The sequence below is a fragment of the Streptomyces sp. NWU339 genome (assembly GCF_003143855.1).
In the GTDB taxonomy this organism is placed as follows: Bacteria; Actinomycetota; Actinomycetes; order Streptomycetales; family Streptomycetaceae; genus Streptomyces.
In genome coordinates this window covers 55,847-112,126 of the sequence record NZ_QFRK01000024.1, presented here as the reverse complement: position 1 = coordinate 112,126, position 56,280 = coordinate 55,847, and the positions used below count along the sequence as shown (strand labels likewise).

The following is a 56,280-nucleotide window of genomic DNA, read 5'->3' as shown; positions in this document are numbered from 1 at the left end:
GGCTCCCACGGCCGGAACGATCTTGCGGAAGTAGCCGAGGGACTCGGTCATGTCCCAGCCGTTGCCGAACGCCCCCTCGAAGGCGCGCACAGTGGACTGCACCACGCCCAGCGTCTCCTCGATCGAGGAGATCTTCTCCACCACACCCCGAACGTGCACCGCGGTGAAGTTCCAGGTCGGGGCGGCCGGAGTCTTCTCGTACACCGTGGGCGACACGTAGGAATGCGGGCCGGTGAACGTCAGCAGCAGGACGCTGCCCGTCTCCAGCGCCGCCCAGTGCGGATTGGCCCGGTTCATGTGCCCCAGCAGTGTGGCGCCCGGCAGCTCGCCGGACCAGTCGCCGGACGTCTCGGGGTCGAAGATGACGGGTAGATGCGTGGCGAACGGACCGTCCTCCGGGCTGCCATTGGTCACTGCGAGCGCCAATGGATTACCACGGATCAGGTCCACCATCCACGAACCGTCCGGTTCGCGGTAGAAGTCGGGAACGAACATCCGGATTCAACCTTTCCGTATTGATTCATCGCATGGCTCCGGCTCAGGGCACGACTGATCGCATTACTCCGGACACATACGGCATCGACATCGCGCCACACGGAGATTCCAAGAATCCGCGCCGACCATATCCCCGTCCCGTCGACAGGACAACGCTTTCGAATGTCGAGCGCCGCGAGGTAGGCCCTCGAACGGCCTTCAGGTCATCTTCTAGTTGCCTTTGAGATGCTCTCCGGGTAACACTGCAGAACGATCTCTCGGGCCACCGGCCGAGCTTTCCAGACGCAATCGGGAGAATTTTCTATGGGCATAACGGATAGGCGTGACCAAGAGATCTACGACGTGGTCGGCATCGGGTTCGGCCCGTCCAACCTGTCGCTCGCGATCGCCCTGGAGGAGCATGGGGCGAGCGCTCCGCAGCATCCGGTCAAGTCCCATTTCTTCGAACGGCAGCCCACGTTCGGCTGGCACCGGAACATGCTGCTGCCGTCGACGACCATGCAGATCTCGTTCCTCAAGGACCTGGCGACCTTCAGGAACCCGATGTCCCGGTTCAGCTTCATCTCTTACCTGCACTCCTCGAACCGGCTGGTGCAGTTCGTGAACAACCAGGACTTCTTCCCGACCCGACAGGAATTCCATCAGTACCTGGAGTGGGCGGCCGCCGGCTTCCGTGACCAAGTCACCTACGGTGCCGAGGTCACCTCGATCCGGCCCGGCACCGAAGCCGGGGCCCGGACGCCCGACCTCCTCGAAGTCGAGGTGCGCACCAGCGACGGCACCACCAGTGTGGTCACCGCACGCAACGTGGTCGTCTCGACGGGCCTGGTGCCGCGCCTGCCCGAAGGCGTGACGGCCGACGAACGAGTATGGCACAGCTCGGAGTTCCTGAGTAAGTTCAACGCACAGGCACCAGACGACCTCAAGAGCGTGGCGGTGGTCGGCGCCGGCCAGAGCGCGGCCGAGATCACCCAGTTCCTCTACGACTCGCTGCCGCACGCCGAGATCTGCGCGGTCATCCCGTCCTACGGCTACTCCGTCGCCGACGACACCCCCTTCGCCAACCAGGTGTTCGACCCCGCCGCGGTCGACGACTACTACTTCGGCACCGAGCAGGGACGGGACGCGTTCTGGCTCTATCACCGCAACACCAACTACTCGGTGGTCGACGCCGACGTCATCCGGGCCCTGTACCAACGTTCGTACGACGAGCAGGTGCGCGGCAGCCAGCGGCTGCACTTCCGCAACCTCACCCGGGTTGCCGAGGTCAAGCGCGTCGAGAGCGAAACGCGGGTGGTGCTGCGCTCGGGACTCGACGACCGGACGGAGGAACTGGCCGTCGACGCACTGGTGTTCGCCAGCGGCTACGACGGCCTGGACCCGGCCCACCTGCTCGGCGACTTCGACCAGCACTTCCTGCGCGACGCGGCAGGCAGGCACCGGGTGGAACGCGACTACCGCCTCGTCTCCGCGTCGGGGCTGACCTGCGGCGTCTACCTCCAGGGCGGAACCGAGCACACCCACGGCCTGTCGTCGGCCCTGCTGTCGAACATCGCGGTACGCAGCGGCGAGATCGCTGATTCGATCGTGGTGCGGCGCACCGAGCGAGAGCTGGAGCGTACCCGCCTCTTGGAGGAAGCACCCTCGGCCATGTGAGGCGCACAACACCGCGGGGTGGGGCCCCGGCGCTGCAACCACAGCACCGGGGCCCCGCCCCGCGGCAGCTCCGGGATGCGCACGGTCGCCTCACGCGGCGTCGGCGGCGACCGTGTCGGCGTCCGTCGCGTCCCACAGGCCCTGCGGCCGCAGACCGGTCCAGTGCTCCTCCACGTACGTGAGGCACTTGTCGCGGCCCTCTCGCCGAACACAGCTCCTCGTTCGCCGGAACTCAGAACCGGCCGTCGGCTTCGCCGAACGGGTTGCCGCTCATCAATCCACTCCAATTCAAGCGCGCTTCAAGCCGGCCACGATTCACTTTCGAGAGGAAAGCGAATCGTCATCCCCGACCGTGCCACCTTTCGGGAATCCCGTGGGGGCCTGCGGGGTACATTGCCCTTGATATGCCAAGTGCTTTCATACCGAACTCAAGCGCATGTCCACCGGTCATGGGGGCCGGCCCGTGCCCGGGGTCCTCGACAAAGGAGTCGTGCCCATGAGCGCCAACTGTCCGGTCGGCGGCCTCGTCGCCCGGCGTGCGAGGTTCTCATGACCGTCAGCGTGCACCCCGCCCTGGTCAGGGCCCGATCCATCGGCGACGCCCTGCCGTGGCCGGCCCGCCACCAGGGCCGGACGGTCGTCATCGAGTCGGGCGGACACGCCATGGCCGACGAACACCATTCGCACCACGTCCATCACGGGCGGCGAGGTGACGCGGAGCCCGGCCGGCCAGGTGCAGCGCGAGCGCCCGCACGCCGTGCGCGACGGCGCGGGCGCGGCCCGAGTGATCGACGGGCGGAACCTCTGCAACGGCAAAATCAGGGAAGGCGAGGGCAGTGCCCGTGACACACGAACCGGCCGTCGCGGCCGGAACGGACGGGGACGAGGCCCGCGGACTCGCCCGCCGTCTCGCCGGCTCCCTCCCGCCCGAGGTCCGGCGCGTACTGCTGAGCGCTCTGGCCGAAGCCGACGCGTTGCACGAGAGCGACCACCCCACCGGGCACGAGACCGCCCGTGCCACCGCATGCGGAACCGGCTGCGAGCCCTCCTCCGGCGCGCCCGAACTCACGCTGGTCCCGCCTTGCTCCCGCCCGGGCACCCTGCCGGCGTACCAGGAGCCCGGGCCGGGCCGACCGGCCGGCCATCCCGAGTCCGGCGACCTCGGTTCACGGTCGGCGTCCCGGAACGATCCGCCCCACGCTCTCATCCGCCTGCGGTTCGCCGATGCGATCACGCTCGAGTGTGCCGGCGCCGTCTTCGGCGCCGGAGCAGGCCCGGGCCTCGGCGACGCGTGGAGCGATCCGGAGACGCTCACGCTCCAGATCTCCGGCGACGCCGGTGTCGAAACCCTGCGGACCGTGCTCGCAGTCCTCGACTCGGCAACGATCACACCCGAGGCACTCACCGTGCACACACACGAACTCGGCGACGTTTTCGCCGCGTTCACCGGCCTGCCCTGAAAGGTCTGGGCTGCGTGGGGGGACGGCTGGAACGGAAGACGGCTTGCGCCTGTCTCGTCCCCAGGACGCCCGGTGCGGGGTGCGTGCTCTCGTCGCTCGCGGTGCGCGCCTCGGCGCACGGCCTCACCCACGGTACGTCCGGGTCATCGGCCGGACGCCGTCCGTCCCCGCGTCCGCTCGGACACCCGTGGAACTCCGCCCAAAAACGTGTCGGCGTCGCGCACGCCTCCCGCTCGTCCGGCTGGCGCTCGCTCATCTCCACGGCCCCGGCCCGCCCGGTGCCCAGCCGCGCGGTCGCCGGCAGCACCACGAGCGACTCCTGCTGCACCGTGAAGTCGAGATACGCATACGGATGCAGGGTCAGCAGTTGCCACAGCCGCTCCGGGGCCGGCGACTCGCCGAGTACTTCGTGCCCGGTCACCAGCTCCGGCGGATGGGAGAAGTCCGTCGCCTCGACCACCTCACGGACGTCGGAGCACACCTTGGCGGGGCCGATCCCGGTCGTGGCGCCACCGTCCGCTCCGGTACGCACGATCGCTCAGGCCAGGTCGTCGCGGGTCACCCGGCGGTGTGCGGTGCGCCACTCCCCGCGGGTGCGGACCAGGACGTCCTCCATGACACACACATACAGGACCTTGGAACCGCCGCCGCGCGGTGCGACGTATGCCAGAGCCGAGCAGCGGGTGCGTAACGCCCCGTCCGCCTGGGGTTGTACGTCGAGCATGCCGATCCAGTGGTTGAGGCGGCTGCCGGCCCTCCGCTGTCGTGCCGCGCCGGCGCGCACATAGCGGACGAGCCCGGTGCGGGCACGCACCGGCTCGGACGGGAAAGGCAGTTCGAGGACGGCGTCCTCGGTGAAGGTGCTCGTCCAGCGCTCGGTGTCGTGCGCGTCCAGGATCTGCATCTGGTGCGCGTAGAACTGCTGCACCTCCGCGTACAGGGCGGCGAACTTCTGGCTCTGGAGCGTGCGTTCGGCGGTGTCCACCAGCTCGACGGTCATTTCTCTCAGCCTCTGCTTCCGTCCGTTTCCTTGGGATGAGGGGACGCCGAGGGGATCCCGGGCACCCCAAGGAGTCCGAACTCGGTACGGACAGTCTTCGGGGCTCGGATCGAGCATCTTTCAAATCCTCCTCAAGCGCTCCCGCCGACGGTGGGTGTCACGGGGCCACGACAGCCCCTCGGTCCGACGCCCCGGAGGCGATCAGCGGTGAGGGGCCCTCCGTCCCCGGATCCCGAGGCGCCGCGCCGGTCCTGTCCCTCGATTCCCCGCACCGAGGAACAGGGCCGTGCCGCGGATGACCCGGTCGGCGAACCCACCGGGATGGGCCTCGGTCACGGGCTCCCGGGTGAGCGGACGTCGGGATGCGGCTCCGCAGTGGGACGAACGGGGGTTCGGGCCCCTCGTCGAAGGCGGCGCGCAGACTGTCGAGGGGTCCGTGCCAGGCCGTCGTGAGCTGCTCGACATGGTGGCCGGGGTGGATGTCGGAGTCGGCGAGGAGTTCGCGCTGGAGCGGGGGCGAGGAGGAAAACGGAGTGGCTGCGCGGCCCGCGCGCGGCGTCGGTGCGGGCGTAGACGACCTGGGCGTCGGCGCGCGCCGCGTTGATGAGGAGGTCCTTGCGGTCGTGCAGCCGGCGTCCGCCCGGCGGCGTCGGCCGGGCGGTGAACGGACACCGGAGAGTCCTCAGGCCTCCCGCGTCACCAGCTCCGCGTGCTGCCGGGCCAGGTGAAGTATCGCGGTGGAGCTGCGCCCGAGGGCCTCGCGCACATGGCGGCGGGCCCGGTCGAGGTCCGCACCGGCGCCCAGCACCTGCTCCACGGCCTCCTCGCGCAGCACGACGTTGTGCTGCGCGAGGGCGGTCACCCCGTCCTCGTCGGGGACGACGTTCCACTCCCCCGTGTGCGCTTCCATCAGAACGGGCGTCTCGGTCTGTTTGTAGACGATGCGTCCGGCGTGCGGGAAACAGATCCGGACCGACTCGGTGGTGTGCACGGCTCCGCCCGAGGTCAGCGTATCCATCGACATCAGCTGCACCCCGGGGGCGTCCTCCGTCAGGTCCAGCCGCGTCACATGCGGGATCAGCGTGGGCCAGTCCGCGACCCGATGGAGAAAGCCGTACACGGATTCGACCGACGCCTGAACGCGCACGGCGTCCTCGAAGGACAGCACGAGGTCGTCGAACCGCTTCCACCGCTCGGCGAGGGACCGCAGGCTCGCCAGCTGCGCCCTGGAGTCGGTGTCGACGACCTGCTCCACCCAGGCCGCGTCGCCCGCGCTGTCGCCGTGCACGGCGAAGTCGTGCCGCAGCGTCAGCAGGATGGGCCCGGGCGCCCGCTCCTCGACGGTCCACAGCCCGCGCATCGTCGTCACGGGCAGCTGCGGATGTGTCTGCCGGAACTCCACGCACCGCGCCCCAGGGTCCTGGGCCCGCTCCGAGATCCACGACCTGACCCGGCCGTCGGCTGTCGCCCACATCCGCAGTCGCTCGTTCGTGCCGTCGAACTCCAGCCGCTCCACGTGCACGTTCTCCGGGAAGAACAGCGGCCACTGCCGCGCGTCCGAGATCAGCCCGTAGACGACTCCGGCCGGGGCGTCCACCTCGACCGAGTGTGATGTGCGGTGCATCTGCTCAGCCGACACCTTCGGTACCTCTTCTCTTCGTGGTGATCAGTCAGTACGGGGATCAGTGGTTGCCCAGTCCGCCGCAGACATCGAGGGCCTGGGCCGGGATGGAGGCGGCGGGCGGGGAGACGGGGTGGCCGACGGGGCCCGCGCCGACGACCATCACCCGCGGTCGGACGAGGTCGTGCATCACACGCTCTCCTCGACGATCTCGTACATCCCCGGGTCGGGCGTGGCCAGCGGGTCGAGGTCCTTGACCAGTGACTGGAACTGCTCGCTGCGCACGGCCTTCCGGTGGGTGCCGGCGTCCTGCCACACGGCGAGTTCGAGGAAGACGTTGGGCGCGCCCACGTGGCGGAGGGTCAGGTGGCTGACGTATCCGGGCTGGGCGGACATGTAGGCGGTGAGCTTGCTCTTGACGGCGAGGAAGGCGTCGATGTCGCCGTGCACGGTCAGCTTGTTGACGAAGGTCACCATGGTCTGCTCCTGAGGAAGAGGGATGTCCGGGTCGGTCGGGGAGGTCAGCACGCGGCCTGCTGTCTGAGCCGCCGGTGCACCGGTCGCCGCGCCGGCTTCCCGGTGGGGGTGCGCGGCACGGCGTCGAGGGATTCGGTCAGGCAGATCCGTTCGAAGTGCGCGAGGTGCTCGTCGGCCCGGGCCGCGACCGGGTCGAGGACGTCGAGCACCTGGTGGGGGGCGCGGGGGTCGCGGTCGTCGCACAGCGCGATGCCCGCCCGGACGAGATCGCCGTGGGTCTCGTCGGGCCAGCCGGCGACCACGCGGTCGGCGACCCGCACGCCGGGACGGTCGCCGGCCTTCTGCTGCGGATACGCGGCGATCCGGTCGGCCCGGGCAGCCGGTCCGCCGAAGGGCGCGGCCTCATCCGTGGTGCGCATGGCGCTGCCGTACGCGGCAGCCCGTCCACCGGAAGGCCGGGGTACGTGAAGTCGGGCACGGCTCGTTCTCCTCCGGGGCTCGGCAGGGCCGGCGCGTGCACCGCTCTGCGGAACTCACGTTCCGTCGAAGCTCTTGAGGAATGTTCGAAGAGTGCTCGATCTGTACTGCGGAGAGCGGGGGCACACGACGGAACGAAGGCCCGGCCACATGACCACCGAAACGCTCATCCGCGCCGAACCCTCCTTCAGCAGAAAGGGGTTCGGCGAGCTTTACCAGCAGGTGCAGCAGTTCTGCACCGGTCAGGTCGCCCTGCTGGACGACCTGCGGGCGGAGGAGTTCGCCGCGACGCTCTCCACGGACGGGGCCTTCGTACCGTCGTCCCCCGCTCCCCCGCCGCGCGGCGATCGCGGCGGGGTCGCGGGCCGCCCACGAGCGGATGGCCGACGCCGAGCCGGTACGCCGGCGCCACTGGTTCAACACGCTGCGCGTGGACCCGCCCCCGACGGCACCCTGCGCACCCACTACTGCGCGCCGGTCGTGGCCACCCACCCCTGGCACGCCACACCGGCCATCGGCCCGAGCGCAATGGTCGAGGACGTCCTGGCCCACGACGACGCCACCGGCGCCCTCCTGAGCTGCGAACGCCGCGTCACACCCGATGAGCCGTGCTCGGGATCAGGCCGCGAACAGATCGTAGGTGGAGGTGGGGCGCGGCCCGCACACCACGTCCAGCGCCGGGTCGACGGTCAGCATCGCCTGATGCAGCCGCTGCAGCTGCGGCGAGGGCTCCACCCCCAGGTCCTCGATCAGCCGCTTGCGCAGCCGGCGGTAGACGTCCAGCGCGGTGGCCTGCCGACCGGAGCGGTAGAGCGCCACCATGGCCTGCGAGTGCAGACCCTCGTGCTGTGGGTGACGGGCGATCAGATCGAGCAGTTCGGCGATGAGTTCGGCATGACGGCCGAGCCGGAGGTCGGCGTCGATGCGGCGCTCGACGGTGACCAGACGGCTCTCCTCGAGCCGCATGACCTCGATCTCCAGGATCGGGCCGACCCGTACGTCGACGAGCGCGGGCCCCTGCCACATGGCCAGAGCGTTCCTGAAGAGCTCGGCCGCCCGCGCGTCGTCGCCTTCCTCGAAAGCCGTCTGACCGGCCGCCACCAGCTGCTCGTACCGGTGCACGTCGATGCTCCCGGGCGGGATCTGCAGCACATAGCCGCCGTGTCGGGTGGCCAGCACCTCCTTGGCGGCGCCGGGGGCGTCGGGCCCCATGGCGGTACCGAGGCGGCGGCGCAGCTGCAGGATGTACGTCTGCATCGTCGTCATGGCGCTCTGGGGCAGGTCCGTGCCCCAGATCTCCTCCATGAGGGTGGGCACAGGCATGACCCGGCCCGAGTAGAAGGCGAGCAGCGCGAGGAGCTGCCTCGGCTTGCCCGCGGTCGGAACGATCGAGACTCCGTTGACGTCAGCGCTCAACGGACCCAGAACCTGTATCTCCACAGTTTCCCTCCCCGTGCCGGTTGAGTGGTTGGTTCCACTCGGTGGCTCGAAACCATCGGCTGTTCAGCACGCTAGCCCCGTTCGCGTGGCACCCCCCGGTATCTCCACCCGCATTCAAGTGCTTCTCTATGCACGGCTTTCCACCTGGGCCGGCCCGCTCAAGAACGTTTGAGCGATCGCTGAAAGCGGGCTCGCGCACACGGTCGCCGCCATCGTCGGCACTTCCGCCGCGGCCGTCCGCGAGACCCACGCCGTGGTCACCGGCTTCGACGTCGCCGTCCCCAACGGGCTGAGGGTCGCGGCCTGGTGGGCGACGGTGCTGCGCGGCGAGAGCGGCATCCGTCCGCTGACCCGCTTCGGCACCTCCGGATATCCGGCCCGGCTCGCGGACGAGGTGCCCGGCTTTGTCGCCGAGGAGGCGCTGAAGGACGCCGGTGCCGACCCGGCCGAGCTGCCCGAGCACGCGGCGGGCGCGGTCACCGGGGAGTCCGCGGGCGGCTTCGAGTTCGGCCGGCGTGCACTGCGGGCCCTGTGGAGCAAGGGCAGTCGGCGCATCGGCACGTATCAGGCGTTCGCCTGATACTACGCGGTGAACGGCGGTCAGGTCTCCATCCGTCACGGGCCGCACGGTGCCGGCGGGGTGCCGGTGTCCGAGCAGGCCGGCGGCCCCGATGTCGTGGGGCAGGCCCGCCGCCGGCCGCGCAAGGGCGCCTCGCTCGTCGTCTCCGGCGCAGTCGACTCCGCGCTGTGCCCGTGGGGGTGGACCGCGCACCTGGCCGAGGACCGCATCGGCCTCGGCGACGACCCCGGCCGGGCCCACCTGCCGTTCTCGGCGGACGCCCGCGGCCACGCCCCCGGCGAGGGCGGCACGCTGCTGGTCCTGGGGTCCGCCGACGCGGCCCGTGCCCGGGACGCCCGGGTGTGCGGGACGGCCGCCGGATACGCGGCCACCGTCGGCCCGGCCCTGGAAACGGGCGGCGGCTCACGGCTGGGTACCGCCGAACCGGCCCTGGCCGACGCCGAGGACCTGACCAGGTCGACGTCGTCTTCGCCGACGGCGCCGGAGAACAAGCGGCGGACCGTGCCGAGGCGCAGGCGATCGCCGAGCTGTTCGGGGCGTACGGCGTCCCGGTGACCGGTCAGCCCGCCCCGTGCAGGGCGGTGGCCCCAGCCAGGCGGTCCTCGATCCTGCCCCACACCTCGGCGGCCCGGTCGACGAGGAAGAAGTGGCCGCCGGGCAGCACGTTCACCTCGAACGCGGACCGGGTGTGCTGGTGCCAGGCCCGCACCTGACCGACCTCGGCTTTCGGGTCGCGGTCGCCGGTGAACGCGGTGATGGGGCACTCCAGCGCCGGACCGGACCGGTAGCGGTAGTTCCGCACCGCCTGGTAGTCGGAGCGCAGGGCGGGCAGGATCAGGCGCAGCGTCCCCTCGTCATCGAGCAAAGCGTCACCGGTTCCGTCCAACGACCTCACCTCCGCGATGACTTCGGCGTCGGTGACCGGCTGTCGGTCCCCGTCGAGATCCAGCGCGGGAGCGCGGCGCCCGGAGACGAACAGTTCGACGGGGCCCCGGCCTGCGTCCTGCAGCCGGCGCGCGGTCTCGAAGCCGACGATCGACCCCATGCTGTGCCCGAACAGGGCATAGGGCCGGTCCGTCCACGGGCCGAGCGCGTCGACGATCCGCTCGGCGAGCACCTCGATGTCGCCGATGGCCGGCTCCCTCAGGCGGTCCTGGCGGCCCGGGTACTGCACGGCCAGCACCTCCACCCGCGGGGCCAGCGCCTGGGCCGCGGGGAAGAAGAAACTGGCCGATCCGCCGGCGTGCGGCAGGCAGACCAGACGTACCGGCGCGCCGGGGGCGGGGCTGAAGTTCCTGAGCCAGGGGCCGGGGGCAGGGCTTGTCGTCATGAGGGCTTCTCCTGAAGGCTGTCGGCCGGGGTGATCCGGGCGTGTGCGAGTCCGGGCCCTGGTCCGTTCGGACATCCGCCGGACTCGGCCGGGTCCCCGCAGGCGTTCAGCACCCGTGCTCCCCGCTGCGCAGCCCGAGCCGCGAAGGCACGCGGCAGGGCGCTCTCTCCGGGCGGCGTTCATGGCCGCGCCCTTGCTTCCGGAGAGTCTGCACAGGAGTACCGCAGGTTCACTGGTACCGGACTGGAGCCCCGCTCGAAGCGTCGGCCAGTGTCTCGCCGGCGGCCTGTACCTTGATCACCACCCGGTGGGTGGGCCGGCGTCCCGGCATGCGGCACACCAGGGTGGTGGCCGGCGAGCGTCGGAGGCAGCAGCGGTCCGCGCAAAGGGTGCTGACGACCGTCACCTCCCGCCGCGCCCGCAGGGCCTCCTCGTACCGGGCCGGCCGAGTCCCGCGCCGCACCGAGCCCAAGACGGCGCGGATCCGGCGTGGTGTCAGGTCGGCAAGGAGCCGGCCGGAGGGATGCGACACGACATCGAGCACGTTCGTGAAGGCGTTCGGTCGGTGATGCGGTGAGGGTCTACACCAGCACCGCCACGGGCTCGGGCAGGGTCAGCAGCCGCGGCGCAGCCCGTCCCCAGGGGAAACCGTGGTGCATCTGGAGGACGGGCGACGCCTCCGGGCCGGCCAGAACGGCGACGGCGGCCACCACGTCGGGCACCGGCTCCAGCTCCACGAAGCGCCACCACCGTTCGCGGTCGTCCTCGGGCGGCCGGAAGCCGGTCACTCCGCGGTCCTCGGCCAGCGCGAAGGAGAAGGAGTCGAAGGGCAGTCCGAGGCCCAGCCCCCGCGCCTTGGAGTACGCCTCCTTCAGCGTCCACAGCCGCAGCACCCGCCGGTCGCGGGGTCGGCCCGGTGCGGCCTCGGCCACCCAGTCGCGCTCCTCCTCGGCGAAGGTCTCCACGATGGTGTCGAGGCCCTGGTCACCGCGGTCGAGCCGCTCCACGTCCACACCGATGCGATGGCGGCGCACCACACCGAGCAGATTGTGGCCCTGGGCGTGGGACAGGTTGAAATCCAGCTCCCGCCCGCCGCGGGGCAGCCCTTCCGGCGGCTCCTGCAGAAACGGCCGCCCGCGCGAGGAGCGCCGGATCACCGCCTCGGGCTCCGGCACCCCGCTCTCGAGCGCCAGCACACGCCGTACAAGGAGGTGGGCGACGAGGTACTGGCGCCGGTCGCGTTCGAAGAGGAACCTGCTCGCGGTCTCCTGCTCGTGCTCGTCCAGCCAGTGCGCGGCCAACACGGCGGCGATGCCGGGGGCGAGCTCGTCGTTGGGACAGAACCACAGCTTCACCGCCTCGTCCGGCCCCAGGGGCCTCGTGTGCTGCGACGCTGGAGACGTACCGCTCATCCGGCCCTCCCCCTCACCGGGTCCAGCCACAACCGGGTGAGTTGTTCGAGCCGTCCGCCGCGCCACAGCGCGGCCGGACAGTCACGCGTTTCGGGAGCCTCGCCCGGTCCCGGCGGATCGGCCCCGTCGTCCCGCAGATCGGCATGGCGCAGGTCCTTGCCCCGGACCGTGGCTCGGCGAACCGCCTCGGTCCGGCGACCGGTTCAGACACATCGCCGGCCAGGAGCGCGATCCGGCACGGCATGGCAGCACGCCCGACCCGCGGATTCCGCGCCACGTGCCGGGCCGGCTCGGAAAGCGTGGGGTGGTCGAGGAGCGCACCGGGCTCGACCGCCGTGCCGTACCGGGCGTTGACGGTGGCGAGCGTTTCCACGACTTCGGTCATCAGGTCGGCGGACACCTCGCTCGGGGATGTCTCACTGTCTTGGGGCATGGTTTGGCTCCAAAGGCCAGTCCCAGCCGGCCGACAACGGAAGTATCGAAGATGTGCACGAGTCCGGACCGTCGCCGGACGGAATGAACTCCACGGCCGCGACTGGTCCGCACGAGGGGCCTGGGCGCGGCCCGTCGCACCGGCCGGGCAAGGGCTTCGCCCGCCCCTCAGACCGCCGCGACTAGCTCGGCCGTCAGCGCCGAGGCGTGCACGTCGTAACGTTCCGCATGCCCCGCCGGCACGAGAGCCGTCAGCAGCGAGTCCCACAGCGCCCCCACCCTGCGACGGAGTTCGAGGTGGGAGACACCGGTCCCGGACAGCACTTCGATCCCGCACACCGCTGCGGACAGCAGCGTCTCCGGCCCGTCCACCAAGGCGTGGTCACGCAGGTCCCCGTCCTTGCGGGCCCGGTCGATGAGCCGCAGCACCTCGGTGATCCACACCTGGTGGAAGTCGGTGACCGGCGGCTGCCGCCCGGTGCTTTCGTTGGCGACCCGGAAGCTGGCCCGGATCACCGGGTCCTCGTGGAGCGCCCAGGCCAACCAGTGCGTCATGTCGATCAGCGCCTGCACCGGTGGCACGCCGGCCGCCCGTTGCCCGGACACGAAGTCGCGCAGCACGGCGCGCCCCTGCTCCTGCACGGCGTCGGCCAGACCCTCCTTGGAGGCGAAGTGGAAGTACAGCGCCCCTTTCGTCGAACCGGCCGCCTGCGCGATCTGCCCCGGTGTCGCGCTGGCGTAGCCGTTGCGGTCGAACATCTGCGCGCCTGCCCGGACGAGCCTGCGCCGCGTCCTTTCCGACCTGGCCTGCATCGCGACCCTCCTCCTCGCGTACGGAGTATCCTCGTGGCGAACTGACGGTTGCTCAACCGACGTGACTGAGACGCTCCTTGCCTCCGGCCCAGGCAAACGACGCCGGTTCGGGCCCGGTCATCAGGATCAACCGCTGCATCCGGCGCAGTCCCGCGGAGGGCTCGAGGCCCAGTTCACGGACGAGGGCGGTGCGCAGCCTCTGGTAGACGTGGAGGGCCTCGCTGCGGCGGCCGGAGCGGTGCAACGCCAGCATGAACTGACCGTACAGGTTCTCGTGGGTGCGATAACGGCTGACCAGGACGGTGAGCTCACCCAGCAACTCGCGGTGGCGCCCGAGCCGCAGATCGGCCTCGATGCGCTGGTTGAGCGCGCACAGCCGGGTCTCCTCCAGCCTCCTGGCCTCCATCTCCAGCTGCGCACCGGCCTGTACGTCGGCGAGGGCGGAGCCGGTCCACAGTGCGAGGGCGTCCCGCAGCCGCCGGGCCGCACCCGCGAAGTCGCCGGCGTCCATGGCCCGGTATCCCGTACCGGCCAGCCGCTCGAACTCGCGGACGTCACTGGCGCCACCCGAGGTGTTGAGCAGGTAGCCACCCGGCGACGTGACGAGCACGTCCTTGGCGGTGCGCGCCGGGGCGTCCTCCGGGTCGCGTTCGATGGCCGCCGAGATGAGTTCCCGCAGCTGTAGTACATACGTCTGGAGCGTGGTGCGCGCGCTGCGTGGCGGCCGGTCGCCCCAGAGTTCCTCGATCAGCGTGGCAACCGGCACCACCTGATCGGCATGCAGGGCGAGCAACGCCAGGACCTGGCGCGGCTTCGGCGCCGTCGGGGTCACCGAGATCCCGTTCTCTCTGACATCCAATGCGCCCAGTACTGCGATGTCCATGCCGTCTCCCCTATCCGTGCATGAGTTGAGTTCGCGAGTAGCCTGGCGCCTGGTAGTGATGGAGCCGCTCCCGGCTTGCCCTCAGCTATAAACGGGCCGGACGGTTTGTCAAACATGAACCACCCGTGCTGTTTTTTTATTCTGTCCTGCTGCTCTATGACAATCGATGTCCCTTTAACTAGAACTTTTTCCAGCTCAGGTGACGATGGGTCGATCCGCCCCGCATCGGTGATCGACGACGCGACAAAACAAGACCGGATGGCCTGTTTCAGGATGCCTGCGGATCCCCCGCTCCCCGCACACGGACACCGCAGCGTGCCGCTCGGTCAGCCGGGGCAGCAGCAGATCGAGACGGCAGCATGAGCGCGGAGGAGCCGGCCCGGCTGCTGGAGACGGAGAAGGAGTGACAGCCGGAGCGTGAGATCCCGCGCCCGGCAGCGGCCCGTTCTGCCCGGGAGATGTGAAGTGAGCCCCTACCGCCGGCAGAGGCCTCCGCCCGGAGTTCTGCCCGCCCGGACCACTCAGTCCAGGTGCGTCGGGGCGAACATCCTCAGTACCGCCGGGAGGACGACCACCGAGGGGCCCGGGGTCGACAGGGCCTGGGTCAGGTCGTGCTCCAGGGTCTCGGGGGTGGTGCGCACGGCCGGGACGGCGAAGGACTCGGCGAGGGCGACGTAGTCCGGGCGGGTCAGTTCCGTGGCCGTGGGCTCGCCGAAGGTGTCGGTCATGTACTCGCGCAGGATGCCGTAGCCGCCGTCGTCGACGATCAGCCAGGTGACGTCGAGGTCGTACTGGCGGGCGGTGGCCAGTTCGGCGATGGAGTACAGGGCGCCGCCGTCCCCGGAGACCGCCAGGACCGGGCGGGTGGGGTCGGCGACCGCCGCGCCGAGGGCGGCCGGGAAGCCGTAGCCGAGGCCGCCGGCGCCCTGGGCGGAGTGCAGGCGGTTGGGGCCCTTGGCGTCGAAGGCGGACCAGGCCCAGTAGGCCAGGATCGTCATGTCCCAGAAGGAGGGCGCGGTGGGGGGAAGGGCGCGGCGGACCGCCGTCAACACCTTCTGCTCCAGGGTCAGTTCCTGAGCGGCGATGCGCTCGGCGACCTTCGACAGCAGGGTGCGGACGCGTTCCGGTGCTGTCGTGTCCTCGCGTGGCTCCACCGTCTCCAGCAGGGCCTGGAGGGCGAGGCGGGCGTCCGCGTGGATGCCGAGCGCCGGGTGGTTGGACTCCAGCTTGCCGAGGTCGGCCTCGATCTGGACGATCCGGCCGTGCGGCTTGAACGTGTGGTAGTTGGAGGAGAGTTCGCCCAGGCCGGAGCCCACCACCAGGAGGACGTCGGCGTCCTCCAGGAAGTCCGTCGTGTGGCGGTCCTCCAGCCAGGACTGGAGCGAGAGCGGGTGCGTCCAGGGGAAGGCGCCCTTGCCGCCGGGGGTCGTCACGACCGGCGCCTGGATCAGCTCGGCGAGCTGCCGCAGCTTGCCCGAGGCGTCCGCGCGGACCACTCCCCCGCCCGCGATGATCGCCGGGCGGACGGCGTTCGACAGCAAGTGGGCGGCCACCGCAGTCAGTTCGGGACGCGGGGACAGCTCGTCGGGGGTGGCGTCCATCGCCGTCACCTGCGGCAGAGCGGTCTCCGCGAGCAGGACGTCCTGCGGGATCTCGACCCACACCGGGCCGTGCGGCACCGTCAGGGCCGACTTCCAGGCCGCCGTGATCGCCGACGGGATCTGGGACGCGGTGCGCACCGTGTGGACGGACTTGACCACGCCCCGGAACGAGGCCGACTGGTCGGGGAGTTCGTGCAGGTAGCCGTGGCGTCCGCCGCCGAGCCCGGCCGTCGGGACCTGGCTGCTGATCGCCAGGACGGGGGCGGAGGCGGCGGCCGCCTCCTGGAGCGCGGGCAGGGAGGTCAGCGCGCCCGGGCCCGTCGAGAGCAGCAGGGGCGCCGCCTCGCCGGTGATCCGGCCGTACGCGTCCGCCGCGAACCCGGCGTTGTTCTCCACCCGCAGGCCGACGTACCTCAGGTCGGAGCGGCGCAGGGCGTCGAACATGCCGAGGGCGTGCTGGCCGGGCAGGCCGAAGACGGTGGTCGCGCCGAGCCCGGCCAGGGTCTCCACGACCAGGTCGCCGCCGTTGCGGCCGGGGGGAGGGTTGAGCGCGGCCTCCGTCTGGGCCGGCGTCGGGCGCAGCACCAGGTCGTGGTCGTGGGTCACTTGGCCGTGTCCTCCTTGCGCGCCTCGGCGATCTGGCGGGACATGATCGTGGTCAGCTCGTACGCCGTGTGGGAGGCGGCGATCGAGGTGATCTCCGCGTGGTCGTACGCGGGGGCCACCTCGACGAGGTCCGCCGAGACCAGGTTGCAGGAGGCCAGCCCGCGCAGGATCTCCAGGAGTTCGCGGGAGGTCAGTCCGCCGGCCTCGGGGGTGCCGGTGCCGGGGGCGTGGGCCGGGTCCAGGCAGTCGATGTCGATGGAGATGTACAGCGGGCGGTCGCCGATGCGCTGGCGCAGCTGGTCGGCGACCTCGTCGGCGCCCCGGCGGTAGACGTCCGCGGAGGTGACGATGCCGAAGCCCATCTTCTCGTCGTCGGTGAGGTCCTGCTTGCCGTAGAGCGGGCCGCGGATGCCGACGTGGGAGAGGGCGGAGGTGTCGAGGATGCCCTCCTCCACCGCCCGGCGGAACGGGGTGCCGTGGGTGTACTCGGCGCCGAAGTAGGTGTCCCAGGTGTCCAGGTGGGCGTCGAAGTGGAGCAGGGCCACGGGGCCGTGCTTCTTGGCGACCGAGCGGAGCAGCGGCAGCGCGATGGTGTGGTCGCCGCCCAGGGTCATCAGGCGGGCGCCGGTGCCGAGGAGGTCGTCGGCGGCGGCCTCGACGGTCTCCACGGCCTCGTTGATGTTGAACGGGTTGACGGCGATGTCGCCGCCGTCCGCGACCTGGGCGAGGGCGAAGGGGGAGGCGTCCTGCGCGGGGTTGTAGGGGCGCAGCAGCCGGGACGCCTCGCGGATGGCGTTGCCGCCGAAGCGGGCACCCGGCCGGTAGGAGACGCCCGAGTCGAACGGCACGCCCACCACGGCGACATCGGTGCGGCCGACCTCGTCCAGGCGGGGCAGCCGGGCGAAGGTCGCGGGGCCCGCGTACCGGGGGACGCGGGACGAGTCGACGGGTCCGCGGGGCGTCTCGTTGCTGCTCATGGGAAGCTGCCTTCTTTCCTACGTTTCGTCGCGTATGTACCTGCCTGCCCTGTGACTCTACTGGGCGACGGGGACCTCTTCGGACACGGGTTCGGGGGTGCGGCCGGCGAGGCGTTCCCGCCAGGCGGCGAGTACGGCCTCGTCGGTGGGCCTGGTCGCCAGGGAGACGACGACGTAGACCGCGAGGGACGACAACAGGCCGTAGAGGATGGGCTCGTTGGCCAGGATGCCGTAGGTCGCCATCAGGCCGACGACCGCCAGGCCGCCGACGGTGACGGCGGCGAGGGCGCCCTGCGCGGTGCCGCGCTTCCACAGCAGCCCGCCGAGGATGGGCACGAGGAGGCCGCCGACGAGCAGGTTGTACGCCACGGTGAGCGCCTCGACGACGTTGTTCAGCGCGATCGCCGTGCCGATCACGGCGAGGCCCATCAGGAGGATGAAGGCGCGGTTGCCCTTGACCTCGTCACGCTCGGCCCCCGGGCTCGTGGTGAGCCCGCGCAGCCGCGACCAGATGTCGTTGTTGGCGACGGTGGCGCAGGCGATCAGCGCGCCGGAGGAGGTCGACATCACGGCGGCGAGCGCGGCGGCCAGCACCAGTCCGCGCACCCCCATGGGCAGTTCGTCCTTGACGATGGTGGCGAAGGCGTCGTCGGCGCTGCCGAGGTCGGGGTAGAGCACCTTGGCCGCGGTGCCGATGACGGCGCCGGCGAGGGCGTAGACGAGGCAGTAGGTGCCGGCGACGGTGCCGCCCCACCGGGCGGTGCGGTCGCCGCGGGCGGTGAACACGCGCTGCCAGATGTCCTGGCCGATCAGCATGCCGAACGTGTAGATCAGCACGTAGGTGAAGATGGTCTCGCCGCCGATGCCCAGCGGGTCGAAGTACTCGGTGGGCAGCTGCGCCTTCATCTCGCTGAAGCCGCCCGCCTTGACCACCGCGATCGGCAGCAGCAGGAGCAGCACGCCGATCGTCTTGACGACGAACTGCACCATGTCGGTCAGGGTGATCGACCACATGCCGCCCAGCGTCGAGTAGGCGACCACGACGGAACCGCCGAGGATGATCGCGAGGGTGCGGTTCATGTCGAACAGGACGTCGAAGATCGTGGCGTAGGCGATGGTCGAGGTGACCGCGAGCATCAGGGTGTACGCCCACATGACGACACCGGAGATGACGCCGGCCCGGCCGCCGTAGCGCAGGTCGAGCATCTCGGAGACGGTGTAGACCTTCAGGCGGGCGATGCGGGCGGAGAAGAAGATGCTCAGGGCCAGCAGGCCGAGGCCGATGGCGAAGACCATCCAGGCGCCGGAGAGGCCGTACTTGTAGCCGAGGCCCACGCCTCCGATGGTGGAGGCGCCGCCGAGGACGATGGCGGCCATGGTGCCCGAGTACATGGCGGGGCCCAGGCGGCGGCCCGCCACCAGGAACTCGCTCTTGGACTTGGCACGGCGCATGCCCCACCAGCCCATGGCCAGCATGGCGGCCATGTAGAAGACGATGACCAGGTAGTCGACGGCCATGTCGGCCTCCTTCGCGCACTGTCGTCGGTGTGTCGTGCAGCTGGAAGTTGCCCGGTGGCTCGTCGCGTGGTGCGGCGGGGTCCGTCACAAGGACGTCCGCCCGTACCCGAGGGCTGCCGGTCGGACCCGACACTAGGTGGCTGGAAAGCGACTGCGAAGTGTACGTTTCATCCATTCCGAACGAACGGGATGGAGGAAACGTCCATCATGCCGGACCCCATGGTTCCGCCCACGCCCCCGGTGTCCCTGGACGCGCTCCTGGCACGGGAGGACCTGGGCCTGCGCCGGGTCGCTGGGCCGTCGGACCCGGGCATCGCCGTGCACTGGGTGCACACCTCGGAGATGGCGGACCCGTACCCGTATCTGCTGGGCGGGGAGCTGCTGCTGTCGGCGGGCATGCACATCCCGGACGGGGCGGGTCCGGGGTACTTCGACGCGTACGTCTCCCGGATCGTGGCGGCGGGCGGGGTGGCCCTGGGCTTCGGTCTGGCGCCGGTGCACGACACGGTGCCGGAGGACCTGGCCGCCGCCTGCGAGCTCCACGGGCTGCCGCTGCTGGAGGTGCCACCGCGGACCACGTTCTCCGGGGTGGCCCGCGCGGTGTGGCAGCTGATGGCGCAGGCCCGGCTGGCGGAGCTGCGCCGGGTGACGGAAGCCCACCAGAGCCTCGCCTCCGCCGCCGCCCGCCCGAACCCGGTACCGGCCGTGCTGCACCAGCTCTCCCGCCGGCTGGGCGGCCGGGCCGTGCTGTTCGGTCCGGAGGGCACGGAACTCGCCGCGGCGGGCCGTGACCAGGGCGCGGAGATCGGGGCGGCTCTGGCACGGCTGGCCCGGGTGGTACGGCCGACGGATGCGGGCCGACGGCCCGCCCCGGCGCCCGGCGGCGACCCCGGCCGCCCCGTGCCCGCCTCCGCCACCGACACGCTCGCCGGCGTCCGGCTGACCGCGTACGCGCTCGGTGCCGGTCACGGGTTCGTGCTCGGCGTCGCGGCCGGGCGGCCGGATTCCGGGGGCCACACCATCGCGTCCGTGGCCGCCGTCCTGCTCGCCCTGCTCACCGGTGAGCAGCAGAGCGGTACCGGCGCGGCCCGCTCCGCCGCGCTCGTACGGCTGCTGCTGGGGAGCGAGCCGGAGGACGTGGCGCCGCTGCTCGGCGGGGAGCGGTGGCGGGTCGTGCACGCGCGACCGGACGCGCAGGCCCCGGACGCCCTGGCGGCCTCCGCCCTGGGCGCCGCCCTCGGGTCGGCGCTGGTGGATCCGGCGGACGAGGTCGTGCGGGTGCTCGTCCCCGCCGGACGGGAGCCTCAGGCGCCGCCCGGCTGGACCCTGGGGGTCAGCGCCGCCGTCGGCCCGCGGGACTGGCCAGCGGCCGACACCCAGGCGGCCCGCGCCCTGGCCCGGGCCCGCGCCACCCGGGCACCGCTCGTCACGCACGGCGCCCGGCCCGCGCTGGACGACCTGGTCCCCCCGGCGGACGCGGACACCCACGCCCGCCTGCTGCTCGCCCCCCTCGAAGGCACGCCCGCCCTCGTGGACACCTTGCGCACCTGGCTCTCCCTGCACGGCAGTTGGGACCGCACCGCGGTGGCCCTGTCCGTGCACCGCAACACCGTGCGGCAGCGGATCGCACGGTGCGCGGCCCTGTTGGAGACGGACCTGGACGACCCGGACGTACGCATGGAGCTGTGGTTCGCCCTGCGCCGTACCTGAGGACCCGGCACCACCGCCCCGGACCGGGCGCCCTGAGTACCCGTACGGAGTCGTCCGAGTACGTGACGCACGTCCCAGGGGGCGATACCCCGGGGACGCCCGTAGGGCGCTGCTCCACAATGGAGGCATGCCGATATCCGGGACACCCAGCCGCGCCGAACTCCTCCTCCACCTCACCGCCACGCGCATCGCGGGCGAGGTCGCCACGCCGCGCGAGAACAACCTCTCCCACTACCGCAAGCTGGCGAACGGCGACCGCCATTTCTGGCTCGGCCTGGAACTCGGCGACCGCTGGAGCGACGAGCAGGACGTGCTCGCGGTGATGGCGGAACGGGCCGGGGTCAGCGACGACGCCGAACACCGGTACGGCCAGGACACCATCGACCCGGAGCTGACCGTGGCCGCCCTGGAGCGGATGGCGGGGCGGCTGCGCAAGGCGGCGGACGGCCGGCAGCGGGTGCTGTTCGCCACCGGCCACCCCGGCGGCCTGCTCGACGTGCACCGCGCCACGGCCGCCGCGCTGCGGGCCGCCGGCTGCGAGATCGTGGTGATCCCGGACGGGCTGGCCACGGAGGAGGGGTACGTGATGCAGTTCGCGGACGTGGCGGTGCTGGAGCACGGTGCCACGCTGTGGCACACCCACTCCGGTGAGCCGATGAAGGCCATCCTCACCGCCCTGGAGCGGGAGGGCCGCCCGCTGCCCGACCTGGTCGTCGCCGACCACGGCTGGGCGGGGTACGCGGGACAGCACGGCGTCGACTCCGTCGGCTACGCCGACTGCAACGACCCGGCGCTGTTCCTCGCGGAGGCCGAGGGCACCGTCCAGGTGACGGTCCCCCTCGACGACCATGTGGTCAGCCCCCGCCACTACGACCCGATGACGGCGTACCTGCTGGCGGAGGCGGGGCTGGACCAGAACGCCCGCTAATCACGGGGAACGCGGACCATGCCCTCCTGGATGACCGAGACCGCGAGGCGGCCGTCCCGGGTGTACATACGGGCCTGGCCGAGGCCCCGGCCGCCGTGCGCCGACGGGGAGTGCTGGTCGTACAGCAGCCACTCGTCGGCGCGGAACGGGCGGTGGAACCACATGGCGTGGTCGAGGGAGGCCCCGACCACGTCACCCACCGCCCAGCCGCCCCGGCCGTGGGCGAGCAGCACCGAGTCCAGGAGCGTCATGTCGGAGACGTACGTGGCGAGGACGACGTGCAGCAGGGGGTCGTCGGTCAGTTTGCCGTTGGTGCGGAACCACACCTGGGAGTGGGGTTCGCGGGGCTCGCCGAAGCGGCCGTAGGGCGGCTCGTCGACGTAGCGCAGGTCGACCGCGGCGCCGGCCTCCAGGAAGCGCTCGACGACGTGGGGGTCGAGGTGGCCGTAGTCGCGGAGCCGTTCCTCGGAGGTGGGCAGGGTGGCCGGGTCCGGGGCGGGCGGCATCGGCTCCTGGTGGTCCAGGCCCTCCTCGTACGTCTGGAAGGACGCGGAGAGGTGGAAGATCGGCTTGCCGTGCTGGACCGCGACCACCCGGCGGGTGGTGAAGGAGCGGCCGTCGCGGATCCGGTCGACGGTGTAGACGATGGGCGCACCGGGGTCGCCGGGGCGCAGGAAGTACGCGTGCAGGGAGTGCGCGGGCCGGTCCGCGGGGACGGTCCGCCCCGCGGCGACCACGGCCTGCGCGGCGACCTGCCCGCCGAAGACGCGGGGGACGACGACGGAGCGGGACCGGCCGCGGAAGATGTTCTCCTCGATCTGCTCGAGGTCGAGCAGATCGAGGAGTTCCTGTAGTGCCTGACTCATGGGGTCAGTTGTATACGTCGGGATCTCGCGCGTCTTACAGGCCCATGTCCTTGGCGATGATCGACTTCATGATCTCGCTGGTGCCGCCGTAGATGCGGTTGACGCGGTTGTCCGCGTAGAGGCGGGCTATCGGGTACTCGTTCATGTAGCCGTAGCCGCCGTGCAGCTGGAGGCAGCGGTCGATGACGCGGTGCGCGACCTCGGTGCAGAACAGCTTGGCGGAGGCGGCCTCGGCGGGGGTCAGCTCGCCGGCGTCCAGGGCCTCCGTGGCACGGTCGGCGACCGCCTCGGCGGCGTCCACCTCGGCCTGGCAGGCGGCCAGTTCGAACTTGGTGTTCTGGAAGTGGGCGACCGGCTTGCCGAAGACGGTGCGCTCCTGCACGTACTGCTTGGCGAACCGGACGGCCGCCTTGGCCTGCGCGTAGGCGCCGAAGGCGATGCCCCAGCGCTCGGAGGCCAGGTTGTGGCCGAGGTAGGAGAAGCCCTTGTTCTCCTCGCCGAGCAGGTCCTCGACGGGGACCTTGACGTCGACGAACGCCAGCTCGGCGGTGTCGGAGGTCCGCAGGCCGAGCTTGTCCAGCTTGCGGCCGACGGAGTAGCCCTCGGACTTGGTGTCGACGGCGAAGAGGGAGATGCCGAAGCGGCGGTCCTCGGCGGTCGGGGCGGCGGTCCGGGCGCAGACGATGACCTTGTCGGCGTGGACGCCGCCGGTGATGAAGGTCTTGGCGCCGTTGAGGACGTAGTGGGTGCCGCCCTCGCTCAGCTTGGCGGTGGTCTTCATGCCCGCGAGGTCGGAGCCGGTGCCCGGCTCGGTCATCGCGATGGCCCACATCTCCTCGCCGGTGGCGAACTTGGGCAGGTAGCGCTTCTTCTGCTCGTCGGTGGCGAGCATCTTGATGTAGGGCAGGGCGAGCAGCACGTGCACGCCGGAGCCGCCGAACTGGACGCCCGCGCGGGCGGTCTCCTCGTAGAGGACGGCCTCGAACTTGTGGCTGTCCAGGCCCGCGCCGCCGAACTCCTCGGGGACGTTGATGCCGAAGATGCCCAGCTCACCGAGCTTGTAGTAGAAGTCGCGGGGCGCCTGGCCCGCCGCGAACCACTCGTCGTAGACCGGGACGACCTCGGCCTCGATGAAGTCGCGGATGGTCTCCCGGAAAGCCTCGTGGTCCTCGTTGAACACCGTACGGCGCACCGCCGCCATCCCTTCTTGCGCCTAAGCCGGCGCCGCTCTCGCGTATGGGGTTGCTCGCCGTGGGGGTTCCTCAATGGGTGGTTGCGGCCCCATGTGGCTAAGCGCTTGCTCAGACAGTAAAGGTACCGGCGAGTAGCCACAGCCGTCCAGAGCGGGAGTCCCGTAACGCTCGTCACTCGACCGGGCTCATGGCGAGCCCGCCGCCGCGAAGGCGCCGCGCGCCATCCGGTGCAGCAGGACGGCCGTCGTGGCGCGGCCGGGCAGGGCGCCGGGGCGGCCGAGGTGCGGGGTGGAGTTGAGCAGGCCGAACACCGAGTGCACGGCCGAGCGGGCGGCCGGTTCGGCCAGGTCCGGGTAGAGCTCGCGCACCACCCCGACCCACAGCTCGACGTACTGCCGCTGCAGCTGCCGCACCAGCTTGCGGTCGGCGTCCCGCAGGCGGTCCAGTTCACGGTCGTGCAGGGTGATGAGGGGGCGGTCGTCGAGCGCGAAGTCGATGTGGCCCTCGATCAGCGAGTCCAGGACCGCCTCGGGAGCCGCCCCGCCGCCCCCGCCGACTTCCTGGAGCCGCTGTTTCGCGCCGGTCAGCAGCTGGCCGCTGATCCCCACCAGCAGTTCCGCGAGCATCGCGTCCTTGCCCGGGAAGTGCCGGTACAGGCCGGGTCCGCTGATGCCGACCGCGGCGCCTATCTCGTCGACCCCGACGCCGTGGAACCCGCGCTCGGCGAAGAGCCGCGCGGCCTCCTTGAGGATCTGCTCGCGGCGGGTCGGGGCGTCGGTTCTGGTGGCCATGGAGACGATTCTAGACAGCGGGGGTTAGCGGTCGTTAACCTGAGGGGAACGCGTTAACGCTCATTAACCAGTGAGGGGACCGCAGGATGCACGAGGCACCGGAGCTTCACAGCGCGGCCGATCCCGCGTCGGAGTTCTTTCGGGCCAACGAGGAGGCGCACCGCGCCCTCGTCGAGGAGCTGCGCGCCAAGCTGGCCGCGGCCGCGCTCGGCGGCGGCGAGCGGGCGCGGGCCAGGCACACGGCACGCGGGAAGCTGCTCCCGCGCGAGCGCGTGGACACGCTCCTCGACCCCGGTTCGCCCTTCCTGGAGCTGGCCCCGCTGGCGGCCGACGGGATGTACGGGGGGCAGGCCCCGGCGGCCGGTGTGATCGCCGGGATCGGGCGGGTCGGCGGGCGCGAGTGCGTGGTCGTCGCCAACGACGCGACCGTCAAGGGCGGCACGTACTACCCGATGACGGTGAAGAAGCACCTGCGCGCGCAGGAGGTGGCCCTGGACAACCGCCTGCCCTGTGTCTACCTGGTGGACTCCGGAGGGGCGTTCCTGCCGATGCAGGACGAGGTGTTCCCGGACCGGGACCACTTCGGGCGGATCTTCTACAACCAGGCCCGGATGTCCGGCGCCGGCATCCCGCAGATCGCGGCCGTGCTCGGTTCCTGCACGGCGGGCGGGGCGTACGTCCCGGCGATGAGCGACGAGGCGGTGATCGTCCGCAACCAGGGCACGATCTTCCTCGGCGGCCCGCCCCTGGTGAAGGCGGCCACCGGCGAAGTGGTCACGGCGGAGGAGCTGGGCGGCGGCGAGGTCCACTCACGGGTGTCGGGCGTCACCGACCACCTCGCCGAGGACGACGCGCACGCGCTCAGGATCGTCCGCACCATCGTCTCCACGCTCCCCGCGCGGGGCGGGTTCCCCTGGCGGGTGGAGCAGGCCGTCGAGCCCAAGGTGGACCCCGCCGGGCTGTACGGCGCGGTGCCGGTGGACTCCCGCACGCCCTACGACGTGCGCGAGATCATCGCGCGGGTCGTGGACGGCTCCCGGTTCGCCGAGTTCAAGTCGGAGTTCGGGCAGACCCTGGTCACCGGCTTCGCCCGGATCCACGGCCACCCGGTCGGGATCGTCGCCAACAACGGCATCCTGTTCTCCGAGTCCGCCCAGAAGGGCGCCCACTTCATCGAGCTGTGCGACCAGCGCGGCATCCCGCTGGTCTTCCTGCAGAACATCTCCGGCTTCATGGTCGGCAAGGACTACGAGGCGGGCGGCATCGCCAAGCACGGCGCCAAGATGGTGACGGCGGTGGCGTGCACCCGCGTGCCGAAGCTGACGGTGGTGGTCGGCGGGTCGTACGGCGCGGGCAACTACTCGATGTGCGGGCGGGCGTACTCCCCCCGCTTCCTGTGGATGTGGCCGAACGCCAAGATCTCGGTCATGGGCGGCGAGCAGGCCGCCTCCGTCCTCGCGACCGTCAAGCGGGACCAGCTGGAGGCGCGCGGGGAGAGCTGGCCGGCCGAGGACGAGGACGCCTTCAAGGCCCCGATCCGCGCGCAGTACGAGCACCAGGGGAACGCCTACTACGCGACGGCCCGCCTCTGGGACGACGGGGTGATCGACCCGCTGGAGACCCGGCAGGTCCTGGGCCTGGCCCTGACCGCGTGCGCCAACGCGCCACTGGGCGAGCCCCAGTTCGGCGTCTTCCGGATGTGAGGGGACCCCTGACGATGGCAGATCAGATGTTCGAGACGGTACTGGTGGCCAACCGGGGCGAGATCGCCGTCCGGGTCATCCGCACCCTGCGGTCGATGGGCGTGCGCTCGGTGGCCGTGTACTCCGACGCGGACGCCGACGCCCGGCACGTCCGGGAGGCCGACACGGCGGTACGGATCGGTCCGGCGCCGGCCGCGGAGAGCTATCTGTCGGTGGAGCGGCTGCTGGCGGCCGCCGCCCGCACCGGCGCGCAGGCCGTCCACCCCGGATACGGGTTCCTCGCCGAGAACGCCGGTTTCGCGCGCGCCTGCGCCGAGGCGGGGCTGGTCTTCATCGGGCCGGGCGCCGACGCGATCGCCCTGATGGGCGACAAGATCCGCGCGAAGGAGACGGTGAGGGCGGCGGGCGTGCCGGTCGTGCCCGGCTCCAGCGGCAGCGGCCTCACCGACGAACAGCTCGCCAACGCGGCCCGCGGGATCGGCATGCCGGTGCTGCTGAAGCCGTCGGCGGGCGGCGGCGGCAAGGGCATGCGCCTGGTGCGGGACGCTTCGACGCTGGCCGACGAGATCGCCGCCGCGCGGCGCGAGGCCCGCGCCTCCTTCGGCGACGACACGCTGCTGGTCGAGCGGTGGATCGACCGCCCCCGGCACATCGAGATCCAGGTCCTGGCCGACGGCCACGGGGGCGTCGTCCACCTCGGCGAGCGCGAGTGCTCCCTCCAGCGCCGCCACCAGAAGATCATCGAGGAGGCGCCCAGTGTGCTCCTCGACGAGGCGACCCGGGCCGCGATGGGCGAGGCGGCCGTGCAGGCGGCCCGCTCCTGCGGCTACCGGGGTGCGGGCACGGTGGAGTTCATCGTCCCGGGCGACGACCCGGCCGCGTACTGCTTCATGGAGATGAACACCCGCCTCCAGGTGGAGCACCCGGTCACCGAGCTGGCTGTATCCATCGGTGCGGCCGGCGCCGCGGGCGGCCTGGACCTGGTGGAGTGGCAGCTGCGGGTGGCGGCGGGCGAGCCGCTGGCGTTCGGGCAGGACGACGTCCGGCTCACCGGCCACGCGGTGGAGGCCCGCGTCTGCGCCGAAGACCCCGCGCGGGGCTTCCTCCCCTCCGGCGGCACGGTCCTGAAACTGCGCGAACCGCAGGGCGAGGGCGTCCGCACGGACTCCGGCCTCACCGAGGGCACGGAGGTCGGCAGCCTCTACGACCCGATGCTGTCCAAGGTGATCGCGTACGGCCCCGACCGCGCGACCGCGCTGCGCAGGCTCCGGGCGGCGCTGGCGGCGACGGTCACGCTGGGCGTGCAGACCAACGCCGGTTTCCTGCGGCGGCTGCTCGCGCACCCGGCGGTGGTGTCGGGCGAGTTGGACACGGGACTGGTCGAGCGTGAGGTGGCAGGTCTCGTACCGGACGAGGTCCCCGCGGAGGCGTACGCGGCGGCGGCGCTGCTGCGCCAGGCTTCCCTCGCGCCCGCCGACGGCTCCGGCTGGGCCGATCCGTTCGCCGCCGCCGACGGCTGGCGCATGGGCGGTGAGCGGGCGTGGACGGCGCATCACCTGCGCGTGCCGGGCCACGACCCGGTGACCGTGCGCGTGCGCAGCACCCCGGACGGAGGCACGGAACTGCTGCTGCCGGGGACGGACACTCCTCTGCGGGCGTCCGGGGGCGTGCCCCCGCGGCCGGGGGGCGAGCACCGGTTCACGTTCCTGCTCGACGGCGTCGCCCACACCTTCGCCGCCCTGCCGGACGGCACCTGGCTCGGCCGGGACGGCGACGCCTGGCACGTGCGCGACCACGACCCGGTGGCCGCGTCGCTGAACCGCGCGGCGCGTTCCGGCGCCGACTCGCTGACCGCGCCGATGCCCGGCACGGTGACGGTGGTGAAGGTCGCCGTCGGCGACGAGGTGAGCGCGGGCCAGAGCCTGCTGGTGGTGGAGGCGATGAAGATGGAGCACGTCGTCTCCGCCCCGCACGCCGGCACGGTCACCGAGCTGGACGTGGCCCCGGGCACGACGGTCGCGATGGACCAGGTGCTGGCGGTCATCGCGCCCGTGGAGACATCCGCGGAGTCACCCGTGGAGGCACCCGCGGAGGAGGAGACGGCATGAACGCCCCGGAACTGGGCCTGCCCATGGCCGTACCGGCCGAGGGACTGCCCGCCCGCGTGCGGATCCACGAGGTCGGCGCGCGCGACGGACTGCAGAACGAGAAGGCGACCGTCCCGGCGGTGGTGAAGGCGGAGTTCATCCGCCGCCTGGCCGGCACGGGCCTGACCACGATCGAGGCGACGAGCTTCGTCCACCCCAAGTGGGTGCCCCAGTTGGCGGACGCCGAGGAGCTGTTCCCGGCGGTCGCCGACCTGCCGGTGTCGCTGCCGGTCCTGGTACCGAACGAGCGGGGCCTGGACCGCGCGCTGGCGCTGGGCGCCCGCCGGGTGGCGGTGTTCGCCAGTGCCACGGAGTCCTTCGCCGAGGCCAACCTCAACCGCACGGTGGACGAGGCGCTGACGATGTTCGAGCCGGTGGTGAGCCGGGCCAAGGCAGAGGGCGTCCACGTCCGCGGCTATCTGTCGATGTGCTTCGGCGACCCCTGGGAGGGCGCGGTCCCGATCCCGCAGGTGGTGCGGGTCTGCCGGGCCCTGCTCGACATGGGCTGCGACGAACTGAGCCTGGGCGACACCATCGGGGTGGCGACACCGGGCCATGTGACGGCCCTGCTCACCGCACTCACCGGAGCGGCCGTACCCGTGTCCGCCCTGGGCGTCCACTTCCACGACACCTACGGCCAGGCCCTGTCCAACACGCTGGCCGCGCTCCAGCAGGGCGTCACCACGGTCGACGCCTCCGCCGGCGGGCTGGGCGGCTGCCCGTACGCGAAGTCCGCCACCGGCAACCTCGCCACCGAAGACCTCGTATGGATGCTGCGGGGTCTCGGGATCGAGACCGGGGTCGATCTCGGCCGTCTCGTCGCCACAAGCGTCTGGATGGCCGCCCACCTGGGCCGACAGAGCCCGTCCCGCACCGTCCGAGCCCTCTCCCACCAGGAGCAGTGAACGACCATGGACCACAAGCTCTCCCCCGAACTGGAAGAACTCCGCCGCACGGTCGAGGAGTTCGCGCACGACGTCGTCGCACCGAAGATCGGCGACTTCTACGAGCGGCACGAGTTCCCGTACGAGATCGTCCGGGAGATGGGCCGCATGGGCCTGTTCGGCCTGCCCTTCCCGGAGGAGTACGGCGGGATGGGCGGCGACTATCTGGCACTGGGCCTGGCCCTGGAGGAACTGGCCCGGGTGGACTCGTCGGTGGCGATCACGCTCGAGGCCGGTGTCTCGCTGGGCGCGATGCCGATCCACCTCTTCGGCACCGAGGAGCAGAAGCGCGAGTGGCTGCCCCGGCTGTGCTCGGGCGAGATCCTGGGCGCGTTCGGTCTGACGGAGCCGGACGGTGGCAGCGACGCGGGCGCGACCCGCACGACGGCCCGCCTGGACGAGGCGACGGACGAGTGGGTGATCAACGGCACCAAGTGTTTCATCACCAACTCGGGCACGGACGTCACGGGCCTGGTCACGGTCACCGCGGTCACCGGCCGCAAGCCGGACGGCGGGCCGCTGATCTCGGCGATCATCGTCCCCTCGGGCACACCGGGCTTCACGGTGGCGGCCCCGTACTCGAAGGTCGGCTGGAACGCGTCGGACACGCGGGAGCTGTCCTTCGCCGACGTCCGCGTCCCGGCGGCGAACCTGCTGGGCGAACCGGGCCGGGGCTACGCCCAGTTCCTGCGCATCCTCGACGAGGGCCGGATCGCCATCGCGGCGCTGGGCACGGGGCTGGCGCAGGGCTGTGTGGACGAGTCGGTGAAGTACGCCAAGGAGCGGCACGCGTTCGGCCGTCCGATCGGCTCCAACCAGGCCATCCAGTTCAAGATCGCCGACATGGAGATGAAGGCCCACACGGCCCGCCTGGCGTGGCGGGACGCGGCGAGCCGTCTGGTGGCCGGTGAGCCCTTCAAGAAGGAGGCGGCGGTGGCCAAGCTGTACTCCTCCACGGTCGCGGTGGACAACGCCCGCGACGCCACCCAGATCCACGGCGGCTACGGCTTCATGAACGAGTACCCGGTGGCCCGCATGTGGCGCGACTCCAAGATCCTGGAGATCGGCGAGGGCACCAGCGAGGTCCAGCGCATGCTGATCGCCCGGGAGTTGGGGCTGACGGCGGGCTGACGGCGTGGGGCGGGCGGCCCGCACCCCTGGACAAACTCTGAGGTTAGGCTAACCTAAGCCTGGCTCCAGCCAGGGGCCCGCGGGCCCGCCCGCACCCACCTGCTCCGCACGCACGAAAGCAGACCCAGCCATGTCGAACGCCAGAACCGCCCGTTTCTCCCGTCGCGGCCTCCTCGCCGCCGGTGGCGCTCTCGGACTCGGTGCCGCGCTCGCGGCCTGCGGCGACGGGGACGCGAAAAGCGGCGGCTCGGACGCGCAGGGGGCCGCCGAGCCCAAGTCCGGCCCCTGGTCCTTCAAGGACGACCGCGGCACCACCGTGAAGCTGGACAAGGTCCCCGCGAACATCGTCGCGTTCACCGGTGTCGCCGCGGCCCTGTACGACTACGGCGTCCAGGTCAAGGGCGTCTTCGGCCCGACGAAGGCCAAGGACGGCAAGGCCGACGTCCAGGCCGGCGACATGGACGTCAGCAAGGTGACCGTCCTCGGCAACGTCTGGGACCAGTTCAACGTCGAGAAGTACGCGACCCTCGCCCCCGAGGTCCTCGTCTCCACCACCTTCGACGACGCGGGCACCCTCTGGTACGTCCCCGAGGCCTCCAAGGACAAGATCGCCAAGCTCGCGCCGAGTGTCGCCGTCTCCGTCTACGACCGCCAGTTGACCGCGCCGCTCGAGCGCGTGTGGGAGCTGGCCGAGTCGCTGGGCGGCGACATGAAGGCCGCCGCGGTCGTCGACGCGAAGAAGCGCTTCGAGGCGGCGTCCGAGCGGTTGCGCAAAGCCGCGAAGGCCCACCCCGACATCAAGGTGATGGCCGGCTCGGCGAGCCCGGAGCTGTTCTACGTCTCCGGCACCGACCTCTCCGCCGACCTGGAGTACTTCAAGGCGCTCGGCGTGAACTTCGTCGAGCCGACCGAGGAGGCCAAGAAGCCGACCGGCGGCTGGTTCGAGAGCCTCAGCTGGGAGAACGTCGACAAGCACAAGGCCGACGTCATCATCATGGACGACCGCAGCTCGGCCATCCAGCCCGCCGACATCACCGAGGCGACCTGGAAGAAGCTCCCCGCGGTCAAGGCCGGTCAGGTCATCGCGCGTTCCGCCGAGCCGATCCTGTCCTACGACAAGTGCGCCCCGCTGCTCGACAACCTCGCCGAGGCCATCGAGAAGGCGAAGAAGGTCAGCTGACCGCCTCCTGCCGGAATCCTCCCCCCGGGAGCCATACGTGACCACCGCCGTAGCCGCCCCGTTCCGCTTCCCCTCCCTCCAGGTCGACGGAACGAGGCGGCTCGGTCCGTTTCCGACGCCGATCGGGCCCGGAGGGGGGTGGGGGCGCCGAAGCCCGGCAAAGGAACAGTTGCGCGAACAGCGTTGGCCACGGCACCAGTTGAGTGCCCCGTACACCTCGCGGCGGAGTGATCACGGTCACGGTCGGAGCAGGAACAGAGCTACCCTACTTAGGCTAGGCTCACCTAAGTAAAAGTGGGCCGCACCGCGGCGCGCGCCTCGCTCCCTCCCCGCACCGGACCATCCCCACCGGAGGCCCCCACATGCGCTCGCACCTGCTCAACGACACCACCGCGGAGCACTACCGCCGCTCCGTGACCGAAGGAGTCGAGCGGGTGGCAGCCAAACTCGCCACCACCGAACGCCCGTTCACCGGCGTCACGGTCGACGCCCTCGCCCCCGTCATCGAGCGGATCGACCTCGACCGGCCGCTGCACGACACCACCGCGGCGCTGGACGAACTGGAGGACGTCTACCTCCGGGACGCGGTCTACTTCCACCACCCCCGCTACCTCGCCCACCTCAACTGCCCGGTCGTCATCCCGGCCGTGCTCGGCGAGGCGGTGCTCTGTGCCGTCAACTCCTCCCTGGACACCTGGGACCAGTCGGCCGGCGGCACCCTCATCGAGCGGAAACTGATCGACTGGACGGCCGCCCGCATCGGCCTCGGGCCGTCCGCCGACGGGGTGTTCACCTCCGGCGGCACCCAGTCCAACCTCCAGGCGCTGCTGCTGGCCCGTGAGGAGGCCAAGACCGGCGACCTCGCGAAACTGCGCGTCCTCGCCTCCGAGGCAAGCCACTTCAGCGTGCAGAAGTCCGCGAAACTGCTCGGCCTCGGCCCGGACGCGGTGGTGCCGGTCCCCGTCGACCACGACAAGCGGCTGCAGACCGTCGCCCTCGCCCGCGAGCTGGCGCGCTGCACCGAGGACGGTCTCGTCCCCATGGCCGTCGTCGCCACCGCCGGAAGCACCGACTTCGGCTCCATCGACCCGCTGCCCGAGATCGCCGAACTGTGCGCCCAGTACGGCGTCTGGATGCACGTGGACGCCGCCTACGGCTGCGGACTGCTCGCCTCGCTGAAGCACCGGGACCGGATCGACGGCATCGAACGCGCCGACTCGGTCACCGTCGACTACCACAAGTCCTTCTTCCAGCCGGTGAGTTCGTCGGCCGTGCTGGTCCGCGACGCGGCCACGCTGCGGCACGCCACCTACCACGCGGAGTACCTCAACCCGCGCCGCATGGTGACCGAGCGCATCCCCAACCAGGTCGACAAGTCCCTGCAGACCACCCGCCGCTTCGACGCGCTGAAACTGTGGATGACGCTGCGCGTGATGGGCGCCGACGGCATCGGCGGGCTCTTCGACGAGGTCTGCGACCTGGCCCACGAGGGCTGGAAGCTGCTCGCCGCCGACCCGCGCTTCGACGTGGTCGTCGAACCGTCGCTGTCCACGCTCGTCTTCCGCTACGTCCCGGCCGCCGTCACCGACCCCGCCGAGATCGACCGGGCCAACCTCCACGCCCGCAAAGCCCTGTTCGCCTCCGGTGACGCGGTCGTCGCGGGCACCAAGGTGGCGGGACGCCACTACCTGAAGTTCACACTGCTGAACCCCGAGACCACGACCGCCGACATCACCGCCGTCCTCGATCTGATCGCCGGCCACGCCGAGCAGTACCTGGGAGAGTCCCTTGACCGCGCTTCCTGAAGCCCCTGACGTCGCCTACGACTTCGTGGGGATCGGGCTGGGCCCCTTCAACCTCGGCCTCGCCTGCCTCACCGAGCCCATCGGCGACCTGAACGGCGTCTTCCTGGAGTCCAAGCCGGACTTCGAGTGGCACGCCGGGATGTTCCTGGACGGCGCCCACCTCCAGACGCCGTTCATGTCGGACCTGGTCACGCTCGCCGACCCGACCTCCCCCTACTCCTTCCTCAACTACCTGAAGGAGAAGGGCCGTCTGTACTCGTTCTACATCCGGGAGAACTTCTACCCGCTGCGCGTCGAGTACGACGACTACTGCCGCTGGGCCGCCGGCCGGCTGAGCAGCATCCGCTTCGACGCGACCGTCACCGAGGTGACGTACGACGAGAGCGCCGAGCTGTACGCCGTACGGACCGGGGCGGGTGACACCTACCGCGCCCGGCGGCTGGTGCTCGGCACCGGCACCGTGCCGTTCGTGCCCGAGCCGTGCCGCGGCCTGGGCGGAGATCTGCTGCACACCTCTGAGTACGCGCACCGCAGGGCGGAGCTGCGGCAGAAGGAGTCGATCACGGTCGTCGGCAGCGGGCAGAGCGCCGCCGAGATCTACTACGAGCTGCTGTCCGAGATCGACGTCCACGGCTACTCGCTCAACTGGGTCACCCGCTCCCCGCGGTTCTTCCCGCTGGAGTACACCAAGCTGACCCTGGAGATGACCTCCCCGGACTACATCGACTACTTCCGCGCGCTGCCCGAGGAGACCCGCTACCGGCTGGAGAAGCAGCAGAAGGGCCTGTTCAAGGGCATCAACTCCGACCTCGTCGACGCCATCTTCGACCTGCTGTACCAGAAGAACATCGAGAGCGGCGACCGCGCGGTCCCCACCCGGCTGCTCACCAACTCCTCACTCGTCAGCGCCCGTCACGAGAACGGCGGGTACGCGCTCGGCTTCCACCAGGACGAGCAGGGCAAGGACTTCGAGCTGCGCACCGAGGGCCTGGTGCTGGCCACCGGCTACCACTACGAACCGCCGGCCTTCCTCGACCCCGTCCGCGACCGGCTCCGCTTCGACGGCCGCGGCCGGTTCGACGTGGCCCGCAACTACGCCATCGACGTGACCGGCCGGAGCGTGTTCCTGCAGAACGCCGGCGTCCACACGCACAGCGTCACCAGCCCCGACCTGGGCATGGGCCCGTACCGCAACAGCTGCATCATCCGCGAACTGCTCGGCTCCGAGTACTACCCCGTGGAGAAGTCCATCGCCTTCCAGGAGTTCGCCGTATGAGCATCACCGGCACCGGCTACCGGTGCGCACTCGGCACCTTCACCGTCCAGCCGCTCGACCCGCTCCGGGACGCCGAACTGCTGCACTCCTGGGTCACCCACCCCAAGGCCGCCTTCTGGATGATGCAGGGCGCGAAACTCCAGGACGTCGAGCGCGAGTACATGCGGATCGCGGCCGACGAACACCACCACGCCCACCTGGGCCTGCACGAGGGCCGCCCCGCCTTCCTGATGGAGACGTACGACCCCGCCCACCGCGAGCTGGCCGGCCTGTACGAGCCGGAGCCCGGGGACGTCGGCATGCACTTCCTGGTCGCGCCCACCGACACCCCGGTGCACGGTTTCACCCGGTCCGTCATCACCGCCGTGCTGGCGCACCTCTTCGACGACCCCCGGACCGCACGGGTCGTCGTCGAACCCGATGTGTCCAACAAGGCGGTGCACGCCCTGAACGAGGCCGTGGGCTTCGTCCCCGTACGCGAGATCGACAAGCCGGAGAAGAGGGCCTTGCTGAGCTTCTGCACCCGCGAACAGTTCGCCGCGGCCACGGGGGTGGGCATATGAGCCCCGCCGACGCCGTGGACCACCTCACCCCCGAACGCTGGGAGACGGCCAACCGCCTGCTGATCCGCAAGGCGCTCGCCGAGTTCGCGCACGAGCGGCTGATCCACCCCGAGGAGACGGGCGGGGGCGGCTACGTCGTACGCAGCGACGACGGCCTGACCGAGTACCGCTTCACCGCCGTCCGCCGCGCCCTGGACCACTGGCAGGTGGCCGCCGACTCCATCGGCCGGCACCGCGACGGGTCCGAAATTCCCCTGGCCGCCCTGGACTTCTTCATCGAGCTGCACAAGTCGCTCGGGCTGAGCGACGAGGTCCTGCCGGTGTACCTGGAGGAGATCTCCTCCACCCTCTCCGGCACCTGCTACAAGCTCGCCAAGCCGCCGGTCACCTCGGCCGAGCTGGTCGGCGCCGGCTTCCAGGCCATAGAGACCGGCATGACCGAGGGCCACCCCTGCTTCGTCGCCAACAACGGGCGGCTCGGCTTCGGCATCCGGGAGTACCGCGCCTACGCGCCGGAGACGGCGAACCCGGTACGGCTGGTGTGGCTGGCGGCGCACCGCTCGCGGGCGGCGTTCACGGCCGGCGTCGGCATCGAGTACGAGTCGTTCCTGCGGCAGGAGCTGGGCGAGGACACCGTCGAGCGCTTCCACCGGACGCTCACCGGCCAGGGCCTGGACCCGGCCGACTACCTCCTCATCCCCGTCCACCCCTGGCAGTGGTGGAACAAGCTCACCGTCACCTTCGCCGCCGAGGTCGCCCGCCGCCACCTGGTCTGCCTCGGCGAGGGCGGCGACGAGTACCTGGCCCAGCAGTCCGTCCGGACCTTCTTCAACCGGTCGAACCCCGGGAAGCACTACGTGAAGACGGCCCTGTCCGTCCTCAACATGGGCTTCATGCGCGGTCTTTCGGCCGCCTACATGGAGGCCACCCCGGCGATCAACGACTGGCTGGCGCGGATCGTCGAGAACGACCCGGTACTGCGCTCCACGGGGCTGACGATCATCCGGGAGCGGGCGGCGGTCGGCTACCGGCACCTGGAGTACGAGCAGGCCACCGACCGCTACTCGCCGTACCGCAAGATGCTGGCCGCACTGTGGCGGGAGAGCCCGGTGCCCTCACTGCGAGACGGCGAGTCCCTCGCCACCATGGCCTCCCTGCTCCACGTGGACCACGAGGGGACGTCCTTCGCGGGCGCGCTGATCGAGCGGTCCCGGCTCGCCCCCACCGAGTGGCTGCGGCACTACCTGCGCGCCTACTACACCCCGCTGCTGCACAGTTTCTACGCCTACGACCTGGTGTTCATGCCGCACGGCGAGAACGTGGTCCTGGTGCTGGAGGACGGGGTGGTGCGGCGCGCGGTCTACAAGGACATCGCCGAGGAGATCGCGGTGCTGGACCCGGACGCGGTGCTGCCGCCGGAGGTCTCCCGCATCCGCGTGGAGGTGCCGGAGGACCAGAAGCTGCTGTCGGTCTTCACGGACGTCTTCGACTGCTTCTTCCGCTTCCTCGCCTCCGACCTCGCCTCCGCGGGCATCCTGACCGAGGACGACTTCTGGCGGACGGTCGCGGAGATCACCCGCGAGTACCAGGCGTCGGTGCCCGAACTCGCCGAAAAGTTCGCCCGGTACGACATGTTCGCCCCCGAGTTCGCGCTGTCCTGCCTCAACCGGCTCCAGCTGCGCGACAACCGGCAGATGGTCGACCTCGCGGACCCGTCCGGCGCGCTCCAGCTGGTCGGCACCCTGAAGAACCCGATCGCGGGATTCTGACCCACCCGGCCGGGACCGCCGGTCATGGCGGCCCCGGCCGCCATGACCGGCGGCAGGGAACCGGGTTGGTGCAGACCGCTCTCCCTCGATCCGGTGAAACAATCCCCCCATGGCGGAAATCATCCAGAAGGACGGAACCTGGGCCTTCGACGGGAACACCCTGCGGCTGACTCCCGGACGGGACAAGAACGTCGGGCTGCTCCGCCGGACGCTGGGCGAACTGCTGGTCCCGCTCAGCGCGCTGGCGGGGATCTCGCTCGAGCAGGGCAGAAAGGCGGGGCGGCTCAGGCTGCGGCTGCGCGAGGGCTCCGACCCGCTGCTGCAGGCGACCGGCGGCCGGCTCACCGAGCCGCACGACCCGTACCAGCTGGTCGTGGAGTCCGACCGGTACGGCGTCGCCGAGTACTTCACGGACGAGGTGCGCAACGCCCTGCTGCTGGACCAGGTCCCCTCCGACCCGGTCCAGGAGTACCTGCTGCCCGGCCCGTCCATACCCCTGTCCGCCTCCGCCGGGGACGGCTCGGTGAGCTTCGACGGGGAGCGGATCCGCCTGGAGTGGAACTGGAAGACGGAGGACGCCAAGTCCGCCGCCGGCACCCGCACCCTCGCGCTGACCGACATAGTCGCCGTGGAATGGGTGCCGGCGACCGGACTGGAGAACGGCCACCTCCGTTTCGTCGTGCACCACGCGCCCACCAAGGCCCCGGCCAAGTACGACCCCAACGCGGTGGAGCTGTGGGGCTTCAAGAAGGACCCCCTGATGGCGCTCGTCGCCGCCGCCGTCCAGGCCCGCCTGCCCCACCCGGCCGCCAGGGACTCCACGCTCGCCCTCGGGGGCGACACCGCCCGGGACCGCGCCGGGCACGAAGGCCCGGCAGAACCGGAGACCGTCCCCGGCACTTCCGCCGCCTCCGAGGACGAGCACGACGCGCTGCTGCGCCGGCTGCGCGAGCTGGGCGAACTGCACCGCTCCGGCGTCCTGACGGACGAGGAGTTCACCCTGGCCAAACAAGCCGTCCTGAAGCGGCTGTGAGTGCGCTCCGCGTCGCCGACGCGGGATGCGGTTCTTCCCCGGCGTGAACGCCGGACCTCCTCGCAGGAAACCGGTGAACGCCCACCGTCTACGGCTGCCGTCCACGAACGCCGACACTCCGCACGCTTTCCTGCCCGAAATCGGGCAGGATTCTTGCGCGAGCCTCCCCGTTACCTCAGGATCGTCGGGTGCACGACGAACTGGTCGATCATCTGACGCGCTCCACGCCCCTCAGCCGGGGCGAGGCGCTGCGCGTGGTCCAGGACGTGCTCGCCTACTTCGACGAGACGACCGAGGAGTACGTCCGTCGCCGCCACCGCGAGCTCCAGGCCCAGGGCCTGGTGAACGCGACGATCTTCGAACGGATCGAGGCGGATCTCAGATATCGCGCGGTGGCCCCGCCGGAGCTCTCGCTCCGGCAGCTGCGGCGCATCGTCTACGGCTAGGAACACACCCATATGTGCGGAATCGTCGGATACATCGGCAGGCGTGATGTCGCCCCTCTGCTGCTCGAAGGCCTGCAGCGCCTGGAGTACCGGGGCTACGACTCGGCGGGCATCGCCATCACGTCGCCGAAGGCCGCCGGACTGAGGACGGTCAAGGCCAAGGGCCGGGTGCGCGAGCTGGAGGCGAAGGTCCCGGCCCGTTTCAAGGGCACCACCGGCATCGCCCACACCCGCTGGGCCACCCACGGCGCCCCGTCCGACGTGAACGCGCACCCGCACCTGGACGCCGAGGGCCGGGTCGCCGTCGTCCACAACGGCATCATCGACAACGCTGCCGACCTGCGCCGCAAGCTGGAGGCGGACGGCGTCGAGTTCCTCTCGGAGACGGACACCGAGGTCCTCACCCACCTGATCGCCCGCTCGCAGGCCGAGAAGCTGGAGGACAAGGTCCGCGAGACGGTGCGGGTCATCGAGGGCACCTACGGCATCGCCGTGCTGCACGCCGACTTCCCGGACCGCATCGTGGTGGCCCGCAACGGTTCGCCCGTGGTGCTCGGCATCGGCGAGAAGGAGATGTTCGTCGCCTCGGACATAGCCGCCCTGGTCACCCACACCCGGCAGATCGTCACCCTCGACGACGGCGAGATGGCCACCCTCAAGGCCGACGACTTCCGCACCTACACCACCGAGGGCACCCGTACGACGGCCGAGCCGACCACCGTGGAGTGGGAGGCCGCCTCGTACGACATGGGTGGCCACGACACCTACATGCACAAGGAGATCCACGAGCAGGCCGAGGCCGTGGACCGGGTCCTGCGGGGCCGCATCGACGACCGCTTCTCCACGGTGCGCCTCGGCGGCCTGAACCTGGACGCCCGTGAGGCGCGCCGGATCCGCCGGGTGAAGATCCTCGGCTGCGGCACCTCGTACCACGCGGGGCTGATCGGCGCCCAGATGATCGAGGAGCTCGCCCGTATCCCGGCCGACGCCGAGCCGGCCTCCGAGTTCCGCTACCGCAACGCGGTCGTCGACCCCGACGCGCTGTACGTCGCGGTGTCCCAGTCCGGTGAGACGTACGACGTGCTGGCGGCGGTGCAGGAGCTGAAGCGCAAGGGCGCGCGGGTGCTGGGCGTGGTGAACGTCGTCGGTTCCGCGATCGCCCGCGAGGCGGACGGCGGCATGTACGTGCACGCCGGTCCCGAGGTCTGCGTGGTGTCCACGAAGTGCTTCACCAACACCACGGTCGCCTTCGCCCTCCTCGCCCTGCACCTGGGCCGCACCCGCGACCTGTCCGTGAGCGACGGCAAGCGGATCATCGAGGGGCTGCGCAGGCTGCCGGGGCAGATCACCGAGATCCTGGAGCAGGAGGAGGAGATCAGGAAGCTGGCCCTGCAGTACGCGGAGGCCCGCTCGATGCTCTTCATCGGCCGGGTCCGGGGCTACCCGGTGGCCCGTGAGGCGTCCCTGAAGCTCAAGGAGGTCTCCTACATCCACGCGGAGGCCTACCCGGCGTCCGAGCTCAAGCACGGCCCGCTGGCCCTGATCGAGCCCGCGCTGCCCACGGTGGCGATCGTCCCCGACGACGACCTGCTGGAGAAGAACCGTGCGGCCCTGGAGGAGATCAAGGCCCGCAGCGGACCGATCATGGCGGTCGCCCACCAGGAACAGGAGAAGGCCGACCACACCGTCGTCGTCCCGAAGAACGAGGACGAACTGGACCCCATCCTCATGGGCATCCCGCTCCAACTCCTCGCCTACCACACGGCGCTGGCCCTGGGCAGGGACATCGACAAGCCGAGGAACCTCGCCAAGTCGGTCACGGTCGAGTAGGCCTGTCCGATGGGCCCGCGCTTCAGGGGATGACCACCACGGGGCGCTGGGCCCGCTTGGCGAGCCGGCCGGCGACGGAGCCGAAGAGCCGGCCCACCAGACCGTGGGTGGAGCCGACGACGATCGCGTCGGCCTCGTACTCCCGGCCGACCTCCTCGAGTTCGTGGCAGATGTCGCCGCCGCGCTCGACCAGGATCCAGGGCACCTCGGTGAGGTGGTCCGCACAGGCCAGCTCGAGGCCGAGGACCTCGGTGCGGTGGTCCGGGACATCGACGAAGACCGGCGGCTCGCAGCCCGCCCACACCGTGGTGGGCAGCCGGTTGGCGACATGGACGATGATCAGCGCGGAGCCGAAGCGCCGGGCCATGCCGATCGCGTAGGCGAGGGCCCGCTCACTGGAGGTGGAGCCGTCGAAGCCGACGACCACACCGTGCCGGAACGCGGGATCGCACGGATGGCGCGACTTTTCCGCGCCCAGGGGGTCGGCCCCGAGCGGCTCGGCCGCCGTGGGGTCGGCGAGGGGTCGCTTACGGTCCGCGGGTTCGAAGAATTCGTGACCGGCCATGGCTGTCTCGGCGTTGTGATCCTTGTGATGGGTGACGACAGGGTGCGTCGGAGCTGTGTCCGGGAATCATCTTCCCAACCCCATACCCCCAAGGGTACGGCGGTACGCGTTATCGGCCCAGACCCCCGACCGAGCCGGCCGACGGGTTTTCCGGAGCATGCCCGAGGGAGCGCCCGTCACGCAATGGTCGCTGCGCCGTACAGGCGGTTTGCACGGGGTGGGCCGAGCCGCGAGAGTGTCCCCGTGTGACGCGCGGTGACCGGCACCCCACCCGCGCGTCGACCCCCGTGAGCCACGCCACAGGGAGCGCATCACGTCCGGCCCCCGCCCCGCCGCCGGGGCGGACCGCGCGCCGGACTCCTCCGGGGAGCCTTCGCGCCGGTAGTCCTCCCGGGGTCCGATCACCGACGTGGTCCGCCCGGCGGCGTTCAGCCGTCCGCCGGCTCCGGTCGCCCTGCTCCGGTGCGGCTCAGAGCGGGCGGCGCGGGACGGCGGGGATACACCGGTCGCATGACCGGTTTCCGCGCCCGCGGGCATATGTTTTCAGCCAACTTCCGCAACCTGTGCATCTCCTGCCGTGGCCACCCCCCAACCCTCGTTCGACCTGCACAAAAAGGGGTCGGCAGCCCCCGCGCACCCTACGGGGATTGGCCACCACGACAAGGCGCACTTCCCTGCACGGCCCACGAGTGCAACCCTTCGTGATCGAATGCTTCACGCCAAGTTGCCAAGTCGACAATGCGCCGGGACCGAACTGGCCACCCGGGCACGACGGGACACAGTAGATTCGATCTTGACTGTCTTACGGCGGGGGACTCGTGCAGGACCGAGGGGAAACGTGTTGGAGCGACAGACCCGAAAGGATCAGGGCGCCGCGACCACCGAGGGGGGCTTAGCAGTATGAGCCACGACTCCACTGCCGCGCCGGAGATCGCGGCACGGAAACTCGCCGGGCGACGCCGCAAGGAGATCGTCGCCGTGCTGCTGTTCAGCGGCGGCCCCATCTTCGAGAGTTCCATACCGCTGTCGGTGTTCGGGGTTGACCGCCAGGACGCCGGCGTACCGCGCTACCGACTGCTGGTGAGCGCCGGAGAGGGGGGCCCGCTGCGGACCACGGGGGGCCTCGAACTCACCGCGCCGCACGGCCTGGAGGCGATCGCCCGCGCGGGCACCGTCGTCGTGCCCGCCTGGCGTTCGATCACCTCGCCGCCGCCGGACGACGCGCTCGAAGCGCTGCGCCGCGCCCACGAGGAGGGCGCCCGCATCGTCGGGCTGTGCACCGGCGCCTTCGTGCTCGCGGCGGCCGGCCTGCTGGACGGCCGTCCGGCGACCACCCACTGGATGTACGCGCCGACGCTGGCGAAACGCTATCCGTCGGTGCACGTCGATCCGCGCGAACTCTTCGTGGACGACGGCGACGTGCTGACGTCGGCGGGTACGGCGGCCGGAATCGATCTGTGCCTGCACATCGTGCGCACGGACCACGGCAACGAGGCGGCGGGGGCGCTCGCCCGGCGCCTCGTCGTCCCACCGCGCCGGACGGGTGGTCAGGAGCGCTATCTCGACAGGTCTTTACCCGAGGAGATCGGCGCCGACCCGCTCGCCGAGGTCGTCGCCTGGGCGCTGGAGCACCTCCACGAACAGTTCGACGTGGAGACGCTGGCGGCACGCGCGTACATGAGCCGTCGTACGTTCGACCGCCGCTTCCGCTCGCTGACCGGCAGCGCGCCGCTGCAGTGGCTGATCACGCAGCGGGTGCTGCAGGCCCAGCGCCTGCTGGAGACGTCGGACTACTCGGTGGACGAGGTCGCGGGCCGCTGCGGCTTCCGCTCACCGGTCGCGCTGCGGGGCCACTTCCGGCGCCAGCTGGGTTCGTCCCCGGCCGCCTACCGGGCCGCGTACCGCGCGCGACGCCCCCAGGCCGAGCGGAACCAGGGCGCCGACGGCATCCCGAACACCCCGGGAGCCGTCCCGCCCGGCCCGGCGCACCAGCACGGGCACCCGGGACAGGCCGGCCCGGCGTCCGCCGCACCGCACCCGGACAACTCCGTCCCGCACCAGTCCCGGCGTGCGGCGGCCGCGAGCACCCTGGGCGGGCCGTCCCTGACGGCCTCGGCGGACCTCGGCCGCGAGGCGTACGTCCCCACGCGGGCGAGCGTGCCGGGGCAGCGCAGCGCGCCGTGAGGCGGACCTGAGACAGGAGCGCCACGGGAAGACGGGAATCAGCCGACGGGCCGGGCCGGAGACGGAAGTCTCCGGCCCGGCCCGCCTCTCTGCCCGCTTCACTCACCCGGTCCCCGACGGGTCACCTACGCTCCCGCGCGCCGTAAGGTTAGACATATGAACGATCGCATGGTGTGGATCGACTGCGAGATGACCGGCCTCTCGCTGTCCGACGACGCGCTCATCGAGGTGGCCGCCCTCGTCACCGACTCCGAGCTGAACGTGCTCGGCGACGGTGTGGACATCGTCATCCGCCCGCCGGAAGGGGCCCTGGAGACGATGCCGGAGGTGGTGCGTGAGATGCACACCGCGTCCGGGCTGCTCGCCGAGCTGGCGGACGGCACGACGCTCGAGGACGCCGAGCGGCGCGTCCTCGCGTATGTGAAGGAACACGTCAAGGAGCCCGGCAAGGCGCCCCTGTGCGGCAACTCCGTCGGCACGGACCGCGGATTCCTGCTGCGGGACATGCCGACGCTGGAGGACTACCTGCACTACCGCATCGTGGACGTGTCGAGCGTCAAGGAGCTGGCGCGCCGCTGGTACCCGAGGGCTTATTTCAACAGCCCCGAGAAGAACGGCAACCACCGCGCGCTGGCCGACATCCGCGAGTCCATCGCGGAGCTGCGCTACTACCGCGAGGCCGTCTTCGTGCCGCAGCCCGGCCCCGACTCCGACACCGCGAAGAAGATCGCCGCCAAGCACGTCCTGCCTGCTCAGTAGGCGTGTGAGGCGGTCGTCCGAAGGGCGCCGCGAAACCCTGGCGCGAGCACCCCTTCGGACCAGGTACACTTTTTCTCGGCCGGTCGGGGAAGACACCGATCTTCACCGGTACCGGCCGTGGTGGGTGTAGCTCAGCTGGTAGAGCACCTGGTTGTGGTCCAGGATGTCGCGGGTTCAAGTCCCGTCACTCACCCTGAAAGATCAAGGGCCGGCCCGTGAGAACGGGTCGGCCCTTGATCTGTTTCACAGGGCTCGGGAACAGTCGGCCTCCCGCCGGCCCGGGGCCCACCTGCCCCGGGTCCCGGGCCCCGCGACCCACGTCAGGACGAGGCCCGCTCCACCAGTTCCGTGGCCAGGACCACCTGACGTCGTTCCAGCCCGCGCGAGGCGGGCGGGCGGCGGTCGGCGATCTCGGCGAGGAGGAGGTCGATCATCCGGTGGCCCATCTCCTCTATGGGCTGGCGCACGCTGGTCAGCGGCGGGTCCATGTGGCGGGCGATGGCGGAGTCGTCGTAGCCGACCAGGGCCACGTCGTCGGGGATGCGGCGGCCCGCCTCGCGCAGCGCGTGCCGGGCACCGGCGGCGGTCACGTCGGAGGCGGCGAAGACCGCGTCCAGGTCGGGGCGGCGTTCCAGCAGGGCCGCCATCGCGTGCCGGCCGCCCTCCTCGGAGAAGTCGCCCGCCTCGATCAGCAGGTCGTCCACCTCGTGGCCCGCGTCCCGCAGGGCGTCACGGTAGCCGTCGACGCGCCGCTGGGCGCCGTACACGTCGAGGCGGCCGGTGATGTGGGCGATACGGCGCCGGCCCCGGCCGACGAGGTGCTCGACGGCCTGCCGGGCGCCGTCGTAGTTGTCCGAGTCGACCGAGGTCAGGGTCTCCGCGGCCGACCGGGGGCCGCTGATCACGGCCGGGATCTCCAGCCGGGCGAGCATGTCGGGCAGCGGGTCGTCGGCGTGCACGGAGACCAGCAGCACACCGTCCACGCGATGCGCGGCCAGATAGTCGGCGAGCCGCTGCCGCTCCCGGTCGCTGCCCGCGAAGATCAGCAGCAGCTGCATCTCGGTGTCGGAGAGCGCCGCCCCCACACCGCGCAGCATGTCCGAGAAGTACGGTTCAGCGAAGAACCGGGTCTCCGGTTCGGGCACGACCAGTGCGATCGCGTCGGTGCGGTTGGCGGCCAGCGCGCGAGCGGCCGTGTTCGGGACGTAACCGAGCTCGGCGACGGCGGCCTCCACGGCGGCCCGGGTGGCGTCGCTCACCCGGGGTGACCCGTTGATCACCCGGGAGACCGTGCCCCGGCCGACACCGGCGCGCGCCGCCACCTCTTCGAGGGTGGGCCGACCGCCGCTGCGGCCCCGCGCTCCGTGGCTTGCCATCTGCGCCCCGCCTTCCGTCCTGTGCCATGCCGGCCTGCTGGCCTGGAATCTAACAGCCCCGCCGACAGCGGCGACCGCCGTCCGGACCTCGGAACATCCCCGGTGAGGCCCGGGCGGCCGGCTAACGGCCCGATAACTGAAGGCAGTTCTCCGCGTCCGGTCCCTTGACACCCCCGCCCGAACCCGCAACCCTTCAACACATCACTTGTGGGAGCGCTCCCACAGTACCTGACACATACACAACCCGCACGTTCCCCGCCCGAGCCGCAGCACGCAACAGACGGGCCCAACAAAGCCGTTGGCCGGGGGGTCGGCACGTCAGGGCAACAGGAGGACGCAATGCGAGCACGTACCCTCCCCCTCTCTCGGCAGCGCACGGGCGGGGGGAAGCCCTTCACCCGCAAGGCGCTGGCCGTCGCGGCCGTGGTGTCGCTGGGCACCGGGCTGCTGGCCGGCTGTGCCGACGACGGCGGAGACGGTGACTCCGATTCCTCGTCGGGCGGCAAGGGCAAGACCACGATCACGCTGGGCCTGTTCGGCACCTTCGGCTTCAAGGAGGCCGGCCTCTACGCCGAGTACGAGAAGCTGAACCCGGACATCAAGATCGCCGAGAACGTCGTCGAGCGCAACGAGAACTACTACCCGGCGCTGCTCAACCACCTCACCACCAACAGCGGTCTGCAGGACGTCCAGGCCGTCGAAGTCGGCAACATCGCCGAGATCGTGGAGACCCAGGCCGGCAAGCTCGAGGACCTCTCCAAGGCCGAGGGCGTGAACAAGAGCGACTGGCTCGGGTGGAAGTGGGAGCAGGCCACCACCAAGGACGGCCAGACCATCGGCCTGGGCACCGACATCGGCCCGATGGCGATCTGCTACCGCAAGGACCTGTTCGAGAAGGCGGGCCTGCCGACCGACCGCGAAGAGGTCGGCAAGCTGTGGGCCGGCGACTGGGCCAAGCTGATCGAGGCCGGTGAGGACTACCAGAAGAAGGCGCCCAAGGGCACCACCTTCTTCGACTCCCCCGGCGGTCTGATGAGCGCCATCCTCAGCAGTGAGGAGAAGCGGTTCTACGACTCCTCCGGCGAGGTCGTCTACAAGACCAACCCCGCCGTCAAGAAGGCCTTCGACATGACCGCGAAGGCCGCCGAGGACGGGCTGGTCGGCGCCCAGACGCAGTTCCAGCCCTCGTGGGACCAGACGATCGCCAACAACAAGTTCGCCGCGATGTCCTGCCCGCCCTGGATGCTCGGCTACATCAAGGGCAAGTCCCAGCCGGACGCCGCGGGCAAGTGGGACGTGGCCCTGTCCCCCAAGGCCGGCAACTGGGGCGGCTCCTTCCTGACCGTGCCCAAGAGCGCCAAGAACGTCGAGGAGGCCAAGAAGCTCGTCGCCTGGCTGACCGCGCCCGAGCAGCAGGCGAAGCTGTTCGATGTGCAGGGCAGCTTCCCGAGCGCCCAGACCATCTTCGACAGCCCCGAAGTGACCGGTGCGGTCAACGACATGACCGGCGACGCCCCGATCGGTGAGATCTTCGCCGAGGCCGCCAAGCGGATCCCGGTCCAGGTCATCGGCCCGAAGGACCAGATCATCTCGCAGGGCCTGGCCGACAACGGCGTCATCCTGGTGACCAAGGGCAAGTCGCCGGAGGAAGCCTGGGAGACGGCCGTCAAGACCATCGACAACAACCTGGACAAGTGACCTGGATGTCCACCCGCCACGACACCGCCGCGTCCCCCGTCAAGGGGGGCGCGGCCCCGGGCCGCCGGCCCGGGGGCACCGCGTCCGAGAGCGCCGAGGACAAGGAGGAGCGGCGGCGGCGGAAGCTGTCCCGCCGCTGGCAGCGCGACATGCGCTGGAGCCCGTACGCCTTCGTCGCGCCGTTCTTCCTGCTGTTCCTCGCCTTCGGCCTGTTCCCGCTGGTCTACACCGGCTGGGCCTCGCTGCACCAGGTGGAACTGACCGCCCCGACCGACATGAACTGGGTCGGGCTGAAGAACTACACCCGGATCTTCGACGACGACTTCTTCTGGAACGCGGCGAAGAACACGCTGACCATCGGCATCATCTCGACCGTCCCGCAGTTGCTGATGGCGATGGGCATCGCCCACATCCTCAACTACAAGCTGCGCGCCTCGACCTTCTACCGGGTCGCGATGCTCGCCCCGTACGCCACCTCGATCGCCGCCGCCTCCCTGGTGTTCGTGCTGCTCTTCGGGCGTGACTACGGGATGATCAACTGGGCGCTGGACTTCGTCGGGATCGACCCGATCGCCTGGCAGGACGACAAGTGGCCCGGGCAGTTCGCCGTCTCGACGATCATCATCTGGCGCTGGACCGGTTACAACGCGCTGATCTACCTGGCCGCGATGCAGGCGATCCCACAGGACCTGTACGAGTCGGCGGCGCTGGACGGCGCCAGCCGCTGGCAGCAGTTCCTGCACGTGACGCTGCCGTCGCTGCGCCCGACGATCCTGTTCACGGTGGTCGTCTCCACGATCGGCGCCAGCCAGGTCTTCGGCGAGCCGCTGCTGTTCGACCCCAACAAGGGCGCGTCCGGCGGCGCGGAGCACCAGTTCCAGACGCTCGGTCTGTACCTGTACGAACAGGGCTGGATCAACCAGCACCTGGGCCGTGCCTCGGCGATCGCCTGGGTGATGTTCCTGATCCTGATCGTCATCGGCATCGTCAACTACGTCATCTCGCGCCGGCTGCGCGCCAGTAGCTAAGGAGTTGTGGCCGTGACGACGACTGTGACGCCCCCGCCCCCCGAGACCACGCCCGCCAAGGAGCAGAGGCGCTCCCGCCTGCCGAAGTCCGCGCGGGCCGGCGGCACCCTGCACGGCGGCCCGATCGCGTACGCGATCCTGATCGTGTTCACGATCGTCTCGTTGTTCCCGCTGGTGTGGACCGCGATCGCCGCCTCCCGGGACACCCAGCGCCTCGCGCAGACCCCGCCGCCGTTCTGGTTCGGCTCGAACCTGTTCAAGAACCTGGAGATCGCCTGGACCGAAGCCAACCTCGGTGAGGCGTTCCTCAACACCACGATCGTGGCGGGCATTTCGGCGGTGACCGTCGTCATCCTGTCGACGATCGCCGGATTCGCCTTCGCCAAGCTGCGCTTCCGGGGCCGGGGCGCGCTGATGCTGCTCGTGATCGGCACCATGATGGTCCCGCCGCAACTGAGCATCATCCCGCTGTACATGATGGTCGCCAAACTGGACTGGACCGACCAGCTGCAGGCCGTGATCTTCCCGTCGCTGGTGAGCGCGTTCGGCGTGTTCTTCATGCGGCAGTACCTGCTCCAGGCGCTGCCGGACGAGGTCATCGAGGCCGCACGGGTCGACGGCGCGAGCAGCTGGCGCGTGGTGTGGCACGTGGTGTTCCCGGCGGCGCGGCCGGCGATGGCCGTGCTCGGCATGCTGATGTTCGTGCAGACCTGGAACGACTTCCTGTGGCCGTTCCTCGTTCTGACCCAGTCCGGCAACCCGACCGTGCAGGTCGCGGTCGCGGGCCTCGGCCGCGGATTCACCCCCGACCAGTCCCTGATCATGGCGGGTGCCCTGCTGGGCACACTGCCGCTGCTGCTGGTCTTCGCCGTCTTCGGCAAGCAGATCGTGGGCGGCATCATGCAGGGCGCGGTCAAGGGCTGACCCCGTCTGCCGATGTCTCCCACCAGGGGGCCGGGTCACCGACGCCTCGGCCCCTGCTCGTCCCCGCGCCGTCCCCTCCCGCCCTTCCCCCTTCCCCTCCTTCTCTCCCTTTTCCTCTTCTTCCCCCTCTTCTCACCTCTGATCCTGACTCGCAGGTCCCACCACGACCGCCTATGGGAGCGCTTCCATGACTGACTCCACCACGCCGGTGACCCCGGCGGCCTTCCCCCCCGCCTTCCTCTGGGGCGCCGCGACCTCCGCCTACCAGATCGAGGGCGCGGTGCGGGAGGACGGTCGTACGCCGTCCATCTGGGACACCTTCAGCCACACGCCGGGCAAGACCGCCGGCGGCGACACCGGTGACATCGCTGTCGACCACTACCACCGCTACCGCGACGACGTGGCGTTGATGGCGGAACTGGGCCTGGGTGCCTACCGCTTCTCCATCTCCTGGCCCCGGGTGCAGCCGACCGGCCGCGGCCCGGCCGTACAGCGCGGCCTGGACTTCTACCGCCGGCTGGTCGACGAGCTGTTGGCCCACGGCATCAAACCGGCCGTCACCCTCTACCACTGGGACCTGCCGCAGGAGCTGGAGGACGCGGGCGGCTGGCCGGAGCGCGACACCGCGTACCGCTTCGCCGAGTACGCGCAGATCGTCGGTGAGGCGCTCGGCGACCGGGTGGAGCAGTGGATCACGCTCAACGAGCCCTGGTGCAGCGCGTTCCTGGGCTACGCCTCCGGCGTGCACGCGCCGGGCCGCACCGATCCGGCGGCCTCGCTGCGGGCCGCCCACCACCTGAACCTGGCCCACGGACTGGGCGCCAAGGCGCTGCGGTCCGTGATGCCGGCCCGCAACTCGATCGCGATCAGCCTCAACTCCGCTGTGGTCCGGCCCCTTTCCCCCGGCGACCCGGCGGACCTGGCAGCGGCGCGCAAGATCGACGATCTGGCCAACGGCATCTTCCACGGCCCGATCCTGAAGGGCGCCTACCCCGAGTCGCTGCTGACGGCGACCTCGTCGCTGACGGACTGGTCGTGCATCCAGGACGGCGACCTGGACCTGATCCACCAGCCGCTGGACGCACTGGGCCTCAACTACTACACACCCACCCTGGTGTCGGCGGCGGGCCCGGACGCGGAGGGATCGCGGGCCGACGGTCACGGAGCGAGCGACCACTCGCCGTGGCCGGCCGCGGACGACGTGGCCTTCCACCAGGCGCCCGGGGAGCGCACCGAGATGGGCTGGCCCGTCGACCCGACCGGGCTGCACGAGCTGATCATGCGGTACACCCGCGAGGCGCCCGGCCTGCCGCTCCACGTCACCGAGAACGGCGCCGCCTACGACGACAAGCCCGGCGCCGACGGCACGGTGCACGACCCGGAGCGGATCGCCTACCTGCACGGCCATCTCGCCGCGGTCCGCCGGGCCATCACCGACGGCGCGGACGTGCGCGGCTACTACCTGTGGTCCCTGCTGGACAACTTCGAGTGGGCGTACGGCTACGAGAAGCGCTTCGGCGCGGTCTACGTCGACTACGCGTCCCAGGAGCGGACCCCGAAGGCCAGCGCCCTCTGGTACAGCCGGGCGGCCAAGTCGGGTGCTCTGCCGGGGCCGGAGGCCGTCTGACCCTCCCGAGAACGGGGGCCGGGAGAGCGGGGGAACTGGGGGAAGCGGGGCGCGGCGCTCTGGGGGGGAGGGCCGCGCCCCGTCGGCCGGTGCGTCCCGTGGATCAAGGGTGGATCAGGAGTGGATCAAGACCTGAAGGTCGGTATCAACCGGCCGGGACGGCGGCGGCGCACGGCCCCCCGGTGGCCGCGCCCCCGTCCGTACTGCCCCCGGGGAGCCCCCTCCCGTCCGTCGAGCTGGATCCAGACGCGCACCTCGGTCCCGCCGAGCACCGACGAGCCGATCCGTACGTCCCCGCCGGTGGCCTCCGCGAGCCGGCGCACGATGTCCAGGCCGAGACCGGTGGAGCCGTCGCTGCCGGAGCCCCGGCCGCGGGCCATCGCCGTCTCCGGGTCGGGTATGCCGGGGCCCGCGTCGGAGACGAGCACGATCACCGCGTCCTCGCCGTTGTGCAGGTCGACGGCGAAGGCGGTGCCCTCGGCGGTGTGCCGGAACACATTGCCGAGCAGGGCGTCGAGGGCGGCGGCCAGGTCGGCGCGGGCCACGGGGATGCGGACCGGGGCGTCCGCTCCGGCCACCCGCCATTTACGGCCCTCGTCCTCGGCGAGCGCCGACCAGAACGCCATCCGTTCCCGGACCACTTCGGCCGCGTCGCAGCCGGCGCCGGGGCCGGCTGCGGCCGTCTGCGGTTTGGCGTCCCGCGCGGTGCGGATGATGGTGTCGACCTCGCGCTCCAGCTGCTCGACCGCCGCGCGGGTCTGCTCGGCGGCCGGTCCGTCGCCGAGGGAGGCGGCGTTCAGCCGCAGCACGGTCAGCGGGGTGCGCAGCCGGTGGGACAGGTCGGCGGCCAGTTCCCTTTCGTTGGCGAGGAGTTGGACGACCTGGTCGGCCATGGAGTTGAACGCCACGGCCGCCAGCCGCAGTTCGGTCGGCCCCTTCTCGGGCACCCGTGCGCCCAGCTTGCCCTCCCCCAGTTCGTGCGCCCCCTCGACCAGTCGCCGAGCGGGCCGCACCATCCGCACGCCCAGCCGGTCGGCGACCGCGACCGAGCCGAGGATGAGGGCGACTCCGACCCCCGCGAGCACCGCCCAGGCCGTGCCCACCCCGTTGGTGACCTCGGCCTCGGGGACGAACACCTCGACCACGGCGATCTCGCCGCTGCTGAGCGCGACCGGCTGGAGCAGCGTCGAGCCGCCGGACACCTTGGAGGTGGAGGCCCGCCCCAGTTTCCGTACCGCCTCGATGTCCTCGGCGGTGGCGCGGCGGCGCCCGATGTCGAGGGGCTCGGCATCGGCGCCGACGGGTATGTGCACGGCCATCGCGGCGTCGGACCCGGCGGAGGCGACGACGCGTTCGAGCTGGTCGCGGTCGGTGGTGATGGACAGCGCGGGAGCGACCGCCGCGGCTTCCCGTTCGGCGTTGGAGAAGGCGCGGTCGCGGGCCATCTCGCGGATGACGAGGCCGAGCGGCACCGCGAAGGCGACCACGACCATCGCGGTCACCGCCACCGACACCTTCACCAGGGCCCATCTCATCGCGGTGACTCCGCCTCCGCCGCGGACAGTCCCGCGGCCAGGGGTTCCAGTTTCACGCCGACGCCCCGCAGGGTGTGCAGATAGCGCGGCCGGGCGGCGGTCTCGCCCAACTTCCGCCGCAGCCAGGACAGATGGACGTCTATGGTCTGGTCGTCGCCGTAGGACTGCTGCCACACCTCGGCGAGGAGTTCCCTGCGGGGGACGACGACTCCGGGCCGCCCGGCCAGGAAGGCGAGCAGGTCGAACTCCCGCCGGGTGAGGTCCAGTCGGGCACCGTCCAGCTCGGCCTGGCGACGCAGCGGGTCGACGGTCAGCCCGCCGACCCGGAGCACCGGGGACGGCTCCGGCTCTCCCGCGCGGGAACGGGCCCGGCGCAGCACGGCCGCCATCCGGGCCGACAGGTGCTCCACCGAGAAGGGCTTGGTCAGGTAGTCGTCCGCGCCGGCGTTCAACAGCCGTACGATCTCCGCCTCGTCGTCCCGCGCGGTGGCGATGATCACCGGCACGTCCGTGATTCCGCGCAGCATCTTCAGCGCCTCGGAGCCGTCGAGATCGGGCAGTCCGAGGTCCAGGACGACGACGTCGAAACGGAAATGGGCGACCTCGCGCAGCGCCTCCAGCGCCGTCCCGACGCTGCGCACCAGGTGTGCGGCGTCGGTCAGTTGCCGGATGAGCGCCGAGCGTACGAAGGGGTCGTCCTCGACTACGAGAACACGTGCCATGGGCGGCACCGTACGCCATGCCGGGCGGCTCGGTGCGGGCCTGTGGACAACTCCGGACACCACCGCGGGCGCGACACGTGTGGGGCGGGTGGGGCAGTATGGGCCGACGATGCGCAGAGGACTCGTACACGTACTGGCCTGGCTGCTCGCCACGGGCGCGGCGGTCACGCTGTCGTGGTGGGGTGTGCACACGGTGATGGCGGGCACGGCCTACGACCCGCCCCGCGCGCTGCCCATCACGGCGGCCGGCGCGACGACGCAGGAGTCGGGGCCGGTGTCGTCCTCGACCCGGCGCCCGACCGACGCGAAGGCGCCGGAAGCCGCCGATGACGCGGCGGACGCCGGGGACTCGAAGGACGCGCGGGACCCGAAGGGCTCCAAGGACTCCAAGGACTCGAAAGACCAGCAGAGTTCCCGGGACTCCGAGGACACCGCCGCGGACGCGCGGGAGCGGGAGTCGTCGGGGCGGTCGGCGGGCGAGCCCGACGGGGGGTCCCCCGACCCCGCCCCGGGCGGGGCCGACCCCACTCCGCCCGGCCCCGCCCCGGTCACCTCCGGCGAGGTCAAGGCGTACGACACCGACGGCGGCCGGGCGGTCTTCGACCTCGGCGAGACCTCCGCGTCCCTGGTGTCGGCGACGCCCGGGGCGGGCTGGTCGATGCAGGTGTGGAAGACGGAGTCGTGGATCCGGGTGGAGTTCGCGGCGGACGCGGACCGGGTGTCGGTCTTCTGCACCTGGCACGACGGCCCGCCGCGCGTGGAGATCAACGACTACTGACCGGGCGGCCCGGCCCCCTCGCACCCCTCGCCCGTCACCGGAACACCGACGGCGGTGGCGCCGGGGAGTCGACCGCCGCCAGGTCGCTGACCGGGGCGGCACCGCCGGTGAAGTCCCTGAGTTCCCGCCCGTGTTGGACGCGCCCGGGGTGCGGGTCGGAGGCGGCGCGGCGGGTCAGCTCGGCGATCGGCAGGGGCGCGTCGGAGGCGACCAGCACGGAGTTGCCGAAGCGTCTGCCGCGCAGCACCGCCGGGTCGGCGATCAGCGCGAGTTCGGCGAACCGGGCGGCGGCGGTGGCGATCTGGCCGCGCAGATGGGCCAGCGGCGGCCCGTCGGCGAGGTTGGCGACGTAGACCCCGCCGGGGGCGAGGGCCCTGCGGACGTCGTCCAGGAACTCGGTCGAGGTCAGGTGGGCGGGGGTGCGGGCTCCGCTGAACACGTCGGCGACGACGAGGTCGGCCCATCCGTCCCGTACCTTCGCGAGCCCTTCCCGGGCGTCCACCGAGCGCACCCTGATCCGCGCCCCGGGGTCCGGCGGCAGCTCCCTGCGGACCAGTCGCACCAGCCGCGCGTCCCGTTCGACGACCTGCTGGGTGGAGCGGGGCCGGGTGGCGGCGACGTACCGGGCGAGGGTGAACGCGCCGCCGCCGAGATGCACCGCCTGCACGGGCCGGCCGGCCGGCGCGGCGGTGTCGATGACGTGTCCGATCCGCCGCTGGTACTCGAAGGAGAGGTACGCCGGATCGTCCAGGTCGACGTGCGACTGCGGGGCGTCGTCGATCAGCAGCGTCCAGGCCCTCGGCCGTTCCCGGTCGGGGACGAGCCGGGCGATCCCTCCGTCGACGCTCTCGACGACGGCTTCGACGGCGGCCCGCCCGCGTCCGGAGTTCCTGGACCTTCCCATGGGGCCATTGTCGCAACCCGCCCCGGGCCGGACCCGGCCGCCCCGAGCACCGCGCGCATCCCGGCCCGGCGGACTCAGCGGCAGCCGTCCACCGCGTCGAGCAGGCGTCGTGCCTCGCCCAGCGCCTCCCGCAGGACCGCGGGATCGGTGGCGAGGCCGGCGTCGCCCTCGGGCGGCAGCAGCCAGTCCGAGCCCTCCACCGGCGGCTCCTCGGACGCCGGGCTCAGCCCGCGGCCGTCGGTCTCCGTGCAGGTGCTGCCCGGCACGTCCCACGCCGCGGCCGTCCCCGGCGGCACCAGGAACCCGAGTGTGCTCCCGCCGCCGTCGTGCAGTACGGGCCCCATCGCGTCCCCCGCCCCGGCCGCGCCGCGCCGGAGGATGTCCACCGCCTCCAGGCCCTGCCGGGCCGGAACCGTCACCACGTCGCAGCAGCCCGGCGGTCCGTCCGAGGGTCTGCCCGACGGTCTGTCCGACGGCGTTCGGGGTTCACTGTTCCGGCTGGTCACCATCCCGGCCTCCACGTTCCGGCTCCACCACACACGGGGTTCAACGCGACGGACCGTCATGGGCTACGGCGAAACCCAATAGCACAGAATGGCAGTTCATGGCGGATCACGGACGAGATATCCGGTTTGTGGCCAAACTTTGCGTGGCGACTCCGTCACAGCAGGTACGTTCTTGCCCGCCGGCAACAGAGCGGAGCGACGGATGGACCGCTCTGCCTCCGGCATGGTTCGACGGTTCGCAGAGAGGACCCGGCCATGGCGTCGTCAACGGTGCCCTCGTCCCAGCCCGACCGGCCACCACGGCCGAATCTCGTCTTCCGGCAACTGCGCGGAACGCGCTCGCCGGCCGAGTTCGCCGCGTCGGTCCGCAGGGCCGCTCGCGAGATAGGCGAGCGGGTCAGCTGTGACGCGCGGTACGTGCACCGGGTGGAGGCAGGCGAGATCCGCTGCCCCAACTACGCCTACGAACGCGTGTTCCTGCACATGTTTCCCGGCCGCACGCTGACCGACCTGGGCTTCGCGCCCCGCGCGTCGGTCCGCGGGCGCCGGGCGCGGGACGACGGGGAGACTCCCCCGGCGCCCGACGCGGCCCCGGCACTCGTCACGAGTGAGACCGGCGGGGCCCCTGAGTCGTATGACACACAGAACCCGTACGACCCGCACCACCCGTACCACACGCACCACAACTACGAGGAGAGCGACGTGCTGCGTCGCGCATTCATGACCGGCGGGGGCGCCACGGTGGCCGCCGCCTCACTGGGCCCGCTCGCCCTGGCCCCGGACGCCTCGGCGGCACAGCGCGCCGTGCGCCGCCCCGGGGCGAGCGACGCGGGTGCCCTGGAAGACGCCGTCCGCCGGATCAGGCTGCTCGACGACCGGCACGGGGCCGACGGCCTCTACCGGAGGGCGGCGGCACCGCTGCGCGCCGCCTACGCCCTGCTCGACGCCGGGGCGACCCGGCAGCGGACGGCGGACCGGCTGTACGCGGGCGCCGGTGAACTGGCCATCTCGGTGGGCTGGCTGGCGCACGACTCGGGCCGGTTCGACGACGCCCGCTCGCACTACGCGGAAGCGCTGGCGACCGCGCGGGTGACCGGGGATCCGGGGCTGGAGGCGCACGCCTTCTGCAACACGGCGTTCCTCGCCCGGGACTCCGGCCGGCCCCGGGAGGCGGTGCGGGCGGCGCAGGCCGCGCAGCGGGCCGCGCGCCCGCTCGGCTCCGCCCGGCTGATGTCGCTGCTGGCGCTGCGCGAGGCGGGCGGCTGGGCCGGGCTCGCCGACCGGTCCGGCTGCGAGCAGGCGCTGGCCCGCGCGCAGGCCTACTTCGACCGCGGCCCCGCGCCGGCCGATCCCGAGTGGATGTCCTTCTACGGGGAGGCCGAGCTGGAGGGCCTGGAGGCGCAGTGCTGGTCGGCCCTGGGCGACTGGCCGCGGGCCGCCCGGCACGCGCGGCGGGCCGCCGAGCTCCAGAACCCGCACTTCACCCGCAACATCGCGCTGTACACGGCGGAGCTGGCGGACGACCTGGCCCGCGGCGGGCACCCGGACGAGGCGGCGGCCGCGGGGATGCGGGTGCTGGAC

General features: G+C 71.4%; 50 protein-coding genes, 1 tRNA gene and 2 pseudogenes (2 of these 53 only partly in view). 28 read left to right on the top strand and 25 right to left on the bottom strand.

Going from position 1 to position 56,280, the window contains the following annotated elements; all coding sequences use genetic code 11:
* Positions 1-495, bottom strand: the 5' portion of a protein-coding gene (locus tag DIZ27_RS25980) for an FMN-binding negative transcriptional regulator (protein WP_109380871.1). It extends 150 nt beyond the left edge of the window; 495 of the gene's 645 nt are visible here — the first part of the coding sequence; the start codon lies at positions 493-495; its stop codon lies off the left edge, out of view.
* 303 nt (positions 496-798) lie between these two features.
* Between DIZ27_RS25980 and DIZ27_RS25975 the strand changes: the two genes are divergently transcribed.
* Entirely contained in the window at positions 799-2,151 is a 1,353-nt protein-coding gene (locus DIZ27_RS25975; protein ID WP_109380870.1) for a lysine N(6)-hydroxylase/L-ornithine N(5)-oxygenase family protein, read from the top strand.
* An 842-nt stretch (positions 2,152-2,993) separates the two neighbouring features.
* The gene (locus DIZ27_RS25965; protein ID WP_146228990.1) at positions 2,994-3,611 is read left to right on the top strand and encodes a hypothetical protein; all 618 of its coding nucleotides are present in this window, start codon (positions 2,994-2,996) and stop codon (positions 3,609-3,611) included.
* On the opposite strand, the gene DIZ27_RS25960 is transcribed toward DIZ27_RS25965, so the two are convergent.
* The 7 genes from DIZ27_RS25960 to DIZ27_RS25930 form a co-directional block, all read right to left on the bottom strand.
* Positions 3,595-4,143 (bottom strand): hypothetical protein, encoded by a 549-nt coding sequence (locus DIZ27_RS25960; RefSeq protein WP_109380868.1) that lies wholly within the window; start codon positions 4,141-4,143, stop codon positions 3,595-3,597. The genes DIZ27_RS25965 and DIZ27_RS25960 overlap by 17 nt on opposite strands.
* A 6-nt stretch (positions 4,144-4,149) precedes the next feature.
* Positions 4,150-4,611 carry a nuclear transport factor 2 family protein gene (locus DIZ27_RS25955; RefSeq protein ID WP_109380867.1) on the bottom strand — a complete coding sequence of 154 codons (462 nt, stop codon included), beginning with the start codon at positions 4,609-4,611 and terminating at the stop codon, positions 4,150-4,152.
* Positions 4,612-5,293: 682 nt separating this feature from the next.
* A complete protein-coding gene (locus DIZ27_RS25950) occupies positions 5,294-6,235 on the bottom strand; it encodes an aromatase/cyclase (protein ID WP_181383696.1) in 942 nt (313 codons plus the stop codon).
* A 58-nt stretch (positions 6,236-6,293) separates the two neighbouring features.
* A complete protein-coding gene (locus DIZ27_RS25945) occupies positions 6,294-6,422 on the bottom strand; it encodes a hypothetical protein (protein WP_258308546.1) in 129 nt (42 codons plus the stop codon).
* Complete coding sequence (locus tag DIZ27_RS25940; protein ID WP_146228989.1) at positions 6,422-6,760, bottom strand: antibiotic biosynthesis monooxygenase; 339 nt, start codon at positions 6,758-6,760, stop codon at positions 6,422-6,424. Before DIZ27_RS25940 ends, DIZ27_RS25945 begins: the two co-directional genes overlap by 1 nt.
* Positions 6,754-7,128: a hypothetical protein gene (locus tag DIZ27_RS25935; protein ID WP_109380864.1), complete on the bottom strand. Its 375-nt coding sequence runs from the start codon at positions 7,126-7,128 to the stop codon at positions 6,754-6,756. The genes DIZ27_RS25940 and DIZ27_RS25935 overlap by 7 nt, the downstream gene beginning before the upstream one ends.
* A gap of 676 nt (positions 7,129-7,804) precedes the next feature.
* The gene (locus DIZ27_RS25930; RefSeq protein WP_109380863.1) at positions 7,805-8,626 is read right to left on the bottom strand and encodes an AfsR/SARP family transcriptional regulator; all 822 of its coding nucleotides are present in this window, start codon (positions 8,624-8,626) and stop codon (positions 7,805-7,807) included.
* A gap of 253 nt (positions 8,627-8,879) precedes the next feature.
* Between DIZ27_RS25930 and DIZ27_RS47395 the strand changes: the two genes are divergently transcribed.
* The 3 genes and pseudogenes from DIZ27_RS47395 to DIZ27_RS48490 form a co-directional block, all read left to right on the top strand.
* Positions 8,880-9,206, top strand: a complete 327-nt coding sequence (locus DIZ27_RS47395) for a hypothetical protein (RefSeq protein WP_258308545.1) — start codon at positions 8,880-8,882, stop codon at positions 9,204-9,206.
* 9 nt (positions 9,207-9,215) lie between these two features.
* Positions 9,216-9,455 (top strand): annotated as a pseudogene (locus tag DIZ27_RS47390) (ketosynthase chain-length factor); the annotation flags it as partial.
* Positions 9,374-9,703 (top strand): annotated as a pseudogene (locus tag DIZ27_RS48490) (hypothetical protein); the annotation flags it as partial. The pseudogenes DIZ27_RS47390 and DIZ27_RS48490, both read left to right, overlap by 82 nt.
* A 62-nt stretch (positions 9,704-9,765) precedes the next feature.
* Here DIZ27_RS48490 and DIZ27_RS25920 read toward each other — a convergent pair.
* The 8 genes from DIZ27_RS25920 to DIZ27_RS25880 all read right to left on the bottom strand — a co-directional run bounded on the left by DIZ27_RS25920 (position 9,766) and on the right by DIZ27_RS25880 (position 18,778).
* Positions 9,766-10,536 carry a thioesterase II family protein gene (locus tag DIZ27_RS25920; protein WP_109380862.1) on the bottom strand — a complete coding sequence of 257 codons (771 nt, stop codon included), beginning with the start codon at positions 10,534-10,536 and terminating at the stop codon, positions 9,766-9,768.
* Positions 10,537-10,765: 229 nt separating this feature from the next.
* Complete coding sequence (locus DIZ27_RS25915) at positions 10,766-11,068, bottom strand: lasso peptide biosynthesis B2 protein (RefSeq protein ID WP_258308544.1); 303 nt, start codon at positions 11,066-11,068, stop codon at positions 10,766-10,768.
* Between the two features lie 49 nt (positions 11,069-11,117).
* Positions 11,118-11,948 carry a 4'-phosphopantetheinyl transferase superfamily protein gene (locus DIZ27_RS25910; RefSeq protein WP_109380860.1) on the bottom strand — a complete coding sequence of 277 codons (831 nt, stop codon included), beginning with the start codon at positions 11,946-11,948 and terminating at the stop codon, positions 11,118-11,120.
* 600 nt (positions 11,949-12,548) lie between these two features.
* Positions 12,549-13,193, bottom strand: coding sequence for a ScbR family autoregulator-binding transcription factor (locus DIZ27_RS25900; protein ID WP_109380858.1), 645 nt, complete (start codon positions 13,191-13,193; stop codon positions 12,549-12,551).
* 52 nt (positions 13,194-13,245) lie between these two features.
* A complete protein-coding gene (locus DIZ27_RS25895) occupies positions 13,246-14,076 on the bottom strand; it encodes an AfsR/SARP family transcriptional regulator (protein WP_109380857.1) in 831 nt (276 codons plus the stop codon).
* Positions 14,077-14,597: 521 nt separating this feature from the next.
* Positions 14,598-16,283 (bottom strand): thiamine pyrophosphate-binding protein, encoded by a 1,686-nt coding sequence (locus DIZ27_RS25890; protein WP_109380856.1) that lies wholly within the window; start codon positions 16,281-16,283, stop codon positions 14,598-14,600.
* Positions 16,280-17,260 carry an agmatinase gene (gene speB / locus DIZ27_RS25885; RefSeq protein ID WP_109380855.1) on the bottom strand — a complete coding sequence of 327 codons (981 nt, stop codon included), beginning with the start codon at positions 17,258-17,260 and terminating at the stop codon, positions 16,280-16,282. Before speB ends, DIZ27_RS25890 begins: the two co-directional genes overlap by 4 nt.
* Before the next feature lie 57 nt (positions 17,261-17,317).
* Entirely contained in the window at positions 17,318-18,778 is a 1,461-nt protein-coding gene (locus tag DIZ27_RS25880; RefSeq protein WP_109380854.1) for a sodium:solute symporter, read from the bottom strand.
* A gap of 207 nt (positions 18,779-18,985) precedes the next feature.
* On the opposite strand from DIZ27_RS25880, the gene DIZ27_RS25875 reads away from it, so the two are divergent.
* Both DIZ27_RS25875 and DIZ27_RS25870 read left to right on the top strand, forming a co-directional pair.
* Positions 18,986-20,488 carry a PucR family transcriptional regulator gene (locus DIZ27_RS25875; RefSeq protein WP_181383695.1) on the top strand — a complete coding sequence of 501 codons (1,503 nt, stop codon included), beginning with the start codon at positions 18,986-18,988 and terminating at the stop codon, positions 20,486-20,488.
* 127 nt (positions 20,489-20,615) lie between these two features.
* Positions 20,616-21,416 carry a phosphatase gene (locus tag DIZ27_RS25870; RefSeq protein WP_109380852.1) on the top strand — a complete coding sequence of 267 codons (801 nt, stop codon included), beginning with the start codon at positions 20,616-20,618 and terminating at the stop codon, positions 21,414-21,416.
* On the opposite strand, the gene DIZ27_RS25865 is transcribed toward DIZ27_RS25870, so the two are convergent.
* The 3 genes from DIZ27_RS25865 to DIZ27_RS25855 all read right to left on the bottom strand — a co-directional run bounded on the left by DIZ27_RS25865 (position 21,413) and on the right by DIZ27_RS25855 (position 24,266).
* Positions 21,413-22,282, bottom strand: coding sequence for an acyl-CoA thioesterase II (locus DIZ27_RS25865; RefSeq protein ID WP_109380851.1), 870 nt, complete (start codon positions 22,280-22,282; stop codon positions 21,413-21,415). The genes DIZ27_RS25870 and DIZ27_RS25865 overlap by 4 nt on opposite strands.
* A 34-nt stretch (positions 22,283-22,316) precedes the next feature.
* Positions 22,317-23,474 (bottom strand): acyl-CoA dehydrogenase family protein, encoded by a 1,158-nt coding sequence (locus DIZ27_RS25860; protein ID WP_109380883.1) that lies wholly within the window; start codon positions 23,472-23,474, stop codon positions 22,317-22,319.
* Between the two features lie 186 nt (positions 23,475-23,660).
* Positions 23,661-24,266, bottom strand: coding sequence for a TetR/AcrR family transcriptional regulator (locus DIZ27_RS25855; RefSeq protein WP_109380850.1), 606 nt, complete (start codon positions 24,264-24,266; stop codon positions 23,661-23,663).
* A gap of 86 nt (positions 24,267-24,352) precedes the next feature.
* Between DIZ27_RS25855 and DIZ27_RS25850 the strand changes: the two genes are divergently transcribed.
* The 12 genes from DIZ27_RS25850 to glmS all read left to right on the top strand — a co-directional run bounded on the left by DIZ27_RS25850 (position 24,353) and on the right by glmS (position 40,093).
* Positions 24,353-25,969, top strand: a complete 1,617-nt coding sequence (locus DIZ27_RS25850; RefSeq protein ID WP_109380849.1) for a carboxyl transferase domain-containing protein — start codon at positions 24,353-24,355, stop codon at positions 25,967-25,969.
* Between the two features lie 26 nt (positions 25,970-25,995).
* A complete protein-coding gene (locus DIZ27_RS25845) occupies positions 25,996-28,077 on the top strand; it encodes a biotin carboxylase N-terminal domain-containing protein (protein ID WP_109380848.1) in 2,082 nt (693 codons plus the stop codon).
* Positions 28,074-29,021, top strand: a complete 948-nt coding sequence (locus DIZ27_RS25840) for a hydroxymethylglutaryl-CoA lyase (protein WP_109380847.1) — start codon at positions 28,074-28,076, stop codon at positions 29,019-29,021. The genes DIZ27_RS25845 and DIZ27_RS25840 overlap by 4 nt, the downstream gene beginning before the upstream one ends.
* A gap of 6 nt (positions 29,022-29,027) precedes the next feature.
* Positions 29,028-30,191 (top strand): acyl-CoA dehydrogenase family protein, encoded by a 1,164-nt coding sequence (locus DIZ27_RS25835; protein ID WP_109380846.1) that lies wholly within the window; start codon positions 29,028-29,030, stop codon positions 30,189-30,191.
* 130 nt (positions 30,192-30,321) lie between these two features.
* Positions 30,322-31,371, top strand: a complete 1,050-nt coding sequence (locus tag DIZ27_RS25830) for an ABC transporter substrate-binding protein (protein WP_109380845.1) — start codon at positions 30,322-30,324, stop codon at positions 31,369-31,371.
* 362 nt (positions 31,372-31,733) lie between these two features.
* Positions 31,734-33,176, top strand: a complete 1,443-nt coding sequence (desA, locus tag DIZ27_RS25825; RefSeq protein ID WP_109380844.1) for a lysine decarboxylase DesA — start codon at positions 31,734-31,736, stop codon at positions 33,174-33,176.
* Positions 33,160-34,452 (top strand): lysine N(6)-hydroxylase/L-ornithine N(5)-oxygenase family protein, encoded by a 1,293-nt coding sequence (locus tag DIZ27_RS25820; RefSeq protein ID WP_109380843.1) that lies wholly within the window; start codon positions 33,160-33,162, stop codon positions 34,450-34,452. The genes desA and DIZ27_RS25820 overlap by 17 nt, the downstream gene beginning before the upstream one ends.
* A complete protein-coding gene (locus DIZ27_RS25815) occupies positions 34,449-35,015 on the top strand; it encodes a GNAT family N-acetyltransferase (RefSeq protein ID WP_109380842.1) in 567 nt (188 codons plus the stop codon). Before DIZ27_RS25820 ends, DIZ27_RS25815 begins: the two co-directional genes overlap by 4 nt.
* Positions 35,012-36,784: an IucA/IucC family siderophore biosynthesis protein gene (locus tag DIZ27_RS25810; protein WP_109380841.1), complete on the top strand. Its 1,773-nt coding sequence runs from the start codon at positions 35,012-35,014 to the stop codon at positions 36,782-36,784. Before DIZ27_RS25815 ends, DIZ27_RS25810 begins: the two co-directional genes overlap by 4 nt.
* Positions 36,785-36,893: 109 nt before the next feature.
* Complete coding sequence (locus tag DIZ27_RS25805; protein WP_109380840.1) at positions 36,894-37,817, top strand: DUF4429 domain-containing protein; 924 nt, start codon at positions 36,894-36,896, stop codon at positions 37,815-37,817.
* A gap of 188 nt (positions 37,818-38,005) precedes the next feature.
* A complete protein-coding gene (locus DIZ27_RS25800; RefSeq protein ID WP_030217181.1) occupies positions 38,006-38,263 on the top strand; it encodes a hypothetical protein in 258 nt (85 codons plus the stop codon).
* A 12-nt stretch (positions 38,264-38,275) separates the two neighbouring features.
* Positions 38,276-40,093, top strand: coding sequence for a glutamine--fructose-6-phosphate transaminase (isomerizing) (gene glmS / locus DIZ27_RS25795; RefSeq protein ID WP_109380839.1), 1,818 nt, complete (start codon positions 38,276-38,278; stop codon positions 40,091-40,093).
* Between the two features lie 22 nt (positions 40,094-40,115).
* Here the strand turns inward: glmS and DIZ27_RS25790 are convergent, their stop codons facing one another.
* Positions 40,116-40,658 carry a universal stress protein gene (locus DIZ27_RS25790; protein ID WP_109380838.1) on the bottom strand — a complete coding sequence of 181 codons (543 nt, stop codon included), beginning with the start codon at positions 40,656-40,658 and terminating at the stop codon, positions 40,116-40,118.
* A 900-nt stretch (positions 40,659-41,558) separates the two neighbouring features.
* On the opposite strand from DIZ27_RS25790, the gene DIZ27_RS25780 reads away from it, so the two are divergent.
* The 3 genes from DIZ27_RS25780 (at position 41,559) to DIZ27_RS25770 (ending at position 43,794) form a co-directional block, all read left to right on the top strand.
* On the top strand, positions 41,559-42,842 hold the full coding sequence (locus DIZ27_RS25780; protein WP_109380837.1) for a helix-turn-helix domain-containing protein: 1,284 nt from the start codon (positions 41,559-41,561) through the stop codon (positions 42,840-42,842).
* Positions 42,843-42,998: 156 nt separating this feature from the next.
* Positions 42,999-43,601, top strand: a complete 603-nt coding sequence (gene orn / locus DIZ27_RS25775; RefSeq protein ID WP_109380836.1) for an oligoribonuclease — start codon at positions 42,999-43,001, stop codon at positions 43,599-43,601.
* Positions 43,602-43,721: 120 nt separating this feature from the next.
* Positions 43,722-43,794 (top strand) — tRNA-His (locus DIZ27_RS25770).
* Between the two features lie 127 nt (positions 43,795-43,921).
* Here the strand turns inward: DIZ27_RS25770 and DIZ27_RS25765 are convergent.
* Positions 43,922-44,977, bottom strand: a complete 1,056-nt coding sequence (locus tag DIZ27_RS25765) for a LacI family DNA-binding transcriptional regulator (RefSeq protein WP_109380835.1) — start codon at positions 44,975-44,977, stop codon at positions 43,922-43,924.
* 339 nt (positions 44,978-45,316) lie between these two features.
* On the opposite strand from DIZ27_RS25765, the gene DIZ27_RS25760 reads away from it, so the two are divergent.
* The 4 genes from DIZ27_RS25760 (at position 45,317) to DIZ27_RS25745 (ending at position 50,254) form a co-directional block, all read left to right on the top strand.
* Positions 45,317-46,675 carry an ABC transporter substrate-binding protein gene (locus DIZ27_RS25760; protein ID WP_109380834.1) on the top strand — a complete coding sequence of 453 codons (1,359 nt, stop codon included), beginning with the start codon at positions 45,317-45,319 and terminating at the stop codon, positions 46,673-46,675.
* A gap of 5 nt (positions 46,676-46,680) precedes the next feature.
* The gene (locus DIZ27_RS25755; RefSeq protein ID WP_109380882.1) at positions 46,681-47,703 is read left to right on the top strand and encodes a carbohydrate ABC transporter permease; all 1,023 of its coding nucleotides are present in this window, start codon (positions 46,681-46,683) and stop codon (positions 47,701-47,703) included.
* A 12-nt stretch (positions 47,704-47,715) separates the two neighbouring features.
* Positions 47,716-48,627, top strand: coding sequence for a carbohydrate ABC transporter permease (locus DIZ27_RS25750; protein ID WP_109380881.1), 912 nt, complete (start codon positions 47,716-47,718; stop codon positions 48,625-48,627).
* Positions 48,628-48,814: 187 nt separating this feature from the next.
* Positions 48,815-50,254, top strand: a complete 1,440-nt coding sequence (locus DIZ27_RS25745; RefSeq protein WP_109380833.1) for a GH1 family beta-glucosidase — start codon at positions 48,815-48,817, stop codon at positions 50,252-50,254.
* A gap of 125 nt (positions 50,255-50,379) precedes the next feature.
* On the opposite strand, the gene DIZ27_RS25740 is transcribed toward DIZ27_RS25745, so the two are convergent.
* Both DIZ27_RS25740 and DIZ27_RS25735 read right to left on the bottom strand, forming a co-directional pair.
* Positions 50,380-51,789: a HAMP domain-containing sensor histidine kinase gene (locus DIZ27_RS25740; RefSeq protein WP_109380832.1), complete on the bottom strand. Its 1,410-nt coding sequence runs from the start codon at positions 51,787-51,789 to the stop codon at positions 50,380-50,382.
* Positions 51,786-52,511 (bottom strand): response regulator transcription factor, encoded by a 726-nt coding sequence (locus DIZ27_RS25735; RefSeq protein WP_181383694.1) that lies wholly within the window; start codon positions 52,509-52,511, stop codon positions 51,786-51,788. The genes DIZ27_RS25740 and DIZ27_RS25735 overlap by 4 nt, the downstream gene beginning before the upstream one ends.
* Positions 52,512-52,620: 109 nt before the next feature.
* Between DIZ27_RS25735 and DIZ27_RS25730 the strand changes: the two genes are divergently transcribed.
* Positions 52,621-53,289, top strand: coding sequence for a hypothetical protein (locus tag DIZ27_RS25730; RefSeq protein ID WP_109380830.1), 669 nt, complete (start codon positions 52,621-52,623; stop codon positions 53,287-53,289).
* A gap of 34 nt (positions 53,290-53,323) precedes the next feature.
* On the opposite strand, the gene DIZ27_RS25725 is transcribed toward DIZ27_RS25730, so the two are convergent.
* Positions 53,324-54,193: a spermidine synthase gene (locus tag DIZ27_RS25725; RefSeq protein WP_109380829.1), complete on the bottom strand. Its 870-nt coding sequence runs from the start codon at positions 54,191-54,193 to the stop codon at positions 53,324-53,326.
* Between the two features lie 74 nt (positions 54,194-54,267).
* Positions 54,268-54,702: a hypothetical protein gene (locus DIZ27_RS25720; protein WP_181383693.1), complete on the bottom strand. Its 435-nt coding sequence runs from the start codon at positions 54,700-54,702 to the stop codon at positions 54,268-54,270.
* A 252-nt stretch (positions 54,703-54,954) separates the two neighbouring features.
* On the opposite strand from DIZ27_RS25720, the gene DIZ27_RS25710 reads away from it, so the two are divergent.
* Positions 54,955-56,280, top strand: the 5' portion of a protein-coding gene (locus DIZ27_RS25710; RefSeq protein ID WP_109380826.1) for a hypothetical protein. The gene runs 135 nt beyond the window's last position; the window shows 1,326 of its 1,461 coding nt (coding positions 1-1,326); the start codon lies at positions 54,955-54,957; its stop codon lies off the right edge, out of view.

Excerpts from the sequence above, each read along its gene's own strand:
- DIZ27_RS25975 (WP_109380870.1), top strand. The coding sequence starts at position 799 with ATGGGCATAACGGATAGGCGTGACCAAGAGATCTACGACGTGGTCGGC.
- DIZ27_RS25955 (WP_109380867.1), bottom strand. The coding sequence starts at position 4,611 with ATGACCGTCGAGCTGGTGGACACCGCCGAACGCACGCTCCAGAGCCAG.
- DIZ27_RS25950 (WP_181383696.1), bottom strand. The coding sequence starts at position 6,235 with ATGCACCGCACATCACACTCGGTCGAGGTGGACGCCCCGGCCGGAGTC.
- DIZ27_RS25945 (WP_258308546.1), bottom strand. The coding sequence starts at position 6,422 with ATGCACGACCTCGTCCGACCGCGGGTGATGGTCGTCGGCGCGGGCCCC.
- DIZ27_RS25935 (WP_109380864.1), bottom strand. The coding sequence starts at position 7,128 with ATGCGCACCACGGATGAGGCCGCGCCCTTCGGCGGACCGGCTGCCCGG.
- DIZ27_RS25920 (WP_109380862.1), bottom strand. The coding sequence starts at position 10,536 with ATGACGACAAGCCCTGCCCCCGGCCCCTGGCTCAGGAACTTCAGCCCC.
- DIZ27_RS25910 (WP_109380860.1), bottom strand. The coding sequence starts at position 11,948 with ATGAGCGGTACGTCTCCAGCGTCGCAGCACACGAGGCCCCTGGGGCCG.
- DIZ27_RS25900 (WP_109380858.1), bottom strand. The coding sequence starts at position 13,193 with ATGCAGGCCAGGTCGGAAAGGACGCGGCGCAGGCTCGTCCGGGCAGGC.
- DIZ27_RS25895 (WP_109380857.1), bottom strand. The coding sequence starts at position 14,076 with ATGGACATCGCAGTACTGGGCGCATTGGATGTCAGAGAGAACGGGATC.
- speB (WP_109380855.1), bottom strand. The coding sequence starts at position 17,260 with ATGAGCAGCAACGAGACGCCCCGCGGACCCGTCGACTCGTCCCGCGTC.
- DIZ27_RS25880 (WP_109380854.1), bottom strand. The coding sequence starts at position 18,778 with ATGGCCGTCGACTACCTGGTCATCGTCTTCTACATGGCCGCCATGCTG.
- DIZ27_RS25875 (WP_181383695.1), top strand. The coding sequence starts at position 18,986 with ATGCCGGACCCCATGGTTCCGCCCACGCCCCCGGTGTCCCTGGACGCG.
- DIZ27_RS25870 (WP_109380852.1), top strand. The coding sequence starts at position 20,616 with ATGCCGATATCCGGGACACCCAGCCGCGCCGAACTCCTCCTCCACCTC.
- DIZ27_RS25865 (WP_109380851.1), bottom strand. The coding sequence starts at position 22,282 with ATGAGTCAGGCACTACAGGAACTCCTCGATCTGCTCGACCTCGAGCAG.
- DIZ27_RS25855 (WP_109380850.1), bottom strand. The coding sequence starts at position 24,266 with ATGGCCACCAGAACCGACGCCCCGACCCGCCGCGAGCAGATCCTCAAG.
- DIZ27_RS25850 (WP_109380849.1), top strand. The coding sequence starts at position 24,353 with ATGCACGAGGCACCGGAGCTTCACAGCGCGGCCGATCCCGCGTCGGAG.
- DIZ27_RS25845 (WP_109380848.1), top strand. The coding sequence starts at position 25,996 with ATGTTCGAGACGGTACTGGTGGCCAACCGGGGCGAGATCGCCGTCCGG.
- DIZ27_RS25840 (WP_109380847.1), top strand. The coding sequence starts at position 28,074 with ATGAACGCCCCGGAACTGGGCCTGCCCATGGCCGTACCGGCCGAGGGA.
- DIZ27_RS25835 (WP_109380846.1), top strand. The coding sequence starts at position 29,028 with ATGGACCACAAGCTCTCCCCCGAACTGGAAGAACTCCGCCGCACGGTC.
- DIZ27_RS25830 (WP_109380845.1), top strand. The coding sequence starts at position 30,322 with ATGTCGAACGCCAGAACCGCCCGTTTCTCCCGTCGCGGCCTCCTCGCC.
- desA (WP_109380844.1), top strand. The coding sequence starts at position 31,734 with ATGCGCTCGCACCTGCTCAACGACACCACCGCGGAGCACTACCGCCGC.
- DIZ27_RS25815 (WP_109380842.1), top strand. The coding sequence starts at position 34,449 with ATGAGCATCACCGGCACCGGCTACCGGTGCGCACTCGGCACCTTCACC.
- DIZ27_RS25810 (WP_109380841.1), top strand. The coding sequence starts at position 35,012 with ATGAGCCCCGCCGACGCCGTGGACCACCTCACCCCCGAACGCTGGGAG.
- DIZ27_RS25805 (WP_109380840.1), top strand. The coding sequence starts at position 36,894 with ATGGCGGAAATCATCCAGAAGGACGGAACCTGGGCCTTCGACGGGAAC.
- glmS (WP_109380839.1), top strand. The coding sequence starts at position 38,276 with ATGTGCGGAATCGTCGGATACATCGGCAGGCGTGATGTCGCCCCTCTG.
- DIZ27_RS25790 (WP_109380838.1), bottom strand. The coding sequence starts at position 40,658 with ATGGCCGGTCACGAATTCTTCGAACCCGCGGACCGTAAGCGACCCCTC.
- DIZ27_RS25780 (WP_109380837.1), top strand. The coding sequence starts at position 41,559 with ATGAGCCACGACTCCACTGCCGCGCCGGAGATCGCGGCACGGAAACTC.
- orn (WP_109380836.1), top strand. The coding sequence starts at position 42,999 with ATGAACGATCGCATGGTGTGGATCGACTGCGAGATGACCGGCCTCTCG.
- DIZ27_RS25765 (WP_109380835.1), bottom strand. The coding sequence starts at position 44,977 with ATGGCAAGCCACGGAGCGCGGGGCCGCAGCGGCGGTCGGCCCACCCTC.
- DIZ27_RS25760 (WP_109380834.1), top strand. The coding sequence starts at position 45,317 with ATGCGAGCACGTACCCTCCCCCTCTCTCGGCAGCGCACGGGCGGGGGG.
- DIZ27_RS25755 (WP_109380882.1), top strand. The coding sequence starts at position 46,681 with ATGTCCACCCGCCACGACACCGCCGCGTCCCCCGTCAAGGGGGGCGCG.
- DIZ27_RS25745 (WP_109380833.1), top strand. The coding sequence starts at position 48,815 with ATGACTGACTCCACCACGCCGGTGACCCCGGCGGCCTTCCCCCCCGCC.
- DIZ27_RS25740 (WP_109380832.1), bottom strand. The coding sequence starts at position 51,789 with ATGAGATGGGCCCTGGTGAAGGTGTCGGTGGCGGTGACCGCGATGGTC.
- DIZ27_RS25735 (WP_181383694.1), bottom strand. The coding sequence starts at position 52,511 with ATGGCACGTGTTCTCGTAGTCGAGGACGACCCCTTCGTACGCTCGGCG.
- DIZ27_RS25730 (WP_109380830.1), top strand. The coding sequence starts at position 52,621 with ATGCGCAGAGGACTCGTACACGTACTGGCCTGGCTGCTCGCCACGGGC.
- DIZ27_RS25725 (WP_109380829.1), bottom strand. The coding sequence starts at position 54,193 with ATGGGAAGGTCCAGGAACTCCGGACGCGGGCGGGCCGCCGTCGAAGCC.
- DIZ27_RS25720 (WP_181383693.1), bottom strand. The coding sequence starts at position 54,702 with ATGGTGACCAGCCGGAACAGTGAACCCCGAACGCCGTCGGACAGACCG.